Annotated in this window: 56 protein-coding genes and 2 tRNA genes (1 of these 58 running past the window's edge); 49 read left to right on the forward strand and 9 right to left on the reverse strand. The window is 62.5% G+C overall.

Going from position 1 to position 56484, the window contains the following annotated elements; translation table 11 throughout:
• The 22 genes from HMPREF9463_RS07510 to HMPREF9463_RS07615 form a co-directional block, all read left to right on the forward strand.
• The coding region (locus HMPREF9463_RS07510; protein ID WP_198019957.1) for an IS3 family transposase at positions 1-378 on the forward strand (378 nt) is incomplete at its 5' end.
• 92 nt (positions 379-470) lie between these two features.
• Entirely contained in the window at positions 471-893 is a 423-nt protein-coding gene (locus HMPREF9463_RS10495; protein WP_052044154.1) for a prepilin peptidase, read from the forward strand.
• Positions 894-924: 31 nt separating this feature from the next.
• On the forward strand, positions 925-2172 hold the full coding sequence (locus HMPREF9463_RS07520) for a deoxyguanosinetriphosphate triphosphohydrolase family protein (protein ID WP_035138176.1): 1248 nt from the start codon (positions 925-927) through the stop codon (positions 2170-2172).
• Positions 2173-2233: 61 nt separating this feature from the next.
• Entirely contained in the window at positions 2234-3583 is a 1350-nt protein-coding gene (locus tag HMPREF9463_RS07525) for a replication-associated recombination protein A (protein WP_084591831.1), read from the forward strand.
• 100 nt (positions 3584-3683) lie between these two features.
• On the forward strand, positions 3684-4274 hold the full coding sequence (locus HMPREF9463_RS07530; RefSeq protein WP_035138178.1) for a hypothetical protein: 591 nt from the start codon (positions 3684-3686) through the stop codon (positions 4272-4274).
• Positions 4267-4644 (forward strand): hypothetical protein, encoded by a 378-nt coding sequence (locus tag HMPREF9463_RS07535; protein WP_035138180.1) that lies wholly within the window; start codon positions 4267-4269, stop codon positions 4642-4644. The genes HMPREF9463_RS07530 and HMPREF9463_RS07535 overlap by 8 nt, the downstream gene beginning before the upstream one ends.
• A gap of 1 nt (position 4645) precedes the next feature.
• Positions 4646-5437, forward strand: coding sequence for an RNA polymerase sigma factor SigF (locus tag HMPREF9463_RS07540; RefSeq protein ID WP_022094589.1), 792 nt, complete (start codon positions 4646-4648; stop codon positions 5435-5437).
• Complete coding sequence (locus HMPREF9463_RS07545) at positions 5434-6843, forward strand: AI-2E family transporter (protein ID WP_035138181.1); 1410 nt, start codon at positions 5434-5436, stop codon at positions 6841-6843. The genes HMPREF9463_RS07540 and HMPREF9463_RS07545 overlap by 4 nt, the downstream gene beginning before the upstream one ends.
• Before the next feature lie 152 nt (positions 6844-6995).
• Complete coding sequence (alaS, locus tag HMPREF9463_RS07550; protein ID WP_035138182.1) at positions 6996-9653, forward strand: alanine--tRNA ligase; 2658 nt, start codon at positions 6996-6998, stop codon at positions 9651-9653.
• Positions 9654-9670: 17 nt separating this feature from the next.
• Positions 9671-10099 (forward strand): Holliday junction resolvase RuvX, encoded by a 429-nt coding sequence (gene ruvX, locus HMPREF9463_RS07555; protein WP_035138185.1) that lies wholly within the window; start codon positions 9671-9673, stop codon positions 10097-10099.
• Entirely contained in the window at positions 10092-11477 is a 1386-nt protein-coding gene (gene mltG / locus HMPREF9463_RS07560) for an endolytic transglycosylase MltG (RefSeq protein WP_232219775.1), read from the forward strand. The genes ruvX and mltG overlap by 8 nt, the downstream gene beginning before the upstream one ends.
• 1 nt (position 11478) lies before the next feature.
• Positions 11479-11976 (forward strand): YqeG family HAD IIIA-type phosphatase, encoded by a 498-nt coding sequence (locus HMPREF9463_RS07565; RefSeq protein ID WP_035138189.1) that lies wholly within the window; start codon positions 11479-11481, stop codon positions 11974-11976.
• Between the two features lie 8 nt (positions 11977-11984).
• Entirely contained in the window at positions 11985-12518 is a 534-nt protein-coding gene (locus tag HMPREF9463_RS07570) for a shikimate kinase (RefSeq protein ID WP_035138190.1), read from the forward strand.
• Positions 12515-13624, forward strand: a complete 1110-nt coding sequence (locus tag HMPREF9463_RS07575; RefSeq protein ID WP_035138192.1) for a hypothetical protein — start codon at positions 12515-12517, stop codon at positions 13622-13624. Before HMPREF9463_RS07570 ends, HMPREF9463_RS07575 begins: the two co-directional genes overlap by 4 nt.
• A gap of 132 nt (positions 13625-13756) precedes the next feature.
• Positions 13757-14887, forward strand: a complete 1131-nt coding sequence (locus HMPREF9463_RS07580; RefSeq protein ID WP_035138194.1) for a M24 family metallopeptidase — start codon at positions 13757-13759, stop codon at positions 14885-14887.
• Positions 14888-15046: 159 nt separating this feature from the next.
• Positions 15047-15610: an elongation factor P gene (gene efp, locus HMPREF9463_RS07585; RefSeq protein ID WP_035138196.1), complete on the forward strand. Its 564-nt coding sequence runs from the start codon at positions 15047-15049 to the stop codon at positions 15608-15610.
• A 23-nt stretch (positions 15611-15633) separates the two neighbouring features.
• Positions 15634-15996: an Asp23/Gls24 family envelope stress response protein gene (locus HMPREF9463_RS07590; RefSeq protein WP_035138197.1), complete on the forward strand. Its 363-nt coding sequence runs from the start codon at positions 15634-15636 to the stop codon at positions 15994-15996.
• A 3-nt stretch (positions 15997-15999) separates the two neighbouring features.
• Positions 16000-16584, forward strand: coding sequence for a transcription antitermination factor NusB (nusB, locus tag HMPREF9463_RS07595; RefSeq protein ID WP_082437720.1), 585 nt, complete (start codon positions 16000-16002; stop codon positions 16582-16584).
• A 2-nt stretch (positions 16585-16586) separates the two neighbouring features.
• Positions 16587-16826, forward strand: coding sequence for an exodeoxyribonuclease VII small subunit (locus HMPREF9463_RS07600; RefSeq protein ID WP_006233978.1), 240 nt, complete (start codon positions 16587-16589; stop codon positions 16824-16826).
• 35 nt (positions 16827-16861) lie between these two features.
• Complete coding sequence (locus HMPREF9463_RS07605; RefSeq protein WP_035138198.1) at positions 16862-17665, forward strand: TlyA family RNA methyltransferase; 804 nt, start codon at positions 16862-16864, stop codon at positions 17663-17665.
• Positions 17662-18522 carry an NAD(+)/NADH kinase gene (locus HMPREF9463_RS07610; RefSeq protein ID WP_035138200.1) on the forward strand — a complete coding sequence of 287 codons (861 nt, stop codon included), beginning with the start codon at positions 17662-17664 and terminating at the stop codon, positions 18520-18522. The genes HMPREF9463_RS07605 and HMPREF9463_RS07610 overlap by 4 nt, the downstream gene beginning before the upstream one ends.
• Complete coding sequence (locus HMPREF9463_RS07615; protein WP_035138201.1) at positions 18512-20140, forward strand: DNA repair protein RecN; 1629 nt, start codon at positions 18512-18514, stop codon at positions 20138-20140. The genes HMPREF9463_RS07610 and HMPREF9463_RS07615 overlap by 11 nt, the downstream gene beginning before the upstream one ends.
• A gap of 59 nt (positions 20141-20199) precedes the next feature.
• Here the strand turns inward: HMPREF9463_RS07615 and HMPREF9463_RS07620 are convergent, their stop codons facing one another.
• Entirely contained in the window at positions 20200-21057 is an 858-nt protein-coding gene (locus HMPREF9463_RS07620) for a MurR/RpiR family transcriptional regulator (RefSeq protein ID WP_035138402.1), read from the reverse strand.
• A gap of 272 nt (positions 21058-21329) precedes the next feature.
• Here HMPREF9463_RS07620 and HMPREF9463_RS07625 point away from each other — a divergent pair, with 272 nt between their 5' ends.
• From HMPREF9463_RS07625 to HMPREF9463_RS07670, 10 genes are all read left to right on the forward strand, one after another.
• A complete protein-coding gene (locus HMPREF9463_RS07625; RefSeq protein ID WP_035138202.1) occupies positions 21330-23333 on the forward strand; it encodes a fructose-specific PTS transporter subunit EIIC in 2004 nt (667 codons plus the stop codon).
• A 526-nt stretch (positions 23334-23859) separates the two neighbouring features.
• Entirely contained in the window at positions 23860-24123 is a 264-nt protein-coding gene (locus HMPREF9463_RS07630; protein ID WP_022094575.1) for an HPr family phosphocarrier protein, read from the forward strand.
• Positions 24124-24256: 133 nt separating this feature from the next.
• A complete protein-coding gene (gene ptsP / locus HMPREF9463_RS07635) occupies positions 24257-25960 on the forward strand; it encodes a phosphoenolpyruvate--protein phosphotransferase (protein ID WP_035138206.1) in 1704 nt (567 codons plus the stop codon).
• Between the two features lie 74 nt (positions 25961-26034).
• Positions 26035-26967 (forward strand): 1-phosphofructokinase family hexose kinase, encoded by a 933-nt coding sequence (locus tag HMPREF9463_RS07640; RefSeq protein ID WP_006233969.1) that lies wholly within the window; start codon positions 26035-26037, stop codon positions 26965-26967.
• Between the two features lie 189 nt (positions 26968-27156).
• A complete protein-coding gene (locus HMPREF9463_RS07645) occupies positions 27157-28089 on the forward strand; it encodes a 1-phosphofructokinase family hexose kinase (RefSeq protein WP_035138207.1) in 933 nt (310 codons plus the stop codon).
• 195 nt (positions 28090-28284) lie between these two features.
• Entirely contained in the window at positions 28285-29679 is a 1395-nt protein-coding gene (locus tag HMPREF9463_RS07650) for a CCA tRNA nucleotidyltransferase (RefSeq protein ID WP_035138209.1), read from the forward strand.
• 127 nt (positions 29680-29806) lie between these two features.
• Positions 29807-29883: transfer RNA gene (locus HMPREF9463_RS07655), tRNA-Glu, on the forward strand.
• A gap of 22 nt (positions 29884-29905) precedes the next feature.
• A tRNA-Glu gene (locus HMPREF9463_RS07660) sits at positions 29906-29982 on the forward strand.
• Positions 29983-30133: 151 nt separating this feature from the next.
• Positions 30134-31441 (forward strand): lysylphosphatidylglycerol synthase transmembrane domain-containing protein, encoded by a 1308-nt coding sequence (locus HMPREF9463_RS07665; RefSeq protein ID WP_006233965.1) that lies wholly within the window; start codon positions 30134-30136, stop codon positions 31439-31441.
• 116 nt (positions 31442-31557) lie between these two features.
• On the forward strand, positions 31558-32169 hold the full coding sequence (locus tag HMPREF9463_RS07670; RefSeq protein WP_052044155.1) for a TetR/AcrR family transcriptional regulator: 612 nt from the start codon (positions 31558-31560) through the stop codon (positions 32167-32169).
• 95 nt (positions 32170-32264) lie between these two features.
• Here the strand turns inward: HMPREF9463_RS07670 and HMPREF9463_RS07675 are convergent, their stop codons facing one another.
• The 5 genes from HMPREF9463_RS07675 to HMPREF9463_RS07695 form a co-directional block, all read right to left on the reverse strand.
• Positions 32265-33503, reverse strand: coding sequence for an ABC transporter ATP-binding protein (locus HMPREF9463_RS07675; protein WP_198019958.1), 1239 nt, complete (start codon positions 33501-33503; stop codon positions 32265-32267).
• Positions 33504-34526, reverse strand: a complete 1023-nt coding sequence (locus HMPREF9463_RS07680; RefSeq protein WP_035138214.1) for a FecCD family ABC transporter permease — start codon at positions 34524-34526, stop codon at positions 33504-33506.
• A 22-nt stretch (positions 34527-34548) separates the two neighbouring features.
• Positions 34549-36120 (reverse strand): ABC transporter substrate-binding protein, encoded by a 1572-nt coding sequence (locus tag HMPREF9463_RS07685; protein ID WP_084591834.1) that lies wholly within the window; start codon positions 36118-36120, stop codon positions 34549-34551.
• Between the two features lie 4 nt (positions 36121-36124).
• Positions 36125-36658, reverse strand: a complete 534-nt coding sequence (locus tag HMPREF9463_RS07690) for a hypothetical protein (RefSeq protein ID WP_035138217.1) — start codon at positions 36656-36658, stop codon at positions 36125-36127.
• A gap of 145 nt (positions 36659-36803) precedes the next feature.
• A complete protein-coding gene (locus HMPREF9463_RS07695) occupies positions 36804-37730 on the reverse strand; it encodes a sirohydrochlorin cobaltochelatase (RefSeq protein WP_035138221.1) in 927 nt (308 codons plus the stop codon).
• A 458-nt stretch (positions 37731-38188) separates the two neighbouring features.
• Here HMPREF9463_RS07695 and cobM point away from each other — a divergent pair, with 458 nt between their 5' ends.
• From cobM to cobK, 17 genes are read left to right on the forward strand one after another with little or no spacing between them, the layout of a single operon-like run.
• Positions 38189-38980, forward strand: coding sequence for a precorrin-4 C(11)-methyltransferase (cobM, locus tag HMPREF9463_RS07700; RefSeq protein WP_035138223.1), 792 nt, complete (start codon positions 38189-38191; stop codon positions 38978-38980).
• Between the two features lies 1 nt (position 38981).
• Complete coding sequence (gene cbiD / locus HMPREF9463_RS07705; protein WP_035138224.1) at positions 38982-40166, forward strand: cobalt-precorrin-5B (C(1))-methyltransferase CbiD; 1185 nt, start codon at positions 38982-38984, stop codon at positions 40164-40166.
• On the forward strand, positions 40159-40392 hold the full coding sequence (locus HMPREF9463_RS10750) for an SAM-dependent methyltransferase (protein WP_195568111.1): 234 nt from the start codon (positions 40159-40161) through the stop codon (positions 40390-40392). Before cbiD ends, HMPREF9463_RS10750 begins: the two co-directional genes overlap by 8 nt.
• Positions 40393-40431: 39 nt before the next feature.
• Positions 40432-41526: a cobalt-precorrin 5A hydrolase gene (locus HMPREF9463_RS07710; RefSeq protein ID WP_232219776.1), complete on the forward strand. Its 1095-nt coding sequence runs from the start codon at positions 40432-40434 to the stop codon at positions 41524-41526.
• Positions 41526-42269: a precorrin-3B C(17)-methyltransferase gene (cobJ, locus tag HMPREF9463_RS07715; protein ID WP_035138228.1), complete on the forward strand. Its 744-nt coding sequence runs from the start codon at positions 41526-41528 to the stop codon at positions 42267-42269. The genes HMPREF9463_RS07710 and cobJ overlap by 1 nt, the downstream gene beginning before the upstream one ends.
• Positions 42257-43606, forward strand: a complete 1350-nt coding sequence (gene cbiE / locus HMPREF9463_RS07720) for a precorrin-6y C5,15-methyltransferase (decarboxylating) subunit CbiE (protein ID WP_052044157.1) — start codon at positions 42257-42259, stop codon at positions 43604-43606. Before cobJ ends, cbiE begins: the two co-directional genes overlap by 13 nt.
• Entirely contained in the window at positions 43603-44985 is a 1383-nt protein-coding gene (locus HMPREF9463_RS07725; protein WP_232219777.1) for a cobyrinate a,c-diamide synthase, read from the forward strand. Before cbiE ends, HMPREF9463_RS07725 begins: the two co-directional genes overlap by 4 nt.
• Positions 44978-46120 carry a nicotinate-nucleotide--dimethylbenzimidazole phosphoribosyltransferase gene (locus HMPREF9463_RS07730; protein WP_084591835.1) on the forward strand — a complete coding sequence of 381 codons (1143 nt, stop codon included), beginning with the start codon at positions 44978-44980 and terminating at the stop codon, positions 46118-46120. The genes HMPREF9463_RS07725 and HMPREF9463_RS07730 overlap by 8 nt, the downstream gene beginning before the upstream one ends.
• Entirely contained in the window at positions 46117-46665 is a 549-nt protein-coding gene (locus tag HMPREF9463_RS07735; protein ID WP_035138231.1) for a bifunctional adenosylcobinamide kinase/adenosylcobinamide-phosphate guanylyltransferase, read from the forward strand. Before HMPREF9463_RS07730 ends, HMPREF9463_RS07735 begins: the two co-directional genes overlap by 4 nt.
• Positions 46662-47429 carry an adenosylcobinamide-GDP ribazoletransferase gene (locus HMPREF9463_RS07740; RefSeq protein WP_035138233.1) on the forward strand — a complete coding sequence of 256 codons (768 nt, stop codon included), beginning with the start codon at positions 46662-46664 and terminating at the stop codon, positions 47427-47429. Before HMPREF9463_RS07735 ends, HMPREF9463_RS07740 begins: the two co-directional genes overlap by 4 nt.
• Positions 47426-48427 carry a histidine phosphatase family protein gene (locus HMPREF9463_RS10500; RefSeq protein ID WP_052044158.1) on the forward strand — a complete coding sequence of 334 codons (1002 nt, stop codon included), beginning with the start codon at positions 47426-47428 and terminating at the stop codon, positions 48425-48427. The genes HMPREF9463_RS07740 and HMPREF9463_RS10500 overlap by 4 nt, the downstream gene beginning before the upstream one ends.
• Positions 48427-49401 carry an adenosylcobinamide-phosphate synthase CbiB gene (gene cbiB, locus HMPREF9463_RS07750; RefSeq protein ID WP_035138234.1) on the forward strand — a complete coding sequence of 325 codons (975 nt, stop codon included), beginning with the start codon at positions 48427-48429 and terminating at the stop codon, positions 49399-49401. The genes HMPREF9463_RS10500 and cbiB overlap by 1 nt, the downstream gene beginning before the upstream one ends.
• Positions 49398-50621 (forward strand): pyridoxal phosphate-dependent aminotransferase, encoded by a 1224-nt coding sequence (locus tag HMPREF9463_RS07755; RefSeq protein WP_052044159.1) that lies wholly within the window; start codon positions 49398-49400, stop codon positions 50619-50621. The genes cbiB and HMPREF9463_RS07755 overlap by 4 nt, the downstream gene beginning before the upstream one ends.
• A complete protein-coding gene (locus HMPREF9463_RS07760) occupies positions 50614-52113 on the forward strand; it encodes a cobyric acid synthase (protein ID WP_232219778.1) in 1500 nt (499 codons plus the stop codon). Before HMPREF9463_RS07755 ends, HMPREF9463_RS07760 begins: the two co-directional genes overlap by 8 nt.
• The gene (locus HMPREF9463_RS07765) at positions 52110-52625 is read left to right on the forward strand and encodes a cob(I)yrinic acid a,c-diamide adenosyltransferase (RefSeq protein WP_035138235.1); all 516 of its coding nucleotides are present in this window, start codon (positions 52110-52112) and stop codon (positions 52623-52625) included. Before HMPREF9463_RS07760 ends, HMPREF9463_RS07765 begins: the two co-directional genes overlap by 4 nt.
• Positions 52626-53267: a precorrin-8X methylmutase gene (locus HMPREF9463_RS07770; protein ID WP_035138237.1), complete on the forward strand. Its 642-nt coding sequence runs from the start codon at positions 52626-52628 to the stop codon at positions 53265-53267. It begins immediately after the preceding gene.
• Positions 53264-54037 (forward strand): precorrin-6A reductase, encoded by a 774-nt coding sequence (cobK, locus tag HMPREF9463_RS07775; RefSeq protein WP_052044161.1) that lies wholly within the window; start codon positions 53264-53266, stop codon positions 54035-54037. The genes HMPREF9463_RS07770 and cobK overlap by 4 nt, the downstream gene beginning before the upstream one ends.
• A gap of 211 nt (positions 54038-54248) precedes the next feature.
• On the opposite strand, the gene HMPREF9463_RS07780 is transcribed toward cobK, so the two are convergent.
• The 3 genes in view from HMPREF9463_RS07780 to HMPREF9463_RS07790 are tightly spaced (each overlapping or abutting the next) and all read right to left on the reverse strand, a layout consistent with a single transcriptional unit that may run on beyond the window.
• A complete protein-coding gene (locus HMPREF9463_RS07780) occupies positions 54249-55463 on the reverse strand; it encodes an ABC transporter permease (RefSeq protein ID WP_035138239.1) in 1215 nt (404 codons plus the stop codon).
• A complete protein-coding gene (locus HMPREF9463_RS07785; protein ID WP_035138241.1) occupies positions 55460-56233 on the reverse strand; it encodes an ABC transporter ATP-binding protein in 774 nt (257 codons plus the stop codon). The genes HMPREF9463_RS07780 and HMPREF9463_RS07785 overlap by 4 nt, the downstream gene beginning before the upstream one ends.
• Positions 56233-56484, reverse strand: the 3' end of a protein-coding gene (locus tag HMPREF9463_RS07790; RefSeq protein ID WP_052044162.1) for an efflux RND transporter periplasmic adaptor subunit. 1185 nt of this gene lie beyond the right edge of the window; only the last 252 of its 1437 coding nucleotides appear in the window; its start codon lies off the right edge, out of view — the gene reads right to left on this strand; it ends in the stop codon at positions 56233-56235. Before HMPREF9463_RS07790 ends, HMPREF9463_RS07785 begins: the two co-directional genes overlap by 1 nt.

Here is a 56484-nt window from a genome sequence, read left to right on the forward strand (position 1 = left end):
AATCGACCTCGCCGGACCTCGCCCTACGCAGCACACGGATGCTCGACCGGCTCCTCAGGCCCTGCCCACGGGGCGGCGCCGACCATGCACTCGGACATGGGCTGGCAGTACCAGCACGAGTCCTACGCCTCCAGGCTGGAGGGGGCGGGCATCACCCAGAGCATGTCGCGCAAGGGGAACTGCATCGACAACGCCGCCACCGAGCAGCTCTTCGGCCACGTGAAGGACGAGTTCTACCGCGGCAGGGAGTGGGGCAGCTTCGGGGACTTCAAGCGCGACCTGGAGGAGTACATAGACCATTGGAACACGCGGCGCAGGCAGGTAAGATTGAAGGGCCTGACGCCGGAGGAGTTCCGGAACCGGGCCCTTGCGGCGTAGTCGCTATTTGTTCAGTCCAAGTTTCGGGGCGCAGTTCACAGGCACCTTTGTGGTGGTTTTTGCTTTTGCGATGCAGCTCGAGGAGGTGCTCGATGGTCTATATCCCGTTTTGGATTTGCGCCTTTGCTGGTGTGGCGATTGATGCCCGTGAGCGACGCTTTCCCAATGAGCTTGCCGGCGTGTGTGCGGTGGCGGCGTTGGCAGGCGTCTGGCTCGACAAGGGCGTTACCACGGCGCTTGACCACGCCGGTCTTGCGGTCATCGTCTACCTTGCCCTTGTGCTTACTGAGTCGCTCTGGCGGCGCCTTCGCCAAGCCCCGGGGATTGGCATGGGGGACGCCAAAGCACTCTTCGCGCTTTGCACGCTCGACCCTATGGGCGGCATCGTGGCATTTGCCGTCTCGCTCCTGGTCCTGGCCCTCTCCTGCCTCTTCATAAAATCGCGTTCCCTGCCATTGCTCCCGTTTTTAGTGCCGATTTTTGCCATAATCGAGGTCGTGGGCTGCACATTGTAACCGATTGCGCATCCTTTTTAAGGAGCATGCCATGGAATCTAATCAAGAAACGGCCGTCATTAAGGCGCGCATGGACCGTATTCCCTCGGCGTTGTCGCCCGAGCTTGTCGAGCGCATTGCCGCCGATCGTGCTTCGGGCTATGTCAACCCGTATCGTTGCAACGATGATCAGGTCATTCGTCGTATTGATCGCGCCGCCGACAAAGGCACGCTTATGCGTCCGGCGTTTATGCGCGATACCGAAAAGATACTTCATCTTCCGGCGTACACCCGTTATGCAGGCAAAACGCAGGTCTTTAGCTTCCGTAGCAATGATGATCTTTCACGCCGCGGTTTGCACGTACAGCTTGTCTCCCGCATTGCGCGCGATATCGGTCGCGCCCTGGGGCTCAATTGCGATCTGATCGAGGCGACTGGCCTGGGTCACGACTTGGGACACACGCCTTTCGGCCATGCCGGCGAGCGCTTCCTCAACGATATCTATCATGAGCGTACGGGGCGTTATTTTTTCCATAACGTGCAGTCGGTTCGCGTGCTCGACGCGTTGTATGGCCGCAACGTGTCGCTCCAGACGCTCGACGGCGTGCTATGCCATAACGGCGAGTACGAGCAGCGTGTGTTTGAGCTCTCGGACATGGGCTCCTTTGACCAGTTTGACCAGACGGTTGAGGATTGCATTGCCACGGGCTATAGCGCAATTGAGCATCTGCGTCCCATGACGCTCGAGGGCTGCGTCGTTCGCATCTCGGATATTCTTGCCTACGTCGGTCGTGACCGTCAGGATGCGATCGCGGCGGGCCTGCTTTCGCCCGACGCTTTTGATGATGGCCGGGGCGGTGCCTACAACAGTTGGATCCTCACGCATGCCTCCATCGATATCGTTGAGCACAGCTATGGTAACCCGCGCATCGAGATGAGCGAGGACCTGTTTGAGGAAATTCGCCGAGCCAAGCGCGAGAACTACGAGAAGATCTATAGCAAGGGCGGTATCGAAGGCGATTCCGAGGTGGAGCTGCGCGAGGCCTTCGAAAAGCTCTACGACCGTTGCCTGCGGGATCTAAACAGTGGTGACGAGTCCTCTTACATCTTTAAGCACCATATTTCGCGCATTGAGCAGCAACTTTCCTACTACGATCGCACCTATGCCTGGCAGGACGACAAGGATCAAGCCGTGGTGGATTATATCGCGAGCATGACGGACGGTTATTTCTGCGAACTGACGAGCAAGCTGTTCCCGGGTCTAAAGTTTCCGCATCGTACCTATATTAACGAACGGTAGTTCGTATCCTTTCGGTATACTGGTTAGTTGAAAACGTTTTTGATTGATGCACGGGATGGCTATGGACGACCTTTTTTCTGCCTCGACGCGCGAGCGTTCCTTTAAAAATGCGCCGCTCGCGGTGCGCATGCGACCCAATTCGCTCGACGAGTACGTGGGCCAGCAAAAGGCCGTCGGTAAGGGCTCATGGTTGCGTGCCGCGATCGAGCACGACGTGCTTTCGAGCGTGATTCTGTACGGGCCTGCCGGTACGGGCAAGACGACGCTGGCCCACATTATCGCCAACCATACCAAGAGCGAGTTTGTCGAGGTCAGCGCCGTCACGGGTACCGTGAAGGACCTGCGTCGCGTGATTGATGAGGCCAAGACGCGCCTGAATACGTACGACCGCCGCACCATTCTATTCATCGATGAGATTCACCGCTTCTCTAAGTCGCAGCAGGATGCCCTGCTGCATGCAGTTGAGAACCGTACCGTCATTATGATTGGCGCTACGACGGAGAACCCGTACTTCGAGGTCAACTCGGCACTGCTCTCACGTGGTCGCGTCGTGGAGGTTGAGCATCTGAAGGATGAGGATATCGCCACGCTTATTGAACGTGCGCTTGAGGCGCCGCAGGGCTTGAACGGTAAGTTCTCGGCCGATGAGGATACGGTCAAGACCATTTGTACGCTGGCTGCGGGTGATGCACGCTCGGCCCTGACGACACTTGAGCTGGCGAGCGAGATTGCCGTTACGCGTCCCGATACCGAGGGGACGCCAGCGCCGGCGGCGGGGGAGCGCTATCCCATCACCGTGGATGACGTAAAGATTGCCAACCCGCGTCGCGGCTTTACGTATGACAAAAACGGCGACATGCACTACGACATCATCAGTGCGTTTATTAAGTCTATGCGCGGTAGCGACCCCGATGCCACGATCTATTGGCTCGCGCGCATGATCGATGCTGGGGAGGATCCTAAGTTTATCGCTCGCCGCATTATGATTCACGCTTCTGAGGATGTTGGCAACGCCGACCCGCAGGCGCTTTTGGTGGCGCATGCTGCCTTTAAATCTGCTGAAGTTATTGGCTATCCTGAATGTCGCATTAACCTTGCACAAGCTGCGCTCTATGTGTGCTTGGCGCCCAAGTCCAATGCGTGCGAGGCCTCGATCGATGCGGCGCTGGCCGATATCCATTCTAGTGGGCTTCGCGAGGTGCCCAGCTACCTGCGCGATCGCCATCGCCCGGGCAGCGATGAATACGGTGTGTATAAGTATCCGCACGATTATCCCGAAGGCTGGGTCGACCAGCGCTATTTGCCCGAAGGCTTGGAACGCGGTACATTTTGGCAGCCTGCCGGCCGCGGTTGGGAAGAATGGCGCGTAGAGCAAAGTGAACGCGACCGCAGCGGGAATGCACCGAAGTAGCTGCTGATAATTTTGTCCCACGTTGCTGCTCATGGCATGTTCGGTCCCCTTTGGGGTACCATGGAAACCGTCTGTATATCGATTCCTTTGGGAGGCTTGTATGAGTCCCATTCAAATCGCCCTGCTGCTGCTCGCTGTTGCCGGCGTGTGGGCCATCGTTGAGCTCGCGCTTACCCTGCGCAAGACCCGCACCGTTGTCGACTCGCTCGATAAGACCGTTAACGACCTCAACAACACCATCGCCGAGGCTCAGCCTGTGGTGGCAAAACTCGACGGCGCTGTCGACGAGCTTACGCCGGCACTTGCCCAGATGGAGCCGCTGCTTAAGTCGAGCAAGACGGCAGTTGATGCCCTTACCTCCAACCTCGTAGAAGTCGAGGCGGTCGTCCGCGATATTTCCGAGGTCACCGGCAGTATGGCCGAGGCCAGCAATGCCGTGTCGAGTGTGACCGACTCCGCTGCCGGTGCCGTGCAGAAACTCTTTAACAAGGTGAAGACTCCCGCGGCCGACGCCGAGCGCAAGCTTTCCGCTGCCGAAGAAGCCGAGCAGCCGACCGAGCGTGTCCTGATTGGCGAAGCCGCGGACGATGTCGCTGCTGGTGACAATGATGCACAGAAGCCTGCTGCTAAAGCAGCCCAGTATTACACCTACACGCCCGCCGAGACCACCGAGGAGTCCTGCGATGAGTAGCGAAGCAACTTGCCCCATTACGCTGACCGTTGCCGGCGACCCGCGTCTGGCGCGCCTTGTGCGCATGACGGCGGCAAATGTTGGTGCGCTCTGCTCCATGTCCGTCGATCGCATCGAGGACATTCGTATGGCTGCCGAGGAAGCATTTATTTTCGGCTGCACGGCTGTTGATTCCGATGGCATCTCGATCAAATTCGATGTCGACGAATCTCACGTTGGCATGACCTTTACCTTTGGCGATCAGGCGACTGTCGATGAGGATGATCAGGCTGCCGTGTATGCCGAGCTCATTTTGGCTAGCGTGTGCGATTCCTACGAAAAGACTGCGGCGCCTCTGACGCTTTCCCTCGACCTCAAGGCGGATATCTAATATGACCGAACGTTCCCGGAGCGGTAAGACCGCTTGGGACAAGGAGAAAACCCGCGAGCTGTTTCGTCGCTACAAAGAAACCGGTGATCCGGACGCGCGCGAGCAGCTCGTCATGTCCCATATGAACCTGGTAAGGTTTCTTGCCAACAAATTTAAGAATCGCGGCGAACCGCTCGACGACCTCATGCAGGTCGGCTATCTGGGTTTGCTCAAGGCTATCGACCGCTTTGACCCTGAGCGCGGGCTCGAGTTCACAACGTTTGCGACACCCACTATCCTGGGCGAGATCAAACGCCATTTCCGCGACAAGGGCTGGAGCGTGCGCGTGCCCCGTCGCTTGCAGGAGCTCTCGGCCAAGGTCAACCAGGCTACCGATAAGCTCACCAACGAGCTACAGCGCTCGCCTAAGGTTGAGGAAATCGCTGAGTACTTGGACGTGACGGTCGATGAGGTGCTGGAGGCCATGGAATCGTCTTCGGCCTATACCTCGGTGCCCATCGAGGCTCCTGGTGCGTCCGATTCCGACGATGCCCCCTCGATTCTCGATCGCTACGCCGACGACGACAATGAGCTCGACTTTACCGATGACCGCTTGGTGATCGAGGAAGCCATCCGTGATTTCTCGCCGCGCGAGCGCGAGGTTATCGAGCTGCGCTTTGTAAAGGGCATGACCCAGATCGAGATCGCCAAGAAGCTGGGTATTTCTCAGGTGCAGGTTTCGCGCCTGCTGCGCCGCACGCTTAAGAAGATTCAGGACAAGATCGACCCCGACGGAGTGATGATTCGTTCATGAGTGAGCGCCCCCAACAAACCGATCGCGTGCTGCGCGACACCCGCATTCTGACGCTTCGCATTTGGGCTGTTGTCGGCTGCATTGTCATCGCCGCTGTCATCTTTAACCTTATGGGCATGCTGGCGCCGGTTATCGAGTTTCTCGCCGTTGGTTCCATCATTGCCTTTGTGATGTCCCCGATTACCAATTGGCTCGAGCATCATGGCGCGAATCGCGGCATCGGTTCGCTTATCGCGCTAATTGTTGTTGTTGCCGTGCTCGTCGGTGTCGTTTGCATCTTGTCGCCGATTCTCTTTGGTCAGATCATGGAAGTCCTGAGCCGCCTGCCCGAGCAGCTTCGTGTTGCGGGTGGCGACCTCAACGAGATGATCTCGAATGCCAAGACGCTTAACAACACGCCGCTCAAGGAGTATTTGGACGATAATCTTTCGTCGCTAGTTGCCGTGGCATCGAAGTATGTGTCTCAGATCGCTGCCGAGCTTGGCCGCGGTGTGTTCCCGCTCATCACCAATACGGCCTCGCAGTTGTTCGTGATCTTTCTTGGTCTGGTGCTTGCGTACTGGATGGCCTGCGACTACCCTCGCATGCACCACGAGATTTGCACCATCATCGGTCAGGAGAAGGAGACCTCGTACCGCTTTATGGTCGCCATCCTTTCTCGCTCTGTCGGCGGCTACATGCGCGGTATGGTCGTGACGTCCATCTGCGGTGGTTTCCTTGCCTTTATCGGTTTTATGATCATCGGCCACCCGTATGCGGCGCTCATGGCTATCTTTACCGGCATCATGCATTTGGTTCCGGTCGTCGGTCCTTGGGTGAGCGCAGCAATCGCCACGGTACTCGGCTTCATGTTCAGCCCCATGTTGGCGTTATGGACGCTCATCGTGACGATGGTCGCGCAAAACGTCACCGATAACGTCATTTCGCCCAAGGTCATGCAGAGCTCGGTGCAGGTGCATCCCATCATGAGCCTCACGGCGCTCGTTATTGGCTCGGCACTCATGGGCCCCATCGGCATGATTATTGCTATCCCGCTTTGTGCGGCCCTCAAGGGTATCTTCGTGTACTACTTCGAGAATGAGACCGGCCGCCAGCTTGTGGCCTATGACGGAGCCGTGTTTAAGGGCACGCCGTACCGCGATGCCGCTGGCAACCCGGTCGCCGCCTACGACGCGCTCGGCGACGACACCTTCATTTACGAGTCCGAGCTCATCGGCAACGAGACTGCGCCCGAGGCCAAGGCCATGCCCAAGCCCGAGCTCGATAATCCCTGGATCAAGCTCTCGGGCCTGCAGTCCGATGCGACGGGTTTCTTCAAAAACCCCTTCGCCAAAGACGATGATTCCAACTCAGACGACGATACCAATACCGGCATCGACGGCTCCATGGACGATGACGACAACTAGCGGGGTAATTCGGGTTAACATTCATACGTGCTAACATGCAATTTCGCTGAAGGGCCGGCATTGTGCCGGCCCTCTTTTTTGAACTTGCGCGGCGGGATGGTAATATCGTTACGTTTGAACTGTTTCGATGTGAAACCGAGGAGATTCCCTCTATGAGTGCTGACTACCCGTCAATGACTACGGCTGAGATCCGCTCCAAGTTCCTCAACTTCTTTGAGGAGCGCGGTCTTAAGCTCTATCCTTCTTCGTCCCTTGTTCCCGACGATCCCTCGCTGCTGCTTGCCAACGCCGGCATGAACCAGTTTAAGGAGTACTACCAGGGCAAGAAGACCATGAAGGAGATCGGCGCGATCTCCTGCCAGAAGTGCGTCCGCACCAACGACATCGACTGCATCGGCGAGGACGGCCGTCACCTGTCCTTCTTCGAGATGCTCGGCGACTTCTCTTTTGGCGGCGTCTCCAAGGAGCAGGCTTGCGCCTGGGCCTTTGAGCTCATCACCAAGGAGTTCAAGCTGCCGCTCGACCGCCTGTACTTCACCGTCTTTACCGAGGACGACGAGACCCACGACGTGTGGCGTTCTCTGGGCGTTGCTGAGGACCACATCTCCCGCCTGGGCGAGGACGACAACTTCTGGGCCGCTGGCCCCACCGGCCCCTGCGGTCCGTGCTCCGAGATTTACTTTGACATGGGCGAGGAGGTCGGCTGCGGCAGCCCCGACTGCAAGCCCGGCTGCGACTGCGACCGCTTCCTGGAGTTCTGGAACCTCGTCTTTACCCAGTACGATCGCCAGGAGGACGGCTCCATGCCGGAGCTGCCGCACCGTAACCTCGATACGGGCATGGGCCTTGAGCGCATGGCCGCCATCATGCAGCACAAGACCGCCAACTACGACGGCGATCTGATGCAGCATCTCATCAAGCTGGGCGAGGAGATCAGCGGTAAGACCTATGACGCCGACGATTACTCCGGTGCTAGCCGTTCTCTGCGCATCATCGCCGACCACTCCCGTGCCGTTGACTTTATGATCTCTGACGGCATCCTCCCCGGTAACGAGGGACGCGAGTACGTCCTTCGCCGCCTGCTCCGCCGCGCCGTGTTCCACGGTCGCCTGTTGGGCATCGAGGGCGCCTTCCTGACCAAGTTCATCGACGAGGTTAACGCTCAGATGGGTGAGGCTTATCCCGAGCTGCTCAAGAATGTCGCGCTCGTCAAGGGTATCGTCGCCTCCGAGGAGGAGCGCTTCTCCACGACGCTCGACAACGGCCGCGTCTATCTGGACGAGGCCCTGGCAGCGCTTGCCGAGGGCGCCGTGCTTCCGGGCGATGTTGCCTTTAAGCTGCACGACACCTTTGGTTTCCCCATCGACCTAACCGTCGAGATCGCCGGCACCGCTGGCCACGACGTCGACATGGACGGCTTCACTGCCTGCATGGAGGACCAGAAGGCCCGCGCCCGCGCCAATGCCAAGGGCGACGCCTGGGGCAGCTTCAACGACGTGTGGGTTGAGCTTTCCGACAAGGTCGCTGCGACCGAGTTCGACGGCTATGACAACGATGTGATCGAGGGCGCCAAGGTTGTCGCCATCGTGCGCAACGGCGAGTCCGTCGAGTCCGCTGCCGCCGGCGAGGACGTCGAGGTCGTGCTCGACCGCACCCCGTTCTATGCCGAGATGGGTGGCCAGCAAGGCGATGCCGGCAAGCTTTCCGCTGAGGGCGTTGTTCTGACCGTTGTCGACACCAAGAACCACAACGGCCTGTATGCTCATGTCGCGCACGTTGCCGATGGTACGCTGACTGTCGGTGCCGATGTTACCGCCGCGCTCGACGCTGAGCGCCGTGGCTTCCTGCGCCGCAACCACACCGCCACGCACCTGCTCGACGCTGCCCTTAAGCAGGTCCTGGGCGAGCACGTCTCCCAGGCCGGCTCGCTGGTGACGCCCGAGCACCTGCGCTTTGACTTTACGCACTTCGAGGCTCTGTCCTTCGAGCAGCTCAAGGCTGTCGAGGACCTGGTCAACCAGCAGATCTTCGCTTCCAAGCCGGTCGTGACCCGTGTCATGGGCATCGACGAGGCTAAGGCTGCCGGCGCTGTCGCTCTGTTTGGAGAGAAGTACGGCGATGTCGTCCGCGTCGTCTCCGTGGGCGCCGAGGACCAGCCGTTCTCCCGCGAGCTCTGTGGTGGCACCCATGCCGCCAATACCGCCGAGATTGGCCTGTTCAAGATCATTTCCGAGTCCTCCACGGGCTCCAATGTCCGCCGTATCGAGGCCGTGACCTCTAAGGGTGCCCTCGACTACATGGCCGACCGCCTGGCGCTCGTTGACGCCGCCGCCGCTGCGCTCAAGTGCCGCGTCGACGAGGTTCCCGCCCGCGTGGAGAACCTGCAGGCCGAGCTGCGCGAGACGTCCAACAAGCTCAAAAAGGCTCTGACCGGTGGCTCCTCCGACGCCATTTCCAGTGCCATCGAGGGTGCTGTCGAGCTCGGCGGCTACAAGCTAGTCGTCGCTGAGCTCCAGGGCCTTGAGGCTGCCGACCTGCGCAACGTATGGGATACCGTGCATCAGAAGGTCGCCGGCCCTGTCGCTTGTGTCGTCGCCAGCGTGACTGAGAAGGGCACTCCGGCCCTGCTCGCTGCCGGCTCCGATGACGCCGTCAAGGCCGGTTTCCACGCCGGTAACGTGATCAAGCAGATCGCGGGTCTGGTCGACGGTCGCGGTGGCGGTCGTCCCAACATGGCCCAGGCCGGTGGCAAGAATGCTGCCGGCATCGCCGATGCCCTCGCGGCCGCTAAGACCGCGCTCGGCGCCTAAGAATCTAAGAAGTCGCTGTGGTTGCGCTCGCGCTGGACATAGGGGAGACCAGGATTGGCATCGCCGTCTCGAGCCGTGATGGCAAGATGGCGATGCCTGTCAAGGTGCTTCCGGCTGCCGAGGTCACCGGTATGGCCAAGACGTTCCGCTACCTGGTTGAGGACTATGAGCCCGACATCCTGGTAAGCGGACGTCCCCTGACCATGGCCGGTGAGCCCGGCCCTCAGGCCGAGCGCGTTGCCGCTGTGGCGCAAAAGATTGCCGACGAGCTCGATCTTCCGTTGGAGTTTGAGGACGAGCGTCTGTCCTCGCAAGAGGCTAAGCGTATCCTGCGCGAGCAGGGCCTCAACGAAAAGCAGATGAGGGGCAAGATCGACATGATTGCCGCCAGCCTGTTTTTGCAGACGTGGCTCGATCGTAAAAACGAGGAGGTTTCGCATGCCTAGCGCTTCCGATCCGCGCCAGCAGAATCGTACACGGCAGCCGGCGTCGCGCCCTGCCCAGCCTGGCCAGCGTCCGGCACAGCCGACGCAGCGTGCAGCTCAGCCTGCCGCGCGCCCGGCGCAGTCCTTCTCTCATTCGGCCCAACCTGTTCAACGGACGGGTCAGCAGCCTTCTGCTCGTTCGGCCCAGCCTGCAGGCGGTACCCGCTTTAAGCAGCAGGCATCTACCCAGCGAGTGCAGGCCCCCCAGTCGCATTCGCATCACGCTCTCGGTTCCCACGGCGTTGCTCCGGCTACGCGCTCGAGCTATAACACGCACGTCCGCCGTGGTACACAAAAGAAAAGCTCCCCGGTGCCTATGATTATCGGTGGCGTCGTCGCCGTGCTTGCGCTTGTCGCGATCGTTTTCTTTGTCGTGCCAGCCGTCAAGGGCTTCTTTGGCGGTGAGGATGCGAAAGTCGCTGCTGGCCAGCAAGTTACTATCACGATTCCCGACGGTGCCTCGGGCGATACTATCGCCTCGATTCTCTCTGAGAACCATATCGTCGAAAATCCCAAGGATTACTATGCGGCGGTGAAAAAGCTCAACGCGGATATGTCGCTCAAGCCTGGTGATTATTCGTTCACTACACTCATGGATGCGACCAAGGTTGTTCAGCAGCTCATGGAAGGCCCCAACGCGGGCTCCAATGCGCTGACTATCCCTGAGGGCCTAACGGTCGATCAAGTCGCCGACCGTGTGGCCCAGGCCTACGACAGCATCTCTAAGGAAGACTTCCTCAACCAGGCCAAGGCCTCCAACTACGTTGACGACTATAGCTTCCTTAAGGGCGCCGCCAACGATTCGCTCGAGGGTTTCTTGTTCCCCAAGACCTATTCGCTGGGCGATTCGCCGACGGCCGATGACGTGATTCGCGCCATGCTCGATCAGTTTAAGACCGAGTACAAGTCGCTTGACTTTGCGAGCTGCGAAGCCAAGATCAAGGAACGCTACGGCGTGGAGATGTCCGACTACGACATCGTCAACTTGGCCTCTATCGTTGAGCGCGAGGGCCTCAACGCCGATCAACGTGCGCACGTGGCCTCGGTCTTCTACAACCGCCTTGCCGGCAAACTCGACGGTCTGCGCTATCTCAACAGCGATGCGACCATGATGTATGTCACCGGTGGCGAGGTTACCGCCGACGACCTGCAGAGCGATAGTCCGTATAACACCTATAAGCACGAGGGCCTACCGCCCGCGCCCATCTGCTCTCCGTCGCTCGAGGCACTCAAGGCCACGCTTGAGCCGACCGACTCCGATGACCTGTATTTCTACATTACGCAGGACGAGGAGTACTTCTCGCAAACCTACGAAGAGCATCAACAGTCTTGGAATTAGCATGAGGATTTTTAGCCCCAAACGATACGTTGCCTCGGTCGATCGCATCGATCTCGATACCCTGTGGGCCGACGGCAAACGCGCCATTCTGCTCGATCGCGATAACACCCTGGTGCCGCGCGACACTGAGCAGGTCCCCGCCGCGATTTCCGCTTGGCTCGACGCCGCCCGCGCCAAAGGCTTTAAGCTGTGCATGGTGTCCAATAACTGGCATCGCGACCAGGTCATGGCGTCGGCACGCGAGCTGGGACTCGAGGCCATCAGCCACGCCATGAAGCCGGCGCCGTTTGCCCTCAAGGCGGGTCTTAAGCGCCTCGGCGCCACGGCTGACGAGGCGGTGCTGATCGGTGATCAGCTCTACACGGACGTGTGGAGCGGCAACTTCGCCGGCGTCGATACCATTCTGGTCAAGCCGCAGGCAACCCAGGACCTGTGGTATACGCAGATCTTCCGTATCTTTGAGCGCCGGGCCCTGCGCGACCTTCCCTGCGAGGAATAGGTTTCGCCATGTCTCAGCACATCAAACACGGCTGCGACCATATCTTCTTTATCGGCTTTTTGGGCGCGGGCAAATCGACGCTCGCGCGCAACGTCGGCACCATGTTCAAGCGGCGTTTTATCGATACCGACCGCCTGGTCGTGCGCCGTTGCGGTAAGTCGGTAACCGAGATTTTTGAGACCGAGGGCGAGGATCGTTTTCGTGAGCTCGAGACCTCGGCGCTCCGTTCGCTCCAAAGTGAGCGCAGCCTGTTGGTTTCGTGCGGGGGCGGTATCGTCGAGACGCCGGTGAATATTGAGCTGATGCACGAAATGGGTACGTGCGTGTACCTCGAGGGCGACTTCGAGGATTCGATTCGCCAGATTCGTCGGTCCGACACGCGCCCCGATTTCCGTTCGCCCGAGCACGCTGCGCGCCTGTTTGAGCATCGCCGTCCGCTGTATCGCCAGGCCGCCGACCTTACCCTTGATATTCGCAACAAGTCCTTCGAGGACGTTTCCTACCTTTGTGCCGAGATGCTTTTGGAGCGTGGACTGCTATGATTCGCCGTCAACTGATCAATTTCCAAAACCGCAGTGTCGATGTCCGCGTCGGATTGGGCGCGTTCGATGAGCTGTCGCGCATGTTTGCCTCGGCTGTGGGCAAGCCTAAGCGCGCAATGGTGGTTTGGAACTCCGCCACATCCGAGCGTTTTGGTGAGGTCGTCGAGCATGCGCTGGTCGACGCCGGTTTTGTCGTGTCGCCGCTAGTCCTCGAGGTTTCGCCTGCCGGTGCTACGCTGGCCGATGCCGATACCGTCTTTGGCGCCCTTTCGGCTAACGGCATTACCTGCGACGATCTCGTTGTCGCTGTCGGCGACACAGCGACCTGCTCGGTTGTTAGCTGGTGCGCCAACCAGTGGTGTGGCCGAACCGAGTGCGCGTTGCTGCCGACGACCTTCGATGCAATGCTCACGGTCGCGACGACCATGAAGCCGCTCGTCGCTTCGTCGGCCAATGCGCTTCCCGCCATCGCGTTCCGTCCCGAACCGGGCTTGGTCGTGTGTGACCTCGACCTTGTTCGCGAGGCGGACCCCGAGGACCTCAAGCTCGGCTATGTGGTACTTGTTGGCACCATGCTTTCGAGCAGCAAGTCCCGCTGGAATCAGTTTACTGAGACCGTCCCCGAGATTCTCGCGGGCGAGGAGGTCGCGCTCGTCAATGCCGTTCAATGGTCTCAGACTGCCCGCAAGGACGTACTGATGGCCACGAACCCGAGCGCCCGCCATGCGCTCGATTTTGGCAAGACGGGGGAGCGTACCTTGCGCGCTTGCTTGGGCGATGCCGCTTCGCAGGTCCCTGCCTACCAGCTGTTGTCCGAGGGCATGCGCTTTGAGGCGCGCCTAGCACATGACGCCTGCGACTTCGATATCGATTACGTTTTTGAGGTCGATGACTGCCTGGAGGACTTTGGTATCGAGGAACTTGCCTTCGATCTGGAGCCTGCCGCATATATCGAGGAGTTCCGCAAGCAGCAGTTTGCACGCTCGAACCGCAGCATGTTGCCGCTGCCCGCGGCGCTCGGCGCCATTCGTCTAACGAGCGTTGAGGACGAGGTTCTTGAACGCCACGCTCATGCCTACTTGGCTTCTCGCAAAGAACTTCTCTAAGATTTATTGACATCCATCGTCTTTCGTATCATGTTGAGGGGCGGGTTTTCAATCGGTTGCGGATCGCATACGATTCCGTACATTGATTGAGACCCGTCCCGTCTTTATAGAGACAACAAGAAAGGAATCTGCATGTCTGAGTTTGCTGCCGGTCCTGCCGGTCGTATCGAGCGTGTCCGTGCCCTTATGGCCGAGCGTGGCTACGACGCCATCGTGGTGCGCGACGAGGCCAACCTTCGTTGGCTTACGGGCGTGAAGGGCGTCTTCGACTACACCTTCGAGTTCCCGCACGCTGCGTTTATTACGGCCGACCAGTGCCTGTTCCACACCGACTCGCGCTACCTCAACAGCTTTGAGGAGAACACGCCCGCTGGCAGCCCCTGGGTCTACGACATGGACGAGGGCACCATCCCCGGTTGGGTCGCCGGCAAGATCGCGGCCAACAAGTGTCGCGTCTGCGCTGTCGAGGACGACATGCAGATCAACTTCTACCAGGGTATTCTGCGTGATCTGGAGGACCGTTCCGTCGCCTGCATGTTGCCGCTGATGCATGATGACATCCGCAAGATGCGCGCCATCAAGGACTCCGAGGAGATCGAGCTCATGCGCCATGCGCAGTCGATCACCGATGCCGCCTTCCAGCATATGCTCGGTTTTATTAAACCCGGCATGACCGAGAAGCAGGTTCGCAACGAGCTCGAGAACTTTATGTTCGCCAACGGCGCCGACAGCCTGGCCTTCGGCTCTATCGTGGCGAGCGGTCCCAACACCGCCAACCCGCATGCCGTGCCGAGTGACCGTGTCATCGAGAAGGGCGACTTTGTCCTCATGGATTACGGCGCGGGCTACTGCGATTATCGTTCCGACATGACGCGCACCGTCGTGATGGGCGAGCCTACCCAGGAGCAGCTCGACCTGTACGCGCTCGTGCGCCGCACCCACGAGGAGTGCGTCGCCGCCATCCATCCGGGCGTCGAGGGCAACGACATTTTCAAGCTTTCCAAGAAGATCATCGGCGATGCCGGCTATGGCGATTACTACAACCATGGCTTGGGTCACGGCGTGGGCATCGACATCCATGAGCTGCCCAACTTCAACCGCAGCAAGAACATCATCGAGGTCGGCTCGGTTATCACCATGGAGCCCGGCGTGTACCTGCCCGGTGTGGGCGGCGTGCGCCTGGAGGACTACGGCGTGGTCACCGAGAACGGCTACGAGCCCTTCACCAAGACGCCGCATGACCTCCACGTCATCGATTGCTAGCCCATTTCGATAGATTTTTGGGGCGGGGCGTCCGGATCGATTCGGACGCCCCGCGTTCTCTTTTTATGCGCTCGCTGCAGGCGCCGTCTGCAAGTGTATAATTTCGGTCGTATGTAATTTGGACGCTTGTGCGTTCTGCCCATAACAAGAAAGGTCGCTATGCCTACCATTTCCACCGCCGACTTCAAGAACGGCCTCGGTCTCCGCATTAAGGACAAGGTCTACACCATCGTCGAGTTCCAGCATGTTAAGCCGGGCAAGGGCGGCGCGTTTGTGCGCTACAAGACCCGCGACATCAAGAGCGGCCGCGTCGTCGAGAACACCTGCAACGCCGGCACCAAGTTCGAGAGCGTTATGCTCACCACCCGTGAGTTCCAGTACCTCTACAACGATGGCGCCGACTACATCTTCATGGACAATGAGACCTATGAGCAGGTTCCCGTTCCCGAGAACATGGTGGGCGAGAACTCCAAGTGGCTGCGCGAGAACGACATCTGCCAGCTGCTCTTTGCCGACGATGAGCTCATGGGCGTGACCCCGCCGATGTTCATCGAGACCACCATCGTCCAGACCGACCCGGGCTTTAAGGGCGACACCGTCCAGGGTTCCACCAAGCCGGCCACGATCGACACCGGCGCTGTCATCCAGGTCCCCATGTACCTCAACGAGGGCGAGGTCATCAAGGTTGACACCCGCGACGGCAAGTTCGTCTCCCGCGTCTAGCACCAACTCTTCTAGGAGGACTCATGCCCCAGGAAATCAAGATTGACGGCATCGGCATTTCGCCCGATGTTCTGACCGCCATCGTTTCGCGCGCCGTGTCGGATGTCGAGGGCATCGCCTCCGTTGGCGTCAAGGACCTTGCCACCAACCTTGTCTCCATGATGCTCTCGTCCAAGGCCCCGGCTTCCGAGCCGGCGGTCGAGGCCGAGGTCATCGGCGACAAGCTCGCACTCACCGTGCGCGTCGTGGTGTTCTTTGGCTATCCGTTCAAGAAACTCGCCGAGGCCGTTCGCGCTGCCGTGGTCGCCGCCATCGATGCCCAGGTTGGCGTTGAGGTCGAGCGCGTTGACGTTTGCATCGACGGCCTCGTTTTCCCCAAGGAGTAACCTTTGAGCCTTAAGGTTTATCGCGGGCGTACGCTTGCCCGCAGTCAGGCGCTGCAGCTGCTGTTCCAGGCCGAGGCCACGGACAGCCCGCTCGAGCGCGTCCTCGAGGGTGATTTCCTGATCTCGAAGGGTCCCCTCGATCCCTATGCGCTGGAGCTGTGCCGAGGTGCCTACGAGCATATCGACCGCATCGACTGTGCTCTGCGCTCCGTTGCCAAGAACTGGGATCTTATGCGCATGCCCGGCGCCGACCGCAACTTGCTGCGTATCGCCGTTTACGAGATGCGTTTCCTCACCGACGAGGAGGTCTCGGACGCCATCGTGATCAACGAGGCCGTTGAGCTTGCCAAGGCCTATGGCACCGACCAGTCCGCGTCGTTCGTCAACGGCGTGCTGGGTAAGATCGCTCGCAGCGAGGAGCTGCCGGGCGAGGACCTATACCAGGAGCTGCTGGCCGAGGATCGCGCTCGCGAGGAGGCACAGGCTGCCGAGGCTGCCGCAAAGGTTGCGGTTGCTCAGGCCGAGGCCGGCGTTCTCGACGAGGACGCTGAGGTCGCCGAGGCCGAGACCGGTACCGTCGAGGAGTAGCCATGCCAGAGGGTTCCGTCCGCAACTTCGACGAGATTTCGGACCGCTTGGACCAGATCATAGCTACCGTTCGCTCTAAGGATACGTCCTTGGAGCGTTCGCTCGATCTGTTTGACGAGGCGATTGAGCTGGGCTCCCGTGCGGTCGACATGGTCGATAAGTTTGAGCTGACGCCGCGTGAGGCCGACAAGCTCGAGCAGGAATACGATGAGGATGCGGCAAACGAATCCCAGGATAGCTAGGCCGCATCTCCGGATACGAATGGTTGATGGCATTCATGAAACGCGTGCGTCTTGATGACGAACTGATTTCACAGGGCATCTGCGCCGATCGCGCGGATGCCCTTCGCACTCTTATGGCTGGCTTGGTCTCGAGTGGCGGCGAGCGCTTGACTTCGCCGGGCCTTAAGGTGACCCCGGGCCTGCCGTTGCACGTGAAGGGGCGCATTCCCTATGTTGGCCGCGGCGGTCTTAAGCTCGAAGGCGCGCTTGATACGTTTGGTATCAATCCGACGGGCCTTGCCTGTCTGGATGTGGGCTGCTCTACCGGCGGCTTTACCGATTGCCTGCTCAAGCGCGGAGCTGCGACCGTTGTCTCGGTGGACGTTGGTCGCGCCCAGTTCGATTGGTCGTTACGTCAGGACGATCGCGTGACGCTGCATGAGCGCACAAACGTGACGCAGCTGCCTGAGCTTGGCTATGCCGGCGCCATCGACCTGGCTGTGTGTGATGTCTCGTTTACCAGCATCGCGAACATTATCGATGCGGTGCTGGCGTGCCTGGCGCCTACGGGTGCATTCTGCACGCTTGTAAAGCCGCAGTTTGAGGCTCCGGCGGCGCTGGTGGGCGAGGGCGGCATCGTGACCGACCCCGCCGTCCGCCGTGATACGCTTGTGGCGGCGATTGATCTCTTTGCAGCTAAGGGCCTGTTCCCGGTCGATGTGTGCGTGTCACCCATTCATGGTGCCAAGGGCAACGTTGAGTTTTTCCTGTACGGCACGAGGTTCGCCCCCGGTGAACGCACCGACGACGAGCTGCAATCCCAGGTATCGGTTTTGAGCGAGAAAGCTGCAACGCTATGAAGGTCTTTCTGGTTCCCAATTACTACAAGCAAGAGGCGGTCGAGAGCGGCCTGATGCTCGAGCTTTGGCTGACGCGCCAGGGCTATGAGGTCGCATGGGCTGCCGACCAGCGATCCAAGATTCAGAGCACGCCTGATATTGACGGCTCCGATCTGGTCATTACGCTCGGCGGCGACGGTACGTTGCTGCGCGCTGCCCGCATCCTCAACCATCGCGAGATTCCTATCCTCGGTCTTTCCTATGGTCACCTGGGCTTTTTAACTGCTGCGAGCCCCGAGGAGCGCGACATTCTGCAGGTCGTGAGCGACGCCCTGTCCGGTGAGCTGCACGTGAGCCGTCGCGCCACCATCGCCGCGGATATCGTATCCGTGCGCGAAGACGGTACGAAGGATGTCGTGCGCACCTTCGCCCTCAACGACATGGCGCTTACCCGCGGTCCGCTGTCCGATATGGTCGAGTTCGACATCACGGTGTCGGGCCACCATATCGATCGCCTGCGTGGCGACGGCGTGGTCGTGTCCACGGCGACTGGTTCTACGGGGTACGCGCTCAGTGCCGGTGGCCCCATCGTGAGCCCCGACTATACGGGTATGGTCTGCGTACCTATTGCGCCGCACACCATTCAGGCCCGTGCCTTCTTGACTTCGCCGAGTGATGTCGTCGAAATCTTTATGTCTGATGACCGTCCGAGCGTTCCGGCGATCGCTATCGATGGACAATTTATTACTTGCGATGGCACCGTTGAGAGCGTGGCGGTGCGTCGCGGGCCCGGTGATGTGCTGCTGCTGGATTACGGCCCCGAGAGCTTCTATAACTCGGTGAGCCGCGTATTCTACGGAGTCCGTCATGATCGATGAGCTGCAGGTTTCTAACATTGCACTCATTCGCGAGGCGACGCTGGTTCCGAGCGCGGGCCTAACGGTTCTGACCGGCGAGACCGGCGCCGGCAAGACCGCGCTGCTCTCGGCCCTCAAGCTTATTTTGGGCGAGCGCGCGGATTCGTCGACGGTGCGCGAGGGCGAGGCGCTTGCCAGCGTCGAGGCGCGGCTGTTCGACGGTCCACACGACACGGAGGGTTTCACGGTCCAGCGCAGCCTTTCTGCCGAGGGCCGCAGCCGCGTGAAGATTGATGGCCGCATCGCCAGCGTGCGCGAGCTTTCGGAGCGCGTTGGCGTGATGATGGATCTGTGCGGCCAGCACGAGCACCAGCGCTTGCTCGACCCGGCGCATCATGTTGCGATGGTCGATGCCTGGGCAGGGCGCCCTGCACTCGAGGCGCTCGAGCACTACCGCGCCTGCTTTAAGGTTTCGCGCGCTGCCGCTAAGGAGGTTCGACGTGTCGAAGAGACCTCGCGTGCTCAGGGGAGCCGCGTCGAGGAAGCGCGCTTTGCGCTCGAGCGCATCGGCGAGGTCGACCCCAAACCGGGCGAGTATGAGGAACTCGAGGAACTGCTGCCGCGCTCCGAACATGCCGAGGTGCTGGTTGCCACAGCTAACGATGCCCATGCATCGCTTGCCTCTGAAGGGGGAGCGCTCGATGCCGTGAACAGCGCCGTGGCAGAACTTTCCCGCATGGCTTCCGTCGATCGCAAACTGGGCGACATTGCCGATGTGCTTTCGGATGCCTGCATCTCCCTTGAGGATTGCGCGAACGAGCTTCGTGCCTATCGCGATGGCATCGCCTTCGACCCGCGCGAGCTCGCTCGCATGCGTGATCGGTATTCCGACCTCAAGGGCCTGTTGCGTCAGTGGGGCCCCACCATGGACGATGTTTTTGCCATGCGCGATCGCTCGCAAGAGCTGCTGTCCCTGGTCGATGATGGCGATGAACAGATCAAAAAGGCGCGTGAGGCACTCGGGAGCGCCGAGCGCGAGTTGTTTGCCGCTGCCAAGGCACTTAAGCGCGCCCGCAATACGGCGGCCCCGCGCTTCTGCCATGAGGTGGGCCGCCAGATGGCTCGCCTGGAGATGGGCGGCGCCGAGCTCGTCTGGGAGTCGCGCGATCTTCCTCGTGCTGAGTGGACGCCCGCTGGTCCTTCGAGCTACGAGCTGCTATACCGCAGCGGTGCCGGTTTGACGCCGCGCCCCCTGCGCCGCATTGCGTCGGGCGGCGAGCTCAGCCGCGTCATGCTGGCAAGCAAGGTCGTCCTCGGTAACGCGGACGGTGTTGATACGCTGGTGTTTGACGAGGTCGATGCTGGTGTCGGTGGCTCCACGGCGCGTGCGCTCGCGGGCGTGCTGGCAGATCTCGCCGCTACGCATCAGGTGATTGTCGTAACCCACTTGGCGCAGGTCGCCGTCATGGCTGACAAGCATTATGTCGTCAGCAAGGAACCGGGCGATGTTCCCCAGACGCATTTGGACGAGGTAATCGGCGAAGCGCGTACCGCCGAGATCGCCCGAATGTTGAGCGGCGATCAGTCCGAGGCAAGCTTGGCCCACGCAAAGCAGATGCTCGAAGAAGCTCGAGGTTAGGTCGTAATAGCGGTGTTGGTGGGACAAAATAGACTGAAATTTTTGTCCCACTACGCGTTTTACTCAACGACCTTGTCCGGCTGGATGAGCTCCTCGTAGTAGCTGATATGCTCGCGAGCGTCTTCAATCTCGGGCAGCAGGAAGTTGTAGATGACTTCGATGATCATCGTGGCGCTCATCTTGGAGAACGCGAAGTCGCCCGTTGTCAGTAGTGCTTCGTGGTTGACGGTATTAAAGGTGTAGTCTGCCAGGCGCGCGAGCGGGGATTTGCTGTCGCTGCTGATGACGACTACGGTTGCGCCGCAGTCGCGAGCCGCTTTTGCCATGCGATTCAGACGGCGCGACTTGCCGGAGTTTGAGATCAGCACGATAACGTCACCGGGGCGCAGCGTGAGCGCAAAACCAATCGAGGTCTCGCTGATGGTGCTTGCCATGCAACGAAGGCCCAGCTGCGAGAACTTGAACGTCGCGTCGAGCGCGACGGCGTTGGTGTTGCCTACGGCCGCAAACTCAATAACGCCGGCATTCTTAAGCGCGTGTACAACTGCGGCCAACGTGTCGTGATCAATGCCGTCGATGGTCGCATTAAGCTCACTCACCTTGGCGGCGAGGATATTTTTAAGGCTCTGCTCCATGTTGTCGAGCGAGACCTCGTCGGTCAGGCCCTCGTTGCGCTGACTCTCTAAGTCGCGCGCCAACGAAAACTGAAAGCTGCGGAAGCTGCCAAAGCCCAGCTTGCGGCAGAAACGCGAAACGGTCGCCTCGGACGTGGCGGCAGCGCGCGAGAGCTGAGCCGCCGTGAGGCGTGGCGCCTCGGACTGGTGCTCCAATATATAGTCGACAATGCGCTGCTCGGACTCGCTGTATCCCTGGTGGGTACTAATGAGGGAAAGTGCGCTTTTGCTACTATCGGTCATGGATGGCTCCTGGTTGGCATGAAAATCTAACTTGATTTGCAATGCCATAGTATACGGGCATTTTCAATTACAAGATACACCTTGCCGTTTCAAGTGTTGATGGTAAACTTTCACTTGCCGTTTACGGTTATGAAAGAACCTTTCACCGGAGAATTGCGCCTTGTCTCTTCTCACGCGGACGGTAGGTTGGTATCTTTCAGTTGTGGAAAAACGCGCATCGAAGCGCGTGTAGGGGAGCGCCCGCGGGCGCTGTACTCAAGAAGGAGGGACACATGGCTAAGTTTGACATCATCGCCGCGACCGGTTGCCCGACCGGCATTGCGCACACCTTCATGGCGAAGGAGGCGCTGGAGAAGGCAGCTGCCGAGCGCGGTCTGACCATTAAGGTCGAGACTCATGGCCAGGTCGGTGTCGAGAACGAGCTCACCAAGAGCGAGATCGCCGGTGCCAAGGCCGTCGTCGTCGCAGCCGATAAGGATGTCCAGGCTGAGCGTTTCGCCGGTAAGCCCATGGTTTCCGTTGGTGTTTCCAAGGCCCTGTCTGTCGAGGCTGCTGGTAAGCTGATCGACCGCGCGCTCGCCGCCAAGGGCGACGACACGGTTGCCGCCGCCGCCGATGTCGAGGACGAGGTCGAGGAGAAGGAGTCCATCGGCCACGTCATCTACAAGCACCTCATGAACGGCGTCAGCCACATGCTGGTCTTCGTCGTTGCCGGTGGTGTTCTGACCGCCATTTCGTTCCTGTGGGGCATCACGTCCTTTGATTCGACGGCTGCCGACTACAACAGCTTTGCTGCGATGCTCAAGATCATCGGCGGCATCGCCATGAACCTTATGGTTCCGGTGCTTTCCGCCTACATCGCCGAATCCATCGGCAAGCGCCCGGCGCTCGTCCCCGGTTTCGTTGCCGGTATGATTGCCATCCAGGGCCTGCCTGTTAACGCCGAGACCGGCATGATCGACGCCGGTGGCGCCGGCGTGGGCTTCGGCTTCCTGGGCGGCATCGTCGGCGGCTTCCTCGCCGGCTATGTCATCCTGCTGCTCGAGAAGGTTTTCTCTAAAATTCCCGCGAGCCTTAATGGCCTGAAGGCAATCTTTCTGTATCCGCTGTGCTCTACCGCCATCGTCGGCCTGGTCATGCTCGGTATTTCCGGCCCCATGGCTGCCATTAACCAGGGTATGATGGATTTCCTGCAGAGCCTCGGTAACTCCGGTCCGGTGATCCTTGGCCTGGCCATCGGCTGCATGTGCGCCTTTGATATGGGCGGCCCGGTCAACAAGGCTGCTTACGCTACTGGCACCTTCCTGCTCGGTACCGCTCTCGAAGCTGGCGTCGGCACCGAGACCTACAACTTCGGCACCAACTTCATGGCTGCCGTCTCCGCCGCTTGCATCGTTCCGCCGCTGATCACCACCTTCGCCGTCGTTGTCGGCAAGAAGTACTTCAGCCAGGAGGATCATGACGCCGGTATCGTCAACCTCATCCTTGGTTGCACCCACATCACCGAGGGCGCCATTCCGTTCATGACCAAGAACATCTGGCCCGTCATGCCCATCATGATGCTCGGTTCTTCCATCGCTTCCATCTTGACCATCTTCTTCAACGTTCACGATCCGGCGCCTCACGGTGGCTTCCTGGTCCTGCCCGTTGTCGAGAACGGTCCGCTTTGGGTCCTCGCGATCCTCATCGGCGCTGTTGTCGGTGGCATCCTGTTCGTGGCCTTCAAGAAGTACGACTTCGAGAAGAATCAAAAGGCCGCTCCTGCAGCCAAGCCGGTTGAGGCCCCCAAGGCCGCTGCCGTCGAGGCCCCCAAGGCCGAGGCTGCCGACTTCGTGAAGGTCGAGAATGTCTTTGTCGCCGAGGACTTCGCTTCTCGTGACGAGGCTCTGAGCTTCGTTTCCAACCAGGCTGTCAAGGCCGGTATCGCCAGCGACGCCGACGCCGTGATGAACGCCTTCCTGGCCCGCGAGGCCGAGGGCACCACGGGCATGATGGAGGGCTTCGCTATCCCGCATGCCAAGTCCGACGCCATTACCGAGGCTGCCGTCATCGTCGTCAAGGACGAGTCCGGCGTGACCGGTTGGGATACCATGGACGGCGCTCCCGTCAACGTGGCTATCGCCCTGCTCATCCCCGGTGCCCAGGCCGGCACTACGCACCTCAAGATCCTGTCCAAGGTCGCCGAGGCGCTCATGGACGAGGACTTCCGTGCCACCGTCAAGGGTTCCACCGACGCCGCCGAGATCGCCAAGACGATTAACGCCCGTCTGGTCTAATCCCGCAACACGCGAATAGCATCGCCCCCTGTATATAAGGCGGAGTCCCTCCCCAGGGTCTCCGCATTTTTCATCCCCAAATAAGTTGCGGTGAAATAGGGACTGTTTAAACGATTCAACCCCAAATTCAGTCCCTATTTCACCGCAACTTATAAAAGGGCATAGAGAGGGCTGCCTATCGAGTCTTTGTCGCGAACAGGTCATCAGCCAGAATTCCGTTCGCACGATATTACTCTGGACCGACCGAGTTTCCGCAGCTCGCCTGCCGGGCGGGCGCGGGTTAAGTTTGTCGCGAGTTCCGCACGCAAAGGAAAGCACTTAATGTGCTTTCCGTCTTGCGCAGGACTGTAGAGCAGCAAACTTAACCCGCGCCCGCCCGGCGAGCAAGCGGACGACAAACACATCTGTCCAATAATTCGTCTGAAACATAATGAAAAACCGTTTGATGTGAGTTAATATAAACAACGTCGTGAATCTGACTCCTGCCACATGCATGACAGGGGTTAAACACAAAAAGGAGTCAATTATGGTTTCTGAGAAGGCTACCCTCGTTAATCCTCAGGGTCTGCACATGCGTCCGGCTGGTCTGTTCGCCTCCACCATGGGCAAGTACGCCTGTGACGTGACGGTCGTCACCCCCGAGAAGGAGGTCAACGGCAAGTCCCCGATGGCCCTCATGGCTGCTGGTATCCCCTGCGGCACCGAGGTCGAGGTAAAGTGCGACGGCGCTGACGAGGCCGAGGCTCTGGCTGCTGCCATCGAGCTCATCAAGAGCGGTCTTGGCGAGTAGAACTCAAACGGGTCGCATGTTGAACAACTAAGTTCATATTTGGGGGCGCAGTGACCTGTTGTAAGGTAACTGCGCTCTTTTGTCATGGATATGGCAAAACGCTTTATCACATGACACGGAGAGAGGAATGGGAATGTATCAGGGAGTCAACGCTTCCGAGGGCATCGGTATCGGCACCGTCATGGTCGCCGTCGATCCCGACTTGACGTTTGAGCCGCACGAGGTTGCTGATTCGGCAGCAGAGAAGGAGCGCTATCAGTCCGCTCTTTCGGTCTTCTGCGAGAAGACCCAGGCTCAGGCCGACCACATGAAGGAGACGGTGGGCGAGGCCGAGGCCGAGATCATGAGCGGACACATTGTCCTGGCTCAGGACCCGGGCATGACCGACGCCATCAACGCCGCCATTGACGGCGGTACCTGCGCCGAGCAGGCGCTCATGGACACCTCGACCATGTTCGAGAACATGTTCCTGTCTATGGACGACGAGATGTTCCGTCTGCGCGCGGCCGACATCGCCGACATCCGCACCGGTATTCTGGCCGAGCTGCTGGGCAAGGAGGTCGTCGACCTCTCCGTCCTGCCCGAGAACACTGTCGTTGTCGTGCACGACCTCACGCCGTCCATGACCGCAACGATCGATAAGGCCCACGTTGCCGGTATCGTCACCGAGACCGGTGGCCGCACGTCGCACTCCGCGATCATTGCGCGCGCCCTCGAGATCCCGGCTGTCCTTTCGGTTTCCAACAGCTGCACCGCGCTGCGCAACGGTATGACCGTTGTCGTCGACGGTGGCAAGGGTATCGTCGAGGCCGATCCCGACGAGGAGACGCTCGCTGCCTACACCGCTAAGGCCGAGGCCTTCGCTGCCGAGAAGGCAGCCCTCGAGGCCTTCCGTGGCAAGCCGTCCGTGACTGCCGATGGCATCAAGAAGATCATCGCCTGCAACATCGGTAACCCCGATGACGTGCCCAACGCGCTCGATCACGACGCCGAGGCCATCGGTCTGTTCCGCTCCGAGTTCCTGTTCATGGACTCTGCTGAGCTTCCTTCCGAGGAGGAGCAGTTCAACGCCTACCGTAAGGTCGCCAGCGCGCTCAAGGGTGCTCCGGTCATCATCCGCACGCTCGATGTGGGTGGCGACAAGGAGATTCCGTATCTGCACATGGTCAAGGAAGACAACCCCTTCATGGGCTTCCGCGCCGTGCGTTACTGCCTGGCCAATCCCGACCAGTACAAGGTCCAGCTCCGCGCTCTGCTGCGCGCTAGCGCCTTCGGTGACGTCAAGATCATGATCCCGCTCGTCACCTGCGTCGAGGAGGTCTTGGCTGTCAAGGAGCTCGTCGAGCAGTGCAAGGCCGAGCTGACCGAAGAGGGTCGAAAGTTCAACGAGAACATCGAGGTCGGCATTATGGTCGAGACGCCCGCCGCTTCGCTGCTCGCAGACCGTCTTGCCGAGGTCGCCGACTTCTTCTCCATTGGCACCAACGACCTGATCGGCTACACCATGTGCGCCGACCGTGGCAACGACACCATCTCCAACCTGTACCAGGTGTACTATCCCGCCGTGCTCCGCTCGCTCAAGAACATCATCGAGAGCGGCGTGAAGGCCGGCATCATGGTCGGTATGTGCGGCGAGGCCGCTGCCGATCCGCTGCTCGAGCCGCTGCTGATCAGCTGGGGCCTGGAGGAGTTCTCGATGAGCGCTCCGTCGATCCTGCGCGCCCGCAAGACCATCAGCCAGTGGACCAAGGCCGAGTGCGACGAGCTCGCCGAGAAGGCACTCGCCTGCAACACCGCCGCCGAGGTCAAGGCACTGCTCGAGTCCGCAGCTCGCTAATTTGGTATCAGAGGTAACCGCGTGGTTGGAATGGGCCGGCCACGCGGCCCTCACATATACAGGGGGTACTGTAAATGTTCTACACGCTAACCGCTAACCCGGCTGTCGACATGACGGTTTCGAGCTCTCCGCTCGAGCCCGACGAGAACGTCCGCACCGGTTCGGCCAGCTACACGGCTAACGGCAAGGGCCTCGACGTGTCCTTCGCCTTTAAGAAGATGGGCGTCGACACCGTCGCGCTCGGCTTCTTCGCTGGCTTCACGGGCAAGTTCATCGTCGAGGAGGTCATGAACCTGGGTTGCCTCTGCCGCCCGGTCTGGACCGACGGTATCACGCGCATTAACACCTACGTCAACGATGGCCAGCACGAGTACGGCATCCTGAACCCCGGCGCCCCGATCACGCCGCAGCACCAGGAGGAGCTCTACAACATCCTGGACACCGCGGGCGATCTCGAGTGCCTGATCGTCTCCGGCTCCGTGCCTCCCAAAGCTACGCCCGACTTCCTGGCTCAGGTCATGGAGCACGCTCAGGCTCGTGGCGCTGACGTCGTCCTGGACCTGTCCTCCGACAAGCTCAAGGAGCTCGCTCACAAGAAGCCGCTGCTCATCAAGCCGAACCATCACGAGATGAAGGCCATCTTCGGCGTGCCGGTCGACACCGACGACGAGGTTCGTGTCGCCATGAAGATGGCTCACGACGCTGGCGTTCAGAACGTGCTGCTCACCCGTGGTAGCCGCGGCGACGCTTACTTCTCCAACGGCGAGGACATCTGGTACGCCAAGCGTGAGTTCAACATCAAGCTGGTCTCTTCCGTCTGCGCCGGCGACTGCACCCTCGCTGCGTTCCTGCACAAGTGGTACAGGGATCGCGACAACGTCGAGGAGGCCATGAAGCTCGCTATGGCCACCGGCGCCAACGTTGCCGAGTCCGTCGGCATTGGTGACTTCGGTCACGTCGACGAGTACAGCAAGCGCGTTGCTGTCCGCAAGCTCGATCGTCAGTAATCGAAACGCGACATATTCGTGCGCATGCGGCGCCCCGGTTTCGGCCGGGGCGCCTTTTTTGTTCCGCCATGGGGGAGAGGTGTCCTGCCGTACTTCATCGCTTCCACACCGTTCACCGAGTTGTCCTAGCCTTTTACCGATGCGTGGAATATACTTTCATTAACACGTTGCTTCGTGAAAGGAACATTCATGATTTACACGCTCACTGCTAATCCCGCCATTGATTACAACATCGCCTGCGACGGCCTTACTGCCAATACCGTCACGCGTACCCGCAATGCCGTCTACACGCCCAACGGCAAAGGCCTCAACGTCTCGTTTACGCTTGACCACTATGGTGTCGACACCACGATCCTGGGTTTCTTCGCCGGCTTCTCGGGTGAGTTTATCGTTAAGGGCGCCGAGGCCCTGGGCGTGCCCGTCAAGCCTGTGTGGACCGACGGCATCACGCGCGTCAACGTGTTCCTTAATGCCGGCCCCGACACTGAGTACAACATGGTCAACGCTGGTGCCGCCATCAACGAGGCCAATGAGCAGGAGATGTTTGAGCTCATCGATTCGCTCGATGACATGACCTGCCTGGTTATCAGCGGCTCGCTGCCTCCCAACACTTCCGAGGGCTTCCTGGCCGAGGTCCTGCGCCGCGTCAAGGCCAAGGGGGCCGAGTTCGTCCTCGACATCTCGAGCCATCAGCTGGCAGACCTTATTGCCATGGAGCCGCTGCTGATCAAGCCCAATGACGACGAGCTGCTCGACATCTTTGGCATTAAGGTGAGCGGTGGCGACGACGAGTCCGTCAAGGGCGCGATGGCCGAGCTGCACGCCAAGGGCGCCAAGAATGTACTGCTGACCCTTGGTGGCGATGGCGCGTATTTCTCCAACGGCGAGCACATCTGGTTTGCCAACCGCACCTTTGAGGTCAAGCTGCTGTCGACCGTCTGCGCCGGCGATTCCTCGCTCGCTGCCTTCCTGTCCGTGTGGCACGACGCTCCCGAGCGCGTCGAGGACGCCCTGCGCCTTTCGATGGCCACTGGCGCCAACGTGGTCGAGTGCCCCGGTCTGGGGGATTTTGCCAAGGTGGACGAATATAAGAAGCACATCGAGGTTCGCCAGGTCTGCTAGCCGCATCGATACATCGTTGCCGAACACCCGCTTTGGATTACCAAGGCGGGTGTTTTTTGCGCGCTGAACATATGTGGTGTCTGCTGTCTCGTTTTATCGAATCGACGACGCGATTGCGTGTGCGCGCTTTCTCGTTTCTTGTTAGACTTCTTGAGAACCATCGATTAACGCTCACAAGTGCAGGAGGCCATAGGCATGTGCAATGTTTCGCTCAACGGTACTCAACCGTCCGATGCGTCCCTGCGCGTCCTGCGCGCGCTTGAGGCGGCTGGTCTTGAGGCTTGGTACGTGGGCGGTTGGGTGCGCGACGCCCTGATGGGGTACCCCAGCCACGATGTTGATATGTGCTGTAGCGGCCTGTGGCAGGAGTCCAAAGCGGCGCTCGAGGCCGCCGGCATCGCGGTTGTGGAGTCGGGCATTAAATTTGGCGGAATCACGGCTATTTCCGATGGCGAGCGTATCGAGGTCACCACGTACCGTCTGGATGGCTTTTACACCGATGGTCGCCATCCCCAGAGTGTGGAGCGTGCCGCCTCGCTCGAGGACGATCTGGCGCGCCGCGACTTTACCGTCAATGCCATGGCCTGGCATCCCGAGCGCGGGCTTGTCGACCGCTACGACGGCCAGGGTGACTTGGAGCGCAAGCTGATTCGCGCTGTCGGCGATCCCAAGCGTCGCTTTAACGAGGACGCCCTGCGCATGCTGCGTGCGGTGCGCTTTGCCTGCCGTCTGGACTTTATGATTGAGCCCGAGACCAAGCGTGCGCTTGCCGAGTGCGCGCCGCTGCTCGAAGCCGTGGCGCGTGAGCGTGTGGGTATTGAGCTCGAGGGCATTCTTTCGACCGGTCATGGGGGAGACGCGATGCTCCGCTATCCCGAGCTCATCTGCGCCGCCGTGCCCGAGTTGGCAGCGGGTCGCGGGTTTGATCAGCGCAGTGTCTATCATGCGTTTAACGTCTACGTGCATATCGCCCGTGTGCTGACGGTGGCGGGGGAGCTCGCGCTGTGTGACGGCGTCGCGCCCTCGTCGAGCCTTATGTGGGCGGCGTTTTTGCACGATGTGTCCAAGCCCGAGTGCTTCACGGTCGATCACGCCGGCAGCGGACACTTCTACGGTCATCCCGAGCTCGGCGCCAAGAAGGCGCGCGTCATTATGGATCGCCTGGCCCTCTCGCACGACTTGGTGCGCGACGTGTGCCTGCTCATCAAATACCATGACAAGCCGCTGCGCCCCGAGCGCTCCTGCCTGCTCAATATGATGCGCGCGCTTTCGGGTGAGGGCGTCGACACGGCCCGCCTGATTGACGAGCTCATGGACCTTAAGCGTGCCGACACACTTGGCAAGGCCCCGTCGTGCTTCTATTATGTTGAGACGATTGAGGAGATGCGCGCGCTGGCGCACGAGCTGCTGAAGGCAGGGGAGCCCTATACGCTCAAGATGCTCGCCATCAACGGCGGCGACCTGATCCGTGCCGGAGTCAAGCCCGGGCCGGAACTGGGTCAGCTTCTCAACTCCGCCCTCGACGCCGTGATCGAAGACGATATTCCCAACGAGCGCGAAGCTCTTTTGGTTCATCTCAACTTGAATTAGCTACCAAGTTTACCTGCGTATTCCATAACCTGCCGACAATTTTTCGGCAATTTGGAATTTCTTCTTGCGCTGACGTTTTTTGTCCCGTAATATATTTCCTCGCAGCACGGCAGTGCAGATGTCATGTGGCCCGTTCGTCTAGCGGTTTAGGACGCCGCCCTCTCAAGGCGGAGATCACCAGTTCGAATCTGGTACGGGCTACCACTTCTTTTCTGCTGAGGCTTATGGCCCGTTCGTCTAGCGGTTTAGGACGCCGCCCTCTCAAGGCGGAGATCACCAGTTCGAATCTGGTACGGGCTACCACGCATCTGATACCCGGACTTCCTATGGAAGGCCGGGTTTTTTTATTTTCAAACAACCGTCTGCAATTCCCGTTTGAACCAGAGCTTTGCGTTCTGCCTATGGCCCTTACGGGTACAATATCCAAGATATTTTGACTGTTAGAAGGAGCCTCATGACGGAGTCCTCTCAGCATACGTCTAAGCCCCAGGTCGAGGTTGAGGCCTCGGGCGGAGATGACAATAAGAGCGCACGCCGCGGCGCCATCTTTATCGGCGTCGTGCTGGTAGGTTATATCGTCTATCTGGTGGTAACCGGGCAGATGGGGCAGTTCTGGGCCGCTATGTCGAGCGTCCAGGCGTCATGGCTCGTTGTCGCGTGTCTTTGCATGTTCATGTACCTGTTCTTTGGCATTGTGGCCTATGCGATCGCCGTCTGGCTCGATCCCAATTCGCCCGTCGGCATCCGCGACCTGATCTCGGTCGAGGCGAGTGGCATCTTCTTTGGTAACCTGACGCCCATGATGATGGGCTCCACCCCGGCTCAAATCTATCGCCTGACCAAGGCCGGCCAAAACGTGGGCGAGGCCGGCGCCACGCAATTCACGCGTTTTATCGTGTACCAGTTTGGCCTGGTCGCCTGGGGCGCTATCCTGCTGCTCGCCCGTATGCCGTTTTTTGCCGAACGCTACGGCGACATGACGCTGCTGTGCGTCTTTAGCTTTGGTGGACACTGCTGCATCTTGCTTGGCATCTTCGCCGTCGCGCTCATGCCTAAGACCGTCACGCGCGTCGCCCATTGCATCATCAATTGGCTCGAGCGCATTGGTGTCTCGGCCACTAAGATCGAGGGTTGGCGCACGTTTGTCGATGGCGAGATCTACTCCTTCTCCGAGAAGTTCAAGCTTTCGGCCGGACATTTTTCTTCCATGCTGCTCACCGTGTTTATCACCATGCTGCAGCTCGCGTTTTTCTATCTGGTTCCGTATTTCCTGATGCTTGCCTTTGGCCACCACGAGGTCGACTTTTTCTCGGTCATGGCCGCGAGCGCCTTTGTCCAGCTGTTAAGCTCTGCGGTTCCCTTGCCCGGTGGAACTGGTGGCGCTGAGGGCGGCTTTGCATTGTTCTTGGGTCATTTCTTCGGTTCGGCTTCGACCGCCGGCTATCTGCTGTGGCGTCTCATTACGTTTATTGCGCCTACCATTTTGGCTGCGCCCCTGCTGGGACTTAAGAGCGCCCACAACGAGAGCATCCATGCGCGCTGGGATCGCGTGATGCGCAAGCTCGGCCGCACGCCTCAGACGCCCTCTGCGCCCACTAAGCCGCACCCCACGAATGCTGTTACCGTTGATCCCAAGAAGCACGCTCAGAAGGCTTCTGGGACCGCAAAGCCGGCTCATAAGGCCTATGTGCGTCAGACAGGAGACGGTATTCGCGTATCTCCGTCGGCACTCAATAAGAAGAAGCACCCTAAGTCGCAGTAGGGCAGTCGTGCGTTCTTCATGATGCGAGGCATATTTGTGCTGTATGGGGGATAATCCTCTTACGTAGATTATCTCTCATCTGTTGATGAATGCTCGCATATCGAAGGGACACGCCCATGGCAACCAGCAAACCGCGTCTTGATCGTCGCATCGTTCGCAGCCGTAATGCCATCCTTTCGGCTTTCGAGCGCCTGCTCATGGAAAAGCCGCTGGCAGACATTACGGTGAGTGCCATCGCGCGCGAGGCCAATGTCGACCGCAAGACCTTTTACGTTCACTTTGGTACGGTTGACGGCCTGCTCGATGCCATTGCCGTCGATGTGGTGGAGATGATTGTCGACTCAGTCGAGAAAACGCTTGCTTCCATGGACGGCGACACCAACGAGCGCGCCCTGAGCGCGGCGGCGACCTTCTTTAAAACCGTTAACGAGGCACTGTGCAACAACTTGGTGCTCAATCGTCAGCTGATCGAGAATATTCCGCTCGATGATTTCATGGCTCGTCTTCGTGCGCCGCTCGAGCACGAGATTGCCGAGCGAGATCTGCTGCCCCAAGGTCTCAAGGACGAAATGTTCGACTACTATCTGGCGTTTTTGCTGTCGGGTATTATCGGTATCTATCGCACGTGGGCGCTGTCTGACGGCTCGGTTCCTATCGAGCGCGTCTCTGAGGTCGCCAACGATCTGACTCTCAATGGTCTGTCGAGTCTGGAATCTCGCTTGGATTAGGCCTAGTTGGGCTCGTCGGCGTGGAAATTCCTGTTCCTGAGGTTCTCCGGCGCCTTGGAGACCTTGCCGGCGTAGGAGCTGTAGCCTGAGGATCCTTAAAAGAAAGTCCAGTTTATCCTTCCCACTCCAATTTTGGAATCCTCCGATGCGCCTTCGCACGCTCGCATGACCTCGATACCATGCGAGCGTGCGAACTCGACGAGCTCTGCGTTGCGGGCGTTTATGGTGCCGAAGGCGGCGGGGCACACGATAAGACGCGCGCAGTGGACGAGGAGCTCTTTGGCGCGGGCTATGGTTTTATCCCCGATCGGCTCGAAGGCGCGCTCGGCCACGCATTCCGTCGCCAGGTCGCGCGCAAGCTCGCAGTCGATGTCCCCTTCGTGCAGAACGCCCGCGTAGAACGCCTTGCCCTGCCGGATGAGCTGGCGAAACACAGCTGACCCCGTACCTGCGCCGGCGATGACGAACGTGTGCGCATCGCCGTGTGGGCGCCCAATTTCCACGCTGCCGAAGCGCTCGTTGAAGGTGCCATGTTGAAGGCCGTAGAGCTCGCCAATCGTCTCGCGCGTGAATATGTCCTCGGGTGCGCCGGCGCGGAAGACCCGGCCGTCCTTCATGCAAATCACCTTGTCGGCGCTTTTCTGCGCGAGCTCGAGTTCGTGGATGGACATGATGACAGCCACATTCCGCGATTTCGCAAGGTGGCGAAGTATTCGCAGCAGGTCGATCTGGTAGCGGATATCGAGATATGACGTGGGCTCGTCGAGCACGAGCACACGCGGATCCTGTGCGATGGCGCGTGCGAGCATGACGCGCTGGCGTTGCCCGTCGCTTATCTGCATGAAGTCGCGCTCGGCGAACTCTTCCACATGTGCGGTTTTCATGGCCTCGTCGACCCGACTATGGTCGTCGGGCGAGAGTGTGCCCATTCGCCCGGTGTAGGGATGCCTTCCCGCCTCTATGATATCGCGGCAGGTGAGGAGCTCGGTCCGGGGTCGATCTGTCAGCATAACGGCAAGGTTCCTTGCGAACTCCGCCGTCTTCCATCGGGAAATCTCCCGCCCGTCGAGCTCGACCGCGCCGGCAAGCGGTGCCAGATGGCGTGTGATGGTTTTCAAGATGGTCGACTTGCCCGAGCCGTTCGGCCCGATGAGCGCCACGACGTCGCCCGCGCGAACCTCCAGCTCGACGCCTTCGACTACGACCTTCTTGTCGTAGCCCGCCGACAGGTCGCTTATGCGGAAAAGCGGCGCTCCGTCAGCCTTCGTTGCGACCGGGGTTTCGAGGTTCGACTCCCCTCTGAGCGTTTTGGGCCGCGGCATGAATTCCCCCATCTACCTCACTCGTTTCTTCAACATGAGTGCGATAACCACCGGCGCGCCGAAGATGGCGGTGACGGCGCTGATGGAAAGCTCGACGGGGGAGAACAGCGTGCGCGCGATCAAATCGCAGCCCGCGCAGAAGATGGCGCCTCCCAAGAAGCACGCAGGAATCACGCGGATGGGCTTCGACGACTTCAGCGCCGACTTAACGAGATGCGGAACCGCGATGCCTACGAACGACACCGGACCAGCGAACGCGGTCACGCAGGCGGAGAGCATGCTCGCTAGAAGGACGAGCACCACGCGGAAGCGTGCGACGTTCACGCCGACGCTTTTCGCGTAGGCTTCTCCCAGCTGGAAGGCGGAAAGGGGCTTCGATATCGCGAATACGCATGCGCTCACGGTGATCACCACGACCGCGATGACCGCGATGTCGTCCCAGCTCGAACCCGAGAAGCTACCCAAAGACCAGTTGTGCAGGTTCACGATGGACTGGTCGTCGGCGAAGGCGATGAGAAAGTTCGTCGCCGCCGAGCAGATGTATCCCACCATGACGCCCGCCACGATGAGCATGGCCATGGAACTTATGCGCCGTGCGATGAGGAGCACGAAGCCGATGGTGATAAGCGATCCCAGAAACGCTGCGGCCACCATGGCCGGCGAGGACATGGCCTGGTTCGCGCCCAGAAGTACGATCATCGTAAGCGCGACAACGAACTTTGCGCCCGAGGAGACGCCCAAGATGAACGGGTCGGCGATGGGGTTGTTGAAAAACGTCTGCAGCAGGAACCCGGAGAGCGAAAGTGCCCCGCCGAGAAGCACGGCTGAAAGCACGCGCGGCAGACGAATCTCCCAGATGATCTGGATTTCCATGGAATTGGCCGCGCCTCCCGAAAGGATGCCGGGGATGTGGTCTGCGGGCACGAGCACGCTCCCGATGCACAGGTTGGCCCCGACGAGCACGATGAGGGCAACAGCGAGCAGCGCCGTCACGACGCGACACCGCGCGGCGCGCCCCGATTCGTCGTATGTCATGGAAAGCCGGCTTCTCATGGCGCTAGCCGAGCTTCCTCAGATAATGGAAGTTGCTCGCGTCATCGCCGGTGAACGCCCCGTGCAGCTCGTCGATAATGTCGGCGGTGGAAGTCATCTGCTGGTACATGTCGGCGCTTGTGACCCAGACGTTGCCGTTCTTCACGGCTTTGAACTGCGACAATAGCGCGTTTTTGCCTACGAAGTCGTTCAAGGTGGCAACCGATTCGTCGATGGTGCCGTTGTAGACGATAATGTCGGCATCCTTCGCCGTCGCGTAGAAGCGCTCCATTTCGAGCGTTACTGACGAACCTGACGTCGACGCCGTCTGCGCGTCATCGAGCGCGTAGTTGCCGCCTGCAAGCTCGATCATCTGCGCCACGTAGTCGCCCGCCCGCCGCGTGACGGCGGCCCCGTTCGAGTTAATGTAGAAATACGCCACGGTTTTACCTGACGACGCGAGCCTCGACGTTTGCTCGACGCGGGCCTTCTGCTCGTTGAACAGGTGCGCGGCCTCGTCTTCCTTGTCGAACAGGACGCCGAAAAGCTTAATCCACTCGACGCGCCCGAGTGCTTCGGGCTCGCTCGACGACTGTTCGGTGAGCACGACGAGCCCGAGCTTCTGCAGCTTTTCCTTCACATCGGGCGTGTGGTTGATCATGGTGTTCTCGATGGCGAGCGTGCAGCCCGAGGCCGATATTCGCTCGTAGTCGGGCGCGCTGTACTTGCCGCCGTAGGCGATCGCCCCACTTTCGAGTGCGCTTTTGAAGCCCGCGACCGAGCAATCGTCGGCCTTCGTGCCCGACATGAGGATGTTGTCGTTCGCATCGAGCGCGTCGACCAGGCACATCGTCGCCGACGACACGAGGTACACCTTGTTGGCGGGACGCCTTATGACCGCGATGTCGGAGCTCAACCCATCAGGTACCTTTGCATCTTGCGGTACCACGAGGAAGCGCTCCCCGTTCGAAATGCAGATAAGCCGCAGGCCGCCTTCGTACTCGTCGACAGTGAAGTGCTCGGCGTATTCAAGCTGAAGCGCCCCCGTCGGCTCCCAGCCGCAGCCCAAATCGGCGTTGTGGAAGTCGGCCGCGGCGCTTGAAGCCGTTCCCGCAGGGGAGCCGCCGCTTGCATCGTCGCCCGATTTCTCCTTCATGGTGGATGAGTCGAAGTGGAACGTGTAGTCGATGGTGTGCGGCGTCGACATGGCGACGGTCTCGGCCGACACGGCGATGTCCTCGTCGAGCGTGACGGGTATCTCGAACGTGGAGTTGCCGCCGTCGTTTACGGGCGCGTAGTCCACGCCGTTGACGGTCATTTTGTCGTAGTTCGAACTCGACCAGGTGATGGTCGCGGTGTAGGTGTCGCCATCCTTCACAATTGTGGTGGGTGAGGCGATGCTTGCGCGCCCTGACCCGCCGGAGAGCGAGACGCTCACAGTGTATTCCTGAGAGCCCGCCGTGCCACCGGTCGCGTTCGGGCTCGCACTGCACCCCGCGAAGGGAAGCGCGAACAGGGCGACGAGAACGCAGGCGATCGCGCGCACCGCGATGCTGCGACGCTTCCTGCTTTCCCCCTTGGGAAGAATCGACCGCATGGCGTTACTTCAGTGCGTCGGCGCGCAGATCGACGCCGGCGGATTCGAACACGAGCGTGCGGTCGTACCACTGCTCTTTTCTAATACTCCACGCGGCGCAGGCGGTGTCCTCGTCGAGCGCTTCAACGGGCACGTCGTAGGTGTACTTGCCTTCCGCGTTTTCCACATAGGGGATGAAGTCGGCCTCGCTCGCGGCGGCAGCCTCGTCGCCCGTGCCCATGAAGAGCTTGCCGTAGCCCGTGCCGGAAAGCGTCATCACGCAGTGCATGGAGCCGTTTTCCACGATGAGCTGGGCGTCCACAATCCTGAACATGTTCGAGCTGGAATCTACGGTGATCGGATAGGTGCCGTCGGCCACCTTGTCGGCGGTGATGGGGGCAGCGCTTGCGCCCTCGGGCGCATCGGCCGCCTGTTCGGTCTTTTCCTGGGAATCGGCATCGCTTGCCTTTGCGCTGTCGATTGAATTTCCGCCGCAGCCGGCGAGCGAGAACGCGAAAAGCGCCGCTGACAGGGCGAAGGCGAGGGTTTTCTTCAACATGGAGGGAGGTTCCTTTCAATCGCTTCGACCGCCCGCTCGTGCGGTGGGCGGGCGGGACGCGAATGCAACGGGCATGCGCCGTCGGTCGGGGAAGGCGCATGCCCGTTGCACGGGGACGCGACCGGCGCCCCCGTGCGCGGCGAGTTTACAGCTTGGCGATGGCGTCGTCCACGTGTGAGACGTAGATGTCGTCGACCGCGGCGTTCTGTCCCAGACCCTGGAGCAGGCACGTCACTTCGAAGCCGGCGGCCACGAACTTCGCAGCCCAGCTGTCGGGGTCGGTCTCGTCTGCCATGTCGTTGTTCGCGTGGTCGCCCGCGACCACCATGAACGGCGCGAGCACGGCCTTCTTGTACCCTGCGGCGCTCGCGGCGGCGATAACATCCTCGCAGGTCGGTTCAGCCTCGACGGTGCCGACGAAGAACTGCGTCAAGCCCTCGTTCTTGAACACTTCCTGCATCTTGGCATAGTCGGCGTTGGAATCGGCTTCGGTGCCGTGGCCCATGAGGCACAGCGCCGTCTTGCCGTCGTCGAAGGACGCCATGTTCTCCTTAATGGCGGCGGCCACCTTCTTGTAGTCGTCGTCGGAGGTGAGCAGCGGGTCGCCGAGCGAGATCTTGTCGAACTTGTCGGCGTACTTGTCGAGCTCGTCTTTCACGTCGGCGTATTCCAGGCCAGCCATGAGATGCGTCGGCTGCACGACGATTTCCTTCACGCCGTCTTCCACGCAGCGGTCGAGCGCCTCGGTCATGTTGTCGATCGTGATGCCGTCGCGCTTCTTCAGCTTGTCGATGATGATCTGCGCGGTGAAGGCGCGGCGGATGTCGTAGTCCTGCCAGTACTTCTCGCGGATAGCGTCTTCGATGGCGCCGATGGTGATGTGGCGCGAGTCGTTGTAGCTCGTGCCGAAGCTCGTGACGAGGATGACCGGCTTCACGGCCTTCTCCTTTTCGCTCGATTTCTCGGAACTCGCGGAGGTGCTGGAGCAGCCCGCGAGCGCGACTCCGGCGAGCGCGAAGGCTCCGGTTGCTGCGGCGCCCATGAAGCCGCGGCGTGACATCTGGTCGGACATGGTTTTTCCTTTCCTCGGTTTGCCGGTCCCCCGGCGACAGTTGCTTGTCGGCACAAGCGAAAGAAAAGCGCACCCCTCGGGGTTCACAAGGAGCTAACGCCACGGCGATGCCGTGAGGAAAAGGCGAAGCAGTCTGGCTTGGGGCGCGAGGCGGTTCGCCCGCGCGTCCTATACAGTAATGTCCCTTGCCCAGGATTCCCACCTGGTTCCCTCCGCAAGCCAGCGCGGGCTGTGCGGGCGCCGCGCCGGTCATTTCCTTTTATCCGATTGTCATATGCTCGTTGCCGAAACTTTTACTATGATAGTGGGCACTTGTGAACGTGTCAAAGCCCAGGGCGGGCGGCATTGCGCCTCCTGCCTGCGTATTTGCGCCCATTGCTGCCGCAGGCGCCGTGTTTTGCCCGCTGCGCGAATGGCGGCGTAAACGGTTGCGATGAGAAACGGGAAGGAAGGCTCGGATGATTCATATCGTTGGCGCAGGCTCGGGCGCCGCCGACCTTATCACGCTGCGCGGGGCGCGCCTTCTGCGCGCGGCCGACGTGGTCGTTTGGGCGGGGAGCCTTGTGAACCCCGAGCTGCTCGCTGAGTGCAAGGAATCCTGCGTCGTCTACGACAGCGCGCACATGACCTTGGAGGAAGTGCTCGACGTGATGTGCGCGGCGGATGCACGGGGCGAGGAAGTGGTGCGCCTGCACACGGGCGACCCGTGCCTGTACGGAGCCATCCAGGAGCAGATGGACGCGCTCGACGCGCGCGGCGTGGACTACGAGGTGGTGCCCGGCGTGTCGAGCTTTTGCGGTGCCGCGGCGGCGCTTCGCCAGGAATACACGCTGCCGGGAATCAGCCAGTCGGTCGTGATCACGCGGCTTTCCGGGCGCACCCCCATGCCCGCGGGCGAGGGCATGCGCACCATGGCGGAAAGCGGCTCGACTATGGTCATCTTCCTGAGCTCGGGTATGCTCGCCGAGCTTTCCGCCGAGCTTTTGGCCGCGGGCCGCAGCTCCGATGAGCCGGCGGCGCTCGTGTACAAGGCGACCTGGCCTGAGGAGCGCGTGGTGCGCTGCACAGTGGGCACGCTCGCCGATGCGGGCGCGCGAGAGGGCATCGACCGCACGGCGCTCGTGGTGGTGGGCCGCGTGCTCGGAGCTCGCGGCGGGCTTGCGCACAACGGTGCGCAAGCGGGGTCGTACGAGCGCAGCAAGCTTTACGACCCTTCGTTTGCCACGGGGTATCGGAAGGCGAGTAGCTAGCGTGGCCTTCGAGCACTACATATATACCGGGACGACCCGCCTGCGCTGCGGCTACACCACGGGGAGCTGCGCCGCGCTCGCGGCGAAGGCGGCCTGCGAGATGCTCTTGTCACGAAAGCCCGTCGGCCGCGTGTCGGTCGTCACCCCCGGCGGGCTGCCCGTCGAGACGGATGTGGTCGACGCATGCATCGGCGAGGGGAGCGCCCAGTGCGCCGTGCGAAAGGACGCAGGCGACGATGCCGATGTGACCGACGGCGTGCTCGTGTACGCGCGCGTGGAACATGCGGGGTCGGGCACGGGTGCTGCGGGCAGCAAGGACGTGCCCGCGCACGAATCGGAAGTTTCCGTCGATGGCGGCGTGGGCGTGGGGCGCGTGACGTTGCCCGGGCTCGAGCAGCCGGTGGGGGCGGCCGCCATCAACGCGACGCCGCGCGCGATGATTACTTCGGCGGTGCGTGAGGTGTGCGCCGCGCACGGCTTTTCTGGAAACATTGCTGTGACGATTTCGGTACCCGAGGGTGTTGCCCTTGCCGAAAAGACCTTCAACCCGCACCTGGGGATAGAGGACGGCATCTCCATCCTGGGAACGACGGGCATCGTCGAGCCGCGCAGCCTCGCTGCCTTGCGCGACAGCATCGAGCTCGAGATCCGGCAGCATGCGGCTATGGGGCGGCGCGGAGTCGTGCTCACGCCCGGCAACTACGGCGCGCAGTTCATCTCGGGGCATTTCCACCTAAACGGTGCGCCGGTGGTCTTCATCTCCAACTTTGTGGGCGATGCGATTGATTGCTGCGTTCGCGAGGGATTTACCAATGTCCTTCTTGTGGGACACATCGGCAAGCTGGTGAAGGTCGCGGGCGGCATCATGGACACCCATTCGCGTACCGCCGACTGCCGCGCGGAGATTCTGGCCGCCCACGCGGCCTTGGCCGGCGCGGGCGCGAAGACCGTGTGCGAGATCATGTCGTCGGTCACGACCACGGCGGCGCTCGAGGTAATCGAGGCCGCCGGCGTGGGGGACGCTGCGCGCGCCTCGCTCGCTGCGGCAATCGAGGACAGGTTGCGCCGCCGCGCGGCGGGCGCATGCGACATCGCCGCGGTCGTGTTCGACGCCGAGCGCCGCGAGCTTTTCCGCACGTCGGGCGCCGATGCGGTTATCGGGGAATTGGGGGCGACGTATGAGTAAAGGCGTGCTGTACGGGGTGCGCCGCGCAATCGGCTGGCCGGGGACGAAGGTGGTCATGAAGGCGCGCCGCTCGCTTGCGGACACGAAGCGCATCCTTCGCGAGGAGGGCGCCTTCGACGGTGCCGAGCTCGTAGAGGACTGTGGGCTTCCGGGCGAGCGCGTGTACCGCTCGCTCGACGATGTGCCCGATCGGGGCAGCTACTTCTCGACGATGGTGGTGCGCTAGATGAGGGTTTCCTGCATAGCGTTCACTGAGAGGGGGTATGTGTTGGCGGAGCGCACCGCACGCGCGCTTTCCGATTGCGCGCAGACAGGTGAAGATGACCCTGGCTGGGACGTTTCCGTTTCGCGCGGGTTCGGCGAGGGGAAGGCCGACCTGCGCGCATGGACGGCGCTCGCGTGGGAAGCGTCGGACGCGCTTCTGTTCGTGGGCGCGGCGGGCATCGCCGTGCGGGCGATCGCGCCGCATGTCGCCTCGAAGGCAACCGATTCCGCGGTTGTGGTGATTGACGAGGCGGGGCGCTTTGCCGTCCCGCTTTTGTCGGGGCATTTGGGCGGTGCGAACGAGCTTGCGCAAACTGTGGCACGCGCGGCAGGGGCCATCCCCGTCATCACCACGGCGACCGACGTCCGCGGCGTGTGGGCGGTGGATACGTGGGCGCGCTGTGCGGGGCTCGCCGTTTCGAATCCCGAGGCCATCAGGCGAGTGTCGGCGCGGCTGCTTTCGGGCGGGCGCGTGGCGCTCTATTCCGACATGCCGATTTCGGGACATCCACCTGAGGGGGTTGACATTGCGTCCGACCGCGCTCGGGCCGATATCGTCGTGTCGCCGTTCGCTGGCGCGAATGCAGGTGCGTCCGTTCGCGCGTCGGAGACAACGGGCGAGGTCGTGCCCGCCGGCGAGACGTGGAAGCCGGCGGGCGTGCGGGCGCAGGCGCCTGCGCCCGAGCCGCTTCGCCTTGTCGTGCCCTGCATCGTTGCGGGCATAGGGTGCCGTCGCGGTGCGTGCGCCGAAGCCATCGGGGAGGCGTTTCTTCTCGCGTGCGGGCAGGCGGGCATCTCGCCTTCGGCCGTGCGCGAGGCGGCGACGATCGACGTGAAGGCGCACGAGGAGGGTCTGCTCGCCTTCTGCCGCGCGCGCAATATCCCGCTTGCGACGTATTCCGCAGAGGAGTTGTCGCAGGTCGAAGGCAGTGTTTCGCCATCTGATTTCGTGCGTGCGACGGTGGGGGTCGACAACGTGTGCGAGCGCGCGGCGCTCGCGGACGGGGGCAAACTTATCTTCCCGAAGCTCGCTCACGGCGGCGTGACCGTCGCGTTTTCCAAGGTAACTATCGAACTTTCGTTTAAGGAGCGGTGATGGGAAAGCTCTTCGTGGTGGGAATCGGCCCGGGCGGCCCCGACGGCATGACGATTGCGGCCCGGCGCGCGCTCGAGGCGGCCGACATCGTTGTGGGGTACACGAAATACGTGGAGCTCGCGCTCGCCGCCGTGCCCGACGCGGCGCATCTCGCGACGCCGATGATGCACGAGGTCGAACGATGCCGCCTGGCGCTTTCGCGCGCGCAGAGCGGAGAAGCCGTGGCGCTCGTGTGCAGCGGTGACGCGGGCGTGTACGGCATGGCGAGCCCCGTGCTGGAGCTTGCGGAGGACTACCCCGATGTAGACGTGGAAGTTATCGCCGGGGCCACCGCGGCTCAGAGCGGGTCGGCGGTGCTCGGCGCCCCGCTTGCCCACGACTTCGCGGTCGTGTCGCTCTCCGACCTGCTCACGCCATGGGAGGTCATCGAGCGCAGGCTCGCCGCCGTGGCGAGCGCCGACTTCTGCATCTGTTTGTACAACCCGCGCAGCAGAAAGCGCGCCGACAGGCTCTCACGCGCGGCGAAGATTATGCTCGAATGGAAGGCCCCCGACACGCTCTGCGGCTGGGTACGCAACATCGGGCGCGAGGGGCAGCAGTCGGGCATGTGTAGGCTCTCTGAGCTGGGGGAGATCGACGCCGACATGTTCACCACCGTGTTCGTCGGCAACGCGAACACGAAGCTCGTAGGCGGCCGTATGGTCACGCCGCGCGGGTATCGGGAGATTCCATGCGAAAGGTAACGATCATCGGGGCGGGGCCCGGAAACCCCGACTTGCTCTCGCGCGCGGCGCTCGACGCGATCGACATCGCCGACGTGGTCATCGGCGCTCATCGCGCGCTTGCCGGCATCGACGTGCCGCCCGACGTGGTGAGATGCGAGCTCGTGAAGACGGCGGACATCGTCGCCGCGCTCACCGATGCGGCGTCGTGGCAGCGCGCCGTGGTCGTGATGACGGGCGATGTGGGGCTGTTCAGCGGCGCGCGCCGCCTGGTGGAGGCGCTCTCCGGCAACGCGCGGGTGGACGTGCGCGTCATTCCCGGCATAAGCTCAGCGTCGTATCTCGCCGCGCGCCTCGCGCGTCCATGGCAGGATTGGCGCTTTGCGAGCGCTCACGGCGTGGCGTGCGACATCGTGGCCGAGGCCGAGCGCGCAGGTGAGCTCTTCCTCGTCACGTCGGGCGGGGAAGACCCCTCGCGGCTTTCCGGCGAGCTTGTGCAGGCGGGCTTCGGGGACGCGCGCGTGACGGTGGCCGAGCGCCTGTCGTACCTCGACGAGCGCATCACCTGTGCGACCGCAAGTGAAATCGCAGGTCAGACGTTCGACGACTTGAACGTGATGCTTATCGATTTCGCAGGCGGCGCCGGGTCGCCTGCGGGCTCTAGCGCAGCCTCCGAGGCGCCGGCCGGCGCGTCTGCGCCCGCGGCGACTTCTTCCGTGGTGGACTCTGCGGGCGCATCCCGCGACGCGAGCTCCCGCTGGCCGTACGCTTCCTCGGGCATTCCCGACGAGCTCTTCATCCGCGGTGACGTTCCCATGACCAAGCAGGAGGTGCGAGCCGTCGCGCTCGCGAAGCTGCGCCTTACCGCGACCGACACCGTGTGGGACGTCGGCGCCGGCACGGGGAGCGTGTCGATCGAGGCGGCGCTCGTCGCGCGAGCGGGGTCGGTATGGGCGGTCGAGCGCAACGCGGCCGGCGTGCGGCTCATCCGAGAGAACGCGGATGCATTCGGGTGCGGCAACGTGTATGCGGTCCCCGGCGTCGCTCCCGAAGCGCTCGCGAAACTGCCCGTCCCCGACGCCGTGTTCGTCGGCGGGAGCGCGGGCGAGCTTCCCTCCATCGTGGAGGCGGCGCTCGAGAAGAATTCGCAGGTTCGCCTGTGTGTGCCATGCGTCACCATTGAGACACTCACCGAGGCGTGCGCGCTCCTCTCGGGTTCGCGCTTTAAGGGGTTCGAGGCGTGCCAGTTGTCGGCCGCCCGCGCCGAGGCTGTAGGCTCGCATCATCTTATGAAGGCGCAAAACCCCGTGTTCCTCGTCAGCGCGCGTGGTGCAGGTGGGGAAGGCGGTGCCCGGTGAGCACGTCCATCCCGCGCTTCATGGTCGCTGCGCCCTCGAGCGGGAGCGGCAAGACAGTCGTTACGTGTGCGCTCCTGCGCGCGCTCGCGCGCCGCGGCCTCGCATGCGCGGCCTTCAAATGCGGCCCCGACTATATTGATCCGCTCTTTCATCGCCGCGTCGTGGGCGCGCGCTCGGGGAACTTAGACGGCTTCTTCACCGACGCCCCGACGCTGCGCGCCCTGCTCGCACGCGGCGCCGCGGGCGCGGATGTCGCGGTTCTCGAGGGGGTTATGGGCTTCTACGACGGCGTGGCGCCCGGCGTGGCCGACGCGAGCAGCTACCAGGTTGCGCGCGACACGGAAACGCCGGTCGTTTTAGTGGTGAACGGGCGCGGGGCGTCTTTATCGCTCGCCGCCGTAATCCGCGGCATCGCCGAGTTCCTGCCTTGTGCGAACGTGCGCGGCGTCGTGCTGAACAAGACGAGCGCCGCTGCCTGCGCCTACGCGAAGCCTGCGATCGAGAAGCACACGGGCGTCGCGGTTTTGGGTAATATCCCCGCCGACGAGGCGTTCTCGCTCGAAAGCCGGCATCTGGGGCTTGTGACCGCCGACGAGGTCGAGCAGCTCTCCGCGCGCATCGACAAGATGGCCGAGCTGGTGGAAAAGAGCGTCGACGTCGACCGCTTGCTCGAAATAGCGGCGACGGCACCCGATATCCGCGAGGATCCTTACCGGTTGGAGCCGATCGCGGGAGCGCGGCCCATCGTCGCCGTCGCGCGTGACGAGGCGTTCTCGTTCTACTACGAGGAGAACCTGCGCGCGCTCGAGGACCTGGGTTGCGAGCTGGCCTTTTTCAGCCCCCTGTGTGATAGCGAGTTGCCCCGGGGGACAAGCGCCCTCTATCTGGGGGGCGGCTACCCGGAGCTCCATGCGCGGCAGCTCTCCGAGAACGCGCCGATGCGCGAGGCGATGCGGCGCGCGGTTGAATCCGGCATGCCGACGGTCGCCGAATGCGGTGGGTCTCTGTATCTGCAGCGCGAAATCGCCGATAGCGAGGGGCGGCGCTGGCCTGTTGCGGGCGCCCTTGAGGGCGCAAGCGAGAACGGGGGAAGGCTGTCCTATTTCGGGTACGTGGAGCTCACTTCTCAACGCGACGGGCTCTACGGGCCGCGCGGCACACGCATCCGCGCGCACGAGTTCCACTACTGGCAGTCCACCTGCCCGGGCGGCGACTTCTGGGCGCAGAAGCCCCGGCGCGACAAGGGCTGGCCGTGCATGACGACCACCCCGTCCCTGGTTGCGGGCTTCCCGCATGTGTACTATCCTGCGAACCCCGACGTTGTGCGCGCGTTTGCATCTGCCGCAGCGTCGTTCGCAGAGAGGAGACGGCATGGCTGAAGCAACCGAAACCGCGCTTGCCTGCATCCGCGAGGAAGTCGAGCGCGCGTTCTCGTCGGCGCCGGGCGCCGTGCTCGAAGCCGCGCTCTCCCGGATCGCGCCCGCAGACGAGTGCGCCCGCGCCGCCGCGTACGCCGCGTGGGACTCCATCGCGCACCCCTTGGGGGGATTGGGCGACTTTGAAGACGCCGTCGCGTGTATCGCCGCAGCTCAGGGGAGCGCCGAGGTGGCCGAGTTTCCCCGTGCGCTCGCGGTATTCTTCTCCGACAATGGGGTCGTTGCCGAAGGCGTGTCGCAAAGCGGACAAGACGTGACGCGAGCCGTCGCGCGCAACATGTGCGAGGGGGCCACGAGTGCCTGCCGCATGGCGGCGTTCGCGGGTGCCGAGGTCGTGCCCGTCGACGTGGGTATGGCCCGGGGCATAGAAGACGCGCGCATGGTGCTCGCGAACGTGCGGCGGGGGAGCGGTAATATCGCGCACGGTTCCGCTATGTCTCGCGATGGGGCCGTGCGCGCGATCGAAGTCGGAATCGCCGTCGCGTGCGGGCTTGCCCGCGCCGGCGTGCGCCTTCTCGCCGCGGGCGAGATGGGCATCGGCAACACGACCACCTCGGCGGCGGTGGCCGCAGTGCTCCTCCGGGCGGACGCACGGAGCCTCGTCGGGCGCGGCGCGGGGCTCTCGGACGCCTCGTTCGCGCGCAAGCGCGACGTGGTCGAGCGCGCTATCGACGCGAACTCTCCCGATCCCGCCGACCCGATCGACGTGCTCTCGAAGGTGGGCGGCTTCGACATCGCGGCGATGTGCGGCTTCTACCTGGGGGCCGCGGCCTCGAAGGCGCCGGCGCTCCTCGACGGGGTCATATCCTGCACGGCGGCCCTGTGCGCGGCGCGCCTGTGCCCTAACGCCTTGGGCTACCTCGTGGGCACCCACGCATCAAGCGAACCCGCAAGCCAGGAGCTCCTTCGCGAGATCGGCATTAAGGCACCCCTCGACGCAGGCATGCACTTGGGCGAGGGCGCGGGCGCCATGGCGTATCTGCCCCTTCTGGATTCGGCGCTGCGCGTGTACCGGGATGGGAAGACGTTCACGGCGACTGGCATGGCTGCTTACGAGCATTTCGAGGCCGGGAAATGACGGTGACGCTCGTCATCGGCGCCGCCGCGAGCGGCAAGAGCGCCTACGCCGAGTCCCTGTGCCTCGGGCACGATGGCCCTCGCGTGTACCTGGCAACGATGGAGCCCTTCGGGGAAGAGGGCGCCCGCCGCATCGCGCGCCATCGGGCGCTGCGCGAGGGCAAGGGGTTTTCCACCCTCGAGCGCACGCGTGACGTGGGCGCCGCAGTGTCCGGGCTTCCGCGCGGCTGCACGCTTCTTTTGGAGGACGTGGGCAACCTGGTTGCAAACGAGCTTTTCGCGGAAGGCGGCTTGTCCCCACGTGACCCCGACGCTGCGGCGCGCGAGGTGCTCGGAGGCATCGAACGGCTCGCTCAGGCCGCTGCGTATACGGTGGTGGTCACCGTCGACGTGTTCGCCGATGGGATGCGCTACGATGAGGGGACCGAGGCATGGAGGCGCGCGCTCGCGCGCGTGAACGCGGGCGTGGCGGCGCTGGCCGACCGCGCAGTCGAAGTGGTATGCGGGATTCCCGTGTGGATGAAAGGCGAAGGACCTACAAGGTGAAGATAGCAGAGGCAATCGGCGCGGCGTTCGGAACGTTCTCGCGCATCCCCGTCCCGAAATCGGCCTGGACCGATTTCGGATCAACCCATGCGCTTGCCGCGTTTCCCCTGGTGGGCCTTGCGGAAGGCTTCCTCATGACGGCGTGGGGGCACGTGGCGAACCTGCTCGGCGTGCCCGCGACCATCGTCGCGGCTGTGCTCGTGGCGCTGCCTGTGGCGGTGACGGGAGGCATTCACCTAGACGGGCTCTGCGACACCTCCGATGCGCTTGCAAGTTGGACCCCGCGCGAGCGAAAGCTCGAGATCATGCACGACCCGCGGGCAGGCGCCTTCGGGGTCATCGGTGTTGTCATGTACCTTATTCTGCAGTTTTCCCTGTTCACCGCGCTGCCGCTTACGGCGGGGGCGTTCCTCGCGCTTCTGTGCTCGCTCGTGTTCTCCCGCGCGCTTTCGGGGCTCGCCGTAGAATGCTGGCCTGCCGCGCGGGCGGACGGCATGGCCGCGGGACTCTCGCCTGCTAAGAAGCGCGCGGCGATCGTCGTGCCGCTTTGCGCTTTCGCTGCGGCTTCGGCTGCAGGGATGGTCGCGTGCGCTCGGGCCGTCGGCGCCCTTATGGCGGTGGCGGGGCTTTTGGCGCTCGCGTGGTACCGTCATGTTGCCCTGTCCCGCTTCGGCGGGGTGACGGGGGATTTGGCCGGATGGTTTCTGCAATGGGCCGAGCTCGCGATGCTTGCCATGCTGGTGGCGGGGGGTATGCTCCTATGATTCTCGTGGTAGGCGGCGCGCATTCGGGGAAGAGGACCTTCGTGCGCGAAAAGCTCGGGTTCGCGGCGGACGATTTCGTCGACGCGGCGCAGCTTGCGGAGGGCGGCGTGCCCGCGGCTTTTGCCGGCCGCGTCGCGTACTATGCTGAGGAACTCGTACGCGCGCTCGACGCTGACCGGGCGCTCGAGCGGCTGATCGGCTTCGACGCAGTGATTCTGTCCTTGGTCGGCTCGGGGGTCGTCCCTATGCATGCGGAAGACGCCCAATGGCGCGAGCGCGCGGGGCGCCTGGGATGCGCGCTCGCTGCGCGCGCCGACGTCGTCGTGCGCATGACGTGCGGGATTCCCCAGGTCATCAAAGGAAACCTTGCCGATGCTCCTCGAGGGACGCAGGGCGCGGGCGCGCCTTTGGAGGTCGTCTTCGTGCGCCATGGTGCCACGGCGGGCACGGAAGACCATCGCTACAGCGGGGCGGGCACCGACGAGCCCCTGTCGAGCGCGGGCGAGCGCGCTTTGCGCGACCTCGCGTGCGATCGTGACGTGTTCCGTGTTATCACGAGCGGCATGGCCCGCACCGACCAGACGGCGCGCATCCTCTTCCCGAACGCGGAGCTTATGGCGTGCCCCGGTCTGCGCGAGATGGATTTCGGTGACTTCGAGGGGCGAAGCGCCGCCGAGCTTAAAGAGGATGTGCGCTACCGCGCCTGGGTAGACTCCTGGTGCGAGACGCGCTGCCCGCATGGCGAGGGCAAGAGCGATTTCACCCGCCGCGTCGTCGCGGCGTTTCGGGAGGCGTGCGAATCGGAGCGCGCCCAGGGGAGTGGGCGCGCCGTCTTCGTCGTTCACGCGGGTACCGTGAAAGCGCTGCTCTCCGAGCTAGCTGTCCCGAAAATGGGATATTTCGACGTGCATACCGAGCCGGGCGGCGCATGGGCCGCCACCTGGGATGGGCGCTGCCTTCGCGACGTTCGCCCCGCTTCGGGGGGCGATGCCCGGTGATGACGATTCTTGCCGCCGCCGCTGGGTTCGCAGCCGACCTTGCCTTCGGCGACCCGCGCTGGCTTCCCCATCCCGTTGTCGCCATGGGGCGCGCGATCACGTGGGCCGAAGGCCGCCTGCGGGGCTCATTCCCGCAAACGTCCGCGGGCACGCGCGCCGCAGGGCTTGTGCTTGCCGTGGCGCTTCCGCTTGCGTGTGGGCTTTTGACCTTGGGAATCCTGCATCTTTGCGGCATGGTTCACCCCGGCTTGCGCTTCGTGGCCGAGGCATGGGCGAGCTATCAGATTCTCGCGGCATGCGAGCTGCGCCGCCAGAGCCTGGCCGTGGCCCGCGCGTTCTCGAAGGGCGGCCTTGTCGCGGCTCGCGAAGCCGTCGGGCTCATCGTGGGACGCGACACGTCTGTTCTCGACGAGCAGGGCGTTGCGCGCGCCGCCGTGGAAACGGTGGCGGAGAACGCGAGCGACGGCGTCATCGCGCCGCTTTTCTACCTTATGATCGGGGGTGCGCCCTTGGGCATGGCGTACAAGGCGGTGAACACGCTCGACAGCATGGTGGGCTACAAAAACGAGCGCTACATCGACTTCGGCTGCGCCTCGGCGCGCCTCGACGATGCGGTGAACTGGATTCCCTCGCGCTTATCGGCCCTGCTCATGATCGCCGTGTGCCCGATCGTCGGGCTCGATGCTCGCGGGGCGGCGCGCATCTGGCGCCGTGACAGGCGTCGCCATGCGAGCCCGAACGCGGCGCAGACCGAGTCAACGTGCGCGGGCGCGCTCGGGCTGCGCCTGGCAGGACCCGCGGTGTATTTCGGCAAGCTCGTTGAGAAACCGACGATAGGCGACGCATCCCGCGAAATCGAGTGGGGCGACATCGCCCGGGCGACAAGGCTCATGCTCGCCGCGTCCGTATGCGCGCTCGTCGTCTTCGGCGCCGCGCGCGCGGCGGTCGTGCTCGCCGTGGGGGCGATGTCATGAGGGAAGACCACGCTGCGTCCCGGGCTGCCGGGGGAATCCTGCGCGCCCGTACGCATGGGGGCAGTGCGCAATCGCTTGGCATCGCTTGCGAAGGGGGCGCCTCCGACTTCATCGATTTCTCGGTGAACGTGAATCCGGCAGGCCCCTCGCCGCGCGCTGTCGCCGCAGCCTGCAAGGCGCTTTCTCGAATCGACGCCTACCCCGATAGGGAAAGCCTCGCCCTTGTTCGCGCCCTATCGCGCGCCCAGGGCATTCCCGAAGATACTATCGTCTGCGGCGCGGGCGCGTCCGACATCATCTGGCGGCTCGCTGCGGCGGTGCGCCCGAAACGCATCGTCGTGTGCGCGCCGACGTTCTCTGAATATGCGGAGGCGGCATCGTACTACGGCGCATGCGTGCAGGAGTTCCCGCTCTCCGAAGCGGACGACTTCGACGTGCCTGCCTCCTTCGCCCGCGCGATCGAGGGGCCGGGAGACGTGGCGTACCTCTGCAATCCGAACAACCCGACGGGGCGCCTCGTCGACCCCCGCGTAATCGATGCCGCGGCTTGCCGCTGCGAGCAGGTGGGCGCGCTGCTCGTCGTGGACGAGTGCTTCCTCGGATTTGCGCCCGACGCCCGCGAAAGGAGCGTGGCCGCACGCGCCGCGTGTTCGCGCCATGTGGCCGTGCTCTCCGCGTTCACCAAGCTCTACGGAATGGCGGGGTTGCGGTTGGGATATCTGATCAGCGGAAACGCCCAACTCATCGATGGGATTCGCCGGGCTGGGCAGGCGTGGCCCGTCTCCTCGGTCGCCGAGGCCGCGGGCATCGCCGCCCTGGAAGACGTCGAATACGTCTCGCGCACGCGCGATGTACTGGCGGGCGAGCGAGCGTGGCTTTCCCACGAGCTCTCCTCGCTCGGGCTTTCCGTCGTGCCGTCGGATACGAACTTCCTTTTAGTCCGCACGCCGGCGAAAGACATCCCCGAGCGCCTGTATAAACAGGGGGTTTTGGTCCGCACGTGCGACTCGTTTTCGGTACTGTCCCGTTTCTGGTGCCGCGTCGCGGTGCGCACGCGCAAGGAGAACGCCCGGCTTGCGATGGCGTTCAGCCGCGCGCTTCGGGCGGAAGGCGCATCGGGCGAAGGCGAACTCGACGAACGGGGCGGCGCTTCTTGCAGCGACGCTATGGCGGGCGCGGATGGCCGAGGCTCGGCGAAGGAGGTCGATACCCGTGGGTAGGGCGAAGCCCATCATGATCCAGGGCACCATGTCGAACGCGGGGAAGAGCCTGCTTGCGGCGGGGCTGTGCCGTGTGCTTTCGCAGGACGGCCTGCGCGTGGCTCCCTTCAAGAGCCAGAACATGGCGCTCAACAGCGGTGTCACGGCCGATGGGCTCGAGATGGGGCGCGCCCAGATCATGCAGGCCGAGGCGTGCGGCATCGCGCCCGACGTGCGCATGAACCCCATCCTGCTCAAGCCCGAAAGCGACCACCGAAGCCAGCTCATCGTGGCCGGCAAGGCGCAGGGAGCCTTCGCTGCGAGGGACTACTTCGCGCGAAAGAAGGCGTTCATGCCGCAGATTTTGGAGGCGTTCGATTCGCTCGCGGAGGAAAACGACGTCATCGTCATCGAGGGCGCCGGCAGCCCCGTCGAAATCAACCTTGCCGAAAACGACATCGTCAACATGGGGCTCGCGCGCGCCGTGTCCTCCCCCGTGCTGCTCGCGGGCGACATCGACCCAGGCGGGGTGTTTGCCCAGCTCTACGGCACGGTCGCGCTCTTTGCGCCCGAGGATCGCGCTCTTTTGCGGGGGCTTGTGGTGAACAAGTTCCGCGGCGATGTGGAAATCCTGCGCCCGGGTTTGGCCCCGCTCGAGAAGATGTGCGGGGTTCCCGTCGTGGGGGTCGTGCCGTATCTTACGCTCGACCTGGACGACGAGGACTCGCTCGCGCCGCGCCTATCTGCCCGCGAGGCGCGCGGCGTCATCGACGTCGCCGTCGTGCGCCTTCCACATCTGTCGAACTTCACCGACTTCGACCCGCTTTCGCGCGTGCCCGGCGTGGGCGTGCGCTACGTTTCCTCGACGACCGATCTGGGCCGACCCGACCTGGTGGTGCTCCCCGGCTCGAAGACCACGCTCGACGACGCGCGCTGGCTTGCGGCTAGCGGCATCGGAGCCTGTGTACGCGCGCTTTCGGGCGCGGGCACGCCGGTGCTCGGCATATGCGGAGGCTACCAGCTTTTGGGAGACGAGCTTTCCGATCCGCACGGCAGGGAAGGCGCTGGCACCGCGCGCGGGCTCGGGCTCATCCCTGCAAGTACGGTGTTCAAGGAGGAAAAACGCCTCGCCCAGTCGGAGCTGCGCATCACGGGTGCCCAAGGCGCGTTCTCGGTGTGGAACGGCATGACGGCGCGCGGGTACGAGATTCACGACGGCGAAACGACCGTCTCCTGCGCTCCTGCGGGCACGATTGTCGGCAAACCAGAAGGCGCGGCCTGCGGAAACGTGTTCGGAACCTATCTCCACGGCCTGTTTGACGAACCGGGGGTGGCGCTCGCCCTCGCGCGCTCGCTTGCGCGCATGCGCGGCCTGCCCGAGAGCGTCGTGGGTGCTGCGGGCGCGGCGTCCGCGGCCGATCACCGCGCGCGCGAGTTCGACCGCCTGGCCGACGTCGTGCGCGGGGCGCTCGACATGGAGTATGTCTACCGCATTATCGAGGAGGGCGTATGATCCACGTGTATCATGGCGACGGCAAAGGCAAGACCACGGCGGCGATGGGGCTCGCCCTTCGCATGCTCGCCGCAGGCCGCCGCGTCGTCGTTGTGCAGTTCCTGAAAGACGGCGAAAGCGGGGAGGCGCGCCTGCTCGCCGAGCATTTCGGCGTGCCCGTGTTCGCGGGGAAGGCGTCGGACAAGTTTACCTGGTCCATGACGTCGGAAGAACTTGCCGCGACGCGCGAGTTGCACGATGGGAACCTCGCTTCCGCGCTCGCCGAGCTCGAGGGCGCGCAGGAGGGGCTGCTCGTGCTCGACGAGGCGCTCGACGCGCTTTCGAAGGGGCTTGTCGACGAGGCGCTCGTGGACCGCGCGCTCGATATGTCCGCGCGCGGCGTCGAAGTAGCGCTCACCGGGCGCGCGCCTTCCCGCAAGATCGTGGAGAAGGCCGACTACATAACCGAGATGCGGTGCGAGAAACACCCCTACGAGCAGGGGATATGTGCAAGGGAAGGAGTGGAGTACTAGATGGATTCCAAGGAGATGGCGCCCGGCGACATCGAGCGGCGCAGCTTTGAAATCATCACCGAAGAGCTCGGCGGCCGCACGTTCCCGCCGCTCGAAGAGCCCGTCGTGAAGCGCGTCATCCACACCACTGCCGACTTCTCGTACGCCGATTCCCTCGTGTTCACCCATGACGCCGCGCACTGTGCGCTCGACGCACTGCGCGCAGGGGCCACGGTGCTCACCGACACGAACATGGCGCTCGCAGGCATAAGCAAGCCCGCGCTCGCGAAGATCGGCTGCAAGGCCGTGTGCTATATGGCCGACCCGGATGTCGCCGCAACGGCGCGCGCCGCGGGCACGACTCGCGCCGTTGCGAGCATGGACAAAGCTTGCGGCATCGAGGGTCCGCTCATCGTGGCCGTCGGCAACGCTCCCACAGCACTTCTGCGCCTCGCCGAGCTCATGGACGCGGGGAAGATCGCGCCCGCGCTCGTCGTTGGGGTGCCGGTTGGGTTTGTGAACGTGGTCGAGGCAAAAGAGGAGCTACTCGCGCGACGCGTGCCGGCCATCGTCGCGAGGGGTCGCAAGGGCGGCTCGACCGTGGCGGCCGCCATTATGAACGCGCTGCTCTACCAGATCACGCGCCCAGGCGGCCCGAAGTGACGGCCCCCGCATCCGCGCCGGCGCTGCGCATCTTCGCCGGCACCACCGAGGGCCGCCTCCTGTGCGAATGGGCGAGCGGGGCGGGAATCCCCGCCCGTGCCTACGCGGCAACCGAGTACGGAGGCGAGCTTTTGGGCGAGCTTCCGGGCATCGAGGTGCATGCGGGCAGGCTCGACGAGGCCGACATGGAGCGTGAGCTTTCCGGCGCGCGCATCGTCGTCGACGCCACGCACCCCTTCGCTACGCTCGCAAGCGGCAACATCCGGGCCGCTTCGCTCGCCGTGGGTGCACGATGCCTGCGCCTTACGCGCGCGGTCGAGGCGCTGCCCAAAGGCGTCGTGTCGGTCGCGTCGATCGCCTGCGCGGCGCGCTTTCTCTCCGAGAACCCGGGTCGCGCGCTTCTCACGACGGGGAGCAAGGAGCTTGCTCCCTACACGCGCGTCGCCGATTTCGCGGAGCGCTTCTTCGTGCGTGTGCTCCCTCTGCCCGGTGCTATAACGAAGTGCATCGACGCGGGGTTTTCGCCGTCGCACGTCATCGGCATGCAGGGGCCCTTCACCCGCGAGCTCAACGAGGCGATGCTTCGGCAGGTGGGCGCCCAGTGGCTTGTGACCAAGGACTCGGGAACCGTAGGCGGCACGGCCGAGAAGATCGCCTCCGCGCGCGACGTGGGAGCGCGCTGTATCGTGGTCGCCCGTCCCGCCGAGGGAGGCGGGGCCCTTTCGCTTAGGGAAGTGGAAGACGCGCTCTTACGGGAGTTCGCGCGCTAGGCGCTCGCCGCGCATGCGTGCCCTCCCGCCTGCGAGGAGGAGCGCCCCGAGCAAGCTCGACCCGTACAAGCCTGTCATCCGCCAATCGCTCGAGGACGACGCACGGAACTGGCGCAAGCAGCCCTTCAATAAGTTGCGGTGAAATAGCGTCTGTTTTTGCTGCTAAATAGCATATTCAGTCCCTAATTCACCGCAACTTGTTGGTGGTGGCTTACTGGTAGCGTAGGCATTCCACCGGGTCGAGCTTTGCTGCACGGCGAGCGGGGTAGAAGCCAAAGATTACGCCGATGCCGACCGATACGGCAAACGCGATCAACACTGTTGTAATGGAGAAGCTTGGCGTGATCGTCCCGGTAGCTCCAAACTCGCTCATGATGCCCGAGCTTGCGGCAAAGAACGTGAGTCCCCATGCCAGCAGATAGCCAATCAGGACACCCAACAGTCCGCCGGTGACGCACAGCGCCGAGGACTCGGCCAAAAACTGCGCGGTGATATCGCGACGACTTGCGCCCAGGGCACGGCGAATGCCGATCTCACGGATGCGCTCAGTCACGTTGGTGAGCATCATATTCATAATGCCGATACCGCCGACAAGCAGCGAGATGCTGGCGACAGCGCCCATGATGAGCGAGAACGCGCCCATAAAGGAGTTGAGTGCATCGATGGCGCTTTTCATGGAGGTCGCCGATACACTGTCGTACTCATCATCCTCCGCGATGCCCTTCATTGCGCGCACCTTGGACTCGATGGTCTTACAAAGCTCGTCCATGTCTGTGCCCTCGGCGGCAAGAGCCGTCACGCTGGGGAATGAAGGATTTTCGTCGCCAAACAGGCCTGAGATGGTTTCGCGCGGCATATACAGCGTGAGCGAGCCCATGGAGTCGTTGCCGCCATCAATCACACCTACAATCTGCACCTCGCCGTTGGACACCTTGATGGTTTTCCCCAGCGCATCCTGTTCGTTGCCGTAAAGCTGATCGGCGCCGCCGCGGCTGATGAGCGCCACGCGCGAGCCTGATTGGGACTCGGCCTGGGAATAGGTGCGCCCCGCAACGAGCTTGCTGGCCCCCACGGCGTCGAGCATGTCGCTATCGACACCCTGTGCCATGACGGTATAGCTTTTATCGCCGGTCTTGTACTCGGTATACGCGCTGTCGACAATGCCGATCTGCTCTATCTGCGGCACCAGTTTTTGAAGCTTCTCGATGTCCGACTCGGTGAGTTCTTGCGACGAATAGATTTGCACCATGCGTGCCGCATTGAGGCCCAGACTGTTGACCAGGCTGTTTTGGATGCCGCCGATGAGCGAAGTCATGGCGATAACCGAGGCGATGCCGATGACAATGCCCAGAATGGTGAGCAGGCTGCGCCCCTTGTTGGCCTCGAGCGAGTGAAGGGCTTCCTGGATGAGATCGCGGGCGCTCATGCCACCACTCCTTTCGGCGGGTTGGCGGAGGCGGAAATCATGGGCAGGCTATCTACGGCGCTGCGCAGGGTCCGCGGTGCATGTGGAATATACGCGCCGTCGTGAATGCGACCGTCGCGGATGGTCACGGCACGGTCGGCCTCGGCGGCGATGCCGGGGTCGTGTGTGATAAGCACGATGGTTTTGCCGCGTTTCTGGAGCTTATGGAAGGTCTCCATCACAAGCGCTCCGGTAGCGGAGTCCAGGTTTCCCGTAGGCTCGTCGGCCAGAATGATGGGCGGGTCATTGACGAGGGCGCGCGCGATTGCGACGCGCTGCATCTGGCCGCCCGAGAGCTCGGATATGCGGTGGTCCCAGTGGTCGACGGGCAGCGTGACAGCCTGCAGCGCATGCACAGCGTGCATTTCGCGCTGGCTACGGGGCACATTGGTGTAGGCCAGCGGCAGCATCACGTTTTCGATAACCGACAGGCGCGGCAGCAGGTTGAAGCTCTGAAAGACAAAGCCAATGCTCAGGGCGCGAACTTCGGTGAGCTCGTCATCGTCAAGCTCGGCCACGTTGAGCCCTTGCAGGTAGTAGCCGCCCGCCGTCGGCTTATCCAGGCAGCCTAGGATGTTCATGAGCGTCGACTTGCCCGAGCCCGAGGGGCCGGTGATAGCGACGAATTCGCCGGGATTTACCGCCAAGCTCACGTTGTGCAGGATGTGGGCGCACCCCGCCTCGCTCTCAAAGATGCGGTGCACGTTGCGGATGTCGATAACGGGACGCATTACATGCCCTCGTCGGCAGACATACTGCCCGAATCCGCGCCGTAGCCGCCGTCAGCCGTTGCGTCCGCTCCGGTGTCCATGACGAGGGTGTCGCCATCGCGCAGCTTGGTAACCGGCACGTTGGGGTTGATCTCGTTGCCCTGGTCGTCGCGCTTGACCTGTGTCTTGCCGACTACGGCTTCGTTGTCGTTTTGCGTCACGACAGTCACCTTCACGCGACGGGTCTGCTTGCCCTCGTCATCGGTCGCCAC

It is taken from the genome of Collinsella sp. 4_8_47FAA (genome assembly GCF_000763055.1).
In the GTDB taxonomy this organism is placed as follows: domain Bacteria; phylum Actinomycetota; class Coriobacteriia; order Coriobacteriales; family Coriobacteriaceae; genus Collinsella.

Coding starts and splice junctions, on each gene's coding strand:
- HMPREF9463_RS07615 (WP_035138201.1), top strand. CDS start 18,512: ATGATCGATGAGCTGCAGGTTTCTAACATTGCACTCATTCGCGAGGCG.
- HMPREF9463_RS07780 (WP_035138239.1), bottom strand. CDS start 55,463: ATGAGCGCCCGCGATCTCATCCAGGAAGCCCTTCACTCGCTCGAGGCC.
- cobJ (WP_035138228.1), top strand. CDS start 41,526: ATGGGAAAGCTCTTCGTGGTGGGAATCGGCCCGGGCGGCCCCGACGGC.
- HMPREF9463_RS07765 (WP_035138235.1), top strand. CDS start 52,110: ATGATCCACGTGTATCATGGCGACGGCAAAGGCAAGACCACGGCGGCG.
- cbiB (WP_035138234.1), top strand. CDS start 48,427: ATGACGATTCTTGCCGCCGCCGCTGGGTTCGCAGCCGACCTTGCCTTC.
- cbiE (WP_052044157.1), top strand. CDS start 42,257: ATGCGAAAGGTAACGATCATCGGGGCGGGGCCCGGAAACCCCGACTTG.
- HMPREF9463_RS07520 (WP_035138176.1), top strand. CDS start 925: ATGGAATCTAATCAAGAAACGGCCGTCATTAAGGCGCGCATGGACCGT.
- alaS (WP_035138182.1), top strand. CDS start 6,996: ATGAGTGCTGACTACCCGTCAATGACTACGGCTGAGATCCGCTCCAAG.
- HMPREF9463_RS07620 (WP_035138402.1), bottom strand. CDS start 21,057: ATGACCGATAGTAGCAAAAGCGCACTTTCCCTCATTAGTACCCACCAG.
- HMPREF9463_RS07785 (WP_035138241.1), bottom strand. CDS start 56,233: ATGCGTCCCGTTATCGACATCCGCAACGTGCACCGCATCTTTGAGAGC.
- HMPREF9463_RS07690 (WP_035138217.1), bottom strand. CDS start 36,658: ATGTTGAAGAAAACCCTCGCCTTCGCCCTGTCAGCGGCGCTTTTCGCG.
- HMPREF9463_RS07545 (WP_035138181.1), top strand. CDS start 5,434: ATGAGTGAGCGCCCCCAACAAACCGATCGCGTGCTGCGCGACACCCGC.
- ptsP (WP_035138206.1), top strand. CDS start 24,257: ATGTATCAGGGAGTCAACGCTTCCGAGGGCATCGGTATCGGCACCGTC.
- HMPREF9463_RS07770 (WP_035138237.1), top strand. CDS start 52,626: ATGGATTCCAAGGAGATGGCGCCCGGCGACATCGAGCGGCGCAGCTTT.
- HMPREF9463_RS07650 (WP_035138209.1), top strand. CDS start 28,285: ATGTGCAATGTTTCGCTCAACGGTACTCAACCGTCCGATGCGTCCCTG.
- HMPREF9463_RS07600 (WP_006233978.1), top strand. CDS start 16,587: ATGCCAGAGGGTTCCGTCCGCAACTTCGACGAGATTTCGGACCGCTTG.
- HMPREF9463_RS07670 (WP_052044155.1), top strand. CDS start 31,558: ATGGCAACCAGCAAACCGCGTCTTGATCGTCGCATCGTTCGCAGCCGT.
- HMPREF9463_RS10495 (WP_052044154.1), top strand. CDS start 471: ATGGTCTATATCCCGTTTTGGATTTGCGCCTTTGCTGGTGTGGCGATT.
- HMPREF9463_RS07590 (WP_035138197.1), top strand. CDS start 15,634: ATGCCCCAGGAAATCAAGATTGACGGCATCGGCATTTCGCCCGATGTT.
- HMPREF9463_RS07575 (WP_035138192.1), top strand. CDS start 12,515: ATGATTCGCCGTCAACTGATCAATTTCCAAAACCGCAGTGTCGATGTC.
- HMPREF9463_RS07695 (WP_035138221.1), bottom strand. CDS start 37,730: ATGTCCGACCAGATGTCACGCCGCGGCTTCATGGGCGCCGCAGCAACC.
- HMPREF9463_RS10500 (WP_052044158.1), top strand. CDS start 47,426: ATGATTCTCGTGGTAGGCGGCGCGCATTCGGGGAAGAGGACCTTCGTG.
- HMPREF9463_RS07665 (WP_006233965.1), top strand. CDS start 30,134: ATGACGGAGTCCTCTCAGCATACGTCTAAGCCCCAGGTCGAGGTTGAG.
- HMPREF9463_RS07570 (WP_035138190.1), top strand. CDS start 11,985: ATGTCTCAGCACATCAAACACGGCTGCGACCATATCTTCTTTATCGGC.
- HMPREF9463_RS07535 (WP_035138180.1), top strand. CDS start 4,267: ATGAGTAGCGAAGCAACTTGCCCCATTACGCTGACCGTTGCCGGCGAC.
- efp (WP_035138196.1), top strand. CDS start 15,047: ATGCCTACCATTTCCACCGCCGACTTCAAGAACGGCCTCGGTCTCCGC.
- HMPREF9463_RS07565 (WP_035138189.1), top strand. CDS start 11,479: ATGAGGATTTTTAGCCCCAAACGATACGTTGCCTCGGTCGATCGCATC.
- HMPREF9463_RS07645 (WP_035138207.1), top strand. CDS start 27,157: ATGATTTACACGCTCACTGCTAATCCCGCCATTGATTACAACATCGCC.
- HMPREF9463_RS07680 (WP_035138214.1), bottom strand. CDS start 34,526: ATGACATACGACGAATCGGGGCGCGCCGCGCGGTGTCGCGTCGTGACG.
- HMPREF9463_RS10750 (WP_195568111.1), top strand. CDS start 40,159: ATGAGTAAAGGCGTGCTGTACGGGGTGCGCCGCGCAATCGGCTGGCCG.
- HMPREF9463_RS07605 (WP_035138198.1), top strand. CDS start 16,862: ATGAAACGCGTGCGTCTTGATGACGAACTGATTTCACAGGGCATCTGC.
- mltG (WP_232219775.1), top strand. CDS start 10,092: ATGCCTAGCGCTTCCGATCCGCGCCAGCAGAATCGTACACGGCAGCCG.
- HMPREF9463_RS07530 (WP_035138178.1), top strand. CDS start 3,684: ATGAGTCCCATTCAAATCGCCCTGCTGCTGCTCGCTGTTGCCGGCGTG.
- HMPREF9463_RS07630 (WP_022094575.1), top strand. CDS start 23,860: ATGGTTTCTGAGAAGGCTACCCTCGTTAATCCTCAGGGTCTGCACATG.
- HMPREF9463_RS07730 (WP_084591835.1), top strand. CDS start 44,978: ATGGCTGAAGCAACCGAAACCGCGCTTGCCTGCATCCGCGAGGAAGTC.
- HMPREF9463_RS07640 (WP_006233969.1), top strand. CDS start 26,035: ATGTTCTACACGCTAACCGCTAACCCGGCTGTCGACATGACGGTTTCG.
- HMPREF9463_RS07580 (WP_035138194.1), top strand. CDS start 13,757: ATGTCTGAGTTTGCTGCCGGTCCTGCCGGTCGTATCGAGCGTGTCCGT.
- HMPREF9463_RS07540 (WP_022094589.1), top strand. CDS start 4,646: ATGACCGAACGTTCCCGGAGCGGTAAGACCGCTTGGGACAAGGAGAAA.
- HMPREF9463_RS07755 (WP_052044159.1), top strand. CDS start 49,398: ATGAGGGAAGACCACGCTGCGTCCCGGGCTGCCGGGGGAATCCTGCGC.
- cobM (WP_035138223.1), top strand. CDS start 38,189: ATGATTCATATCGTTGGCGCAGGCTCGGGCGCCGCCGACCTTATCACG.
- HMPREF9463_RS07685 (WP_084591834.1), bottom strand. CDS start 36,120: ATGCGGTCGATTCTTCCCAAGGGGGAAAGCAGGAAGCGTCGCAGCATC.
- HMPREF9463_RS07735 (WP_035138231.1), top strand. CDS start 46,117: ATGACGGTGACGCTCGTCATCGGCGCCGCCGCGAGCGGCAAGAGCGCC.
- HMPREF9463_RS07625 (WP_035138202.1), top strand. CDS start 21,330: ATGGCTAAGTTTGACATCATCGCCGCGACCGGTTGCCCGACCGGCATT.
- HMPREF9463_RS07610 (WP_035138200.1), top strand. CDS start 17,662: ATGAAGGTCTTTCTGGTTCCCAATTACTACAAGCAAGAGGCGGTCGAG.
- HMPREF9463_RS07525 (WP_084591831.1), top strand. CDS start 2,234: ATGGACGACCTTTTTTCTGCCTCGACGCGCGAGCGTTCCTTTAAAAAT.
- HMPREF9463_RS07675 (WP_198019958.1), bottom strand. CDS start 33,503: ATGGGGGAATTCATGCCGCGGCCCAAAACGCTCAGAGGGGAGTCGAAC.